General features: G+C 37.5%; 45 protein-coding genes and 6 tRNA genes (2 of these 51 only partly in view). 26 read left to right on the plus strand and 25 right to left on the minus strand.

The window, feature by feature from the left end:
- A protein-coding gene (locus AC52CF_RS14635; RefSeq protein ID WP_336690687.1) for a glutamine--tRNA ligase/YqeY domain fusion protein crosses the window boundary here: on the minus strand, positions 1-1,124 show its 5' portion. Its footprint begins 550 nt before the window's first position; 1,124 of the gene's 1,674 nt are visible here — the first part of the coding sequence; it begins with the start codon at positions 1,122-1,124; its stop codon lies off the left edge, out of view.
- A 664-nt stretch (positions 1,125-1,788) separates the two neighbouring features.
- On the opposite strand from AC52CF_RS14635, the gene AC52CF_RS14640 reads away from it, so the two are divergent.
- Positions 1,789-1,938: a bacteriocin-like protein gene (locus tag AC52CF_RS14640; protein ID WP_214589038.1), complete on the plus strand. Its 150-nt coding sequence runs from the start codon at positions 1,789-1,791 to the stop codon at positions 1,936-1,938.
- On the opposite strand, the gene AC52CF_RS14645 is transcribed toward AC52CF_RS14640, so the two are convergent.
- Positions 1,935-2,939 (minus strand): o-succinylbenzoate synthase, encoded by a 1,005-nt coding sequence (locus tag AC52CF_RS14645; RefSeq protein ID WP_496517315.1) that lies wholly within the window; start codon positions 2,937-2,939, stop codon positions 1,935-1,937. The two genes, AC52CF_RS14640 and AC52CF_RS14645, sit on opposite strands and share 4 nt — an antisense overlap.
- Positions 2,939-3,955 carry a class 1 fructose-bisphosphatase gene (gene fbp, locus AC52CF_RS14650; RefSeq protein WP_076392274.1) on the minus strand — a complete coding sequence of 339 codons (1,017 nt, stop codon included), beginning with the start codon at positions 3,953-3,955 and terminating at the stop codon, positions 2,939-2,941. Before fbp ends, AC52CF_RS14645 begins: the two co-directional genes overlap by 1 nt.
- 313 nt (positions 3,956-4,268) lie before the next feature.
- Here fbp and AC52CF_RS14655 point away from each other — a divergent pair, with 313 nt between their 5' ends.
- The 4 genes from AC52CF_RS14655 (at position 4,269) to AC52CF_RS14670 (ending at position 7,733) form a co-directional block, all read left to right on the plus strand.
- The gene (locus AC52CF_RS14655) at positions 4,269-5,507 is read left to right on the plus strand and encodes an aspartate kinase (protein WP_496517316.1); all 1,239 of its coding nucleotides are present in this window, start codon (positions 4,269-4,271) and stop codon (positions 5,505-5,507) included.
- 24 nt (positions 5,508-5,531) lie between these two features.
- Entirely contained in the window at positions 5,532-7,373 is a 1,842-nt protein-coding gene (locus AC52CF_RS14660; RefSeq protein ID WP_214589035.1) for a bifunctional lysophospholipid acyltransferase family protein/GNAT family N-acetyltransferase, read from the plus strand.
- 98 nt (positions 7,374-7,471) lie between these two features.
- Positions 7,472-7,544, plus strand: a tRNA-Phe gene (locus AC52CF_RS14665).
- 116 nt (positions 7,545-7,660) lie between these two features.
- A tRNA-Phe gene (locus AC52CF_RS14670) sits at positions 7,661-7,733 on the plus strand.
- Between the two features lie 41 nt (positions 7,734-7,774).
- Here AC52CF_RS14670 and AC52CF_RS14675 read toward each other — a convergent pair.
- Positions 7,775-8,581, minus strand: a complete 807-nt coding sequence (locus AC52CF_RS14675) for a GLPGLI family protein (protein WP_214589034.1) — start codon at positions 8,579-8,581, stop codon at positions 7,775-7,777.
- A 362-nt stretch (positions 8,582-8,943) separates the two neighbouring features.
- On the opposite strand from AC52CF_RS14675, the gene AC52CF_RS14680 reads away from it, so the two are divergent.
- The 7 genes from AC52CF_RS14680 to AC52CF_RS14710 all read left to right on the plus strand — a co-directional run bounded on the left by AC52CF_RS14680 (position 8,944) and on the right by AC52CF_RS14710 (position 13,521).
- Positions 8,944-9,987 carry a sensor histidine kinase gene (locus AC52CF_RS14680; RefSeq protein ID WP_214589033.1) on the plus strand — a complete coding sequence of 348 codons (1,044 nt, stop codon included), beginning with the start codon at positions 8,944-8,946 and terminating at the stop codon, positions 9,985-9,987.
- Position 9,988: 1 nt separating this feature from the next.
- Positions 9,989-10,684 (plus strand): LytR/AlgR family response regulator transcription factor, encoded by a 696-nt coding sequence (locus AC52CF_RS14685; protein WP_214589032.1) that lies wholly within the window; start codon positions 9,989-9,991, stop codon positions 10,682-10,684.
- A 173-nt stretch (positions 10,685-10,857) separates the two neighbouring features.
- On the plus strand, positions 10,858-11,016 hold the full coding sequence (locus AC52CF_RS14690; RefSeq protein ID WP_214589031.1) for a hypothetical protein: 159 nt from the start codon (positions 10,858-10,860) through the stop codon (positions 11,014-11,016).
- A 62-nt stretch (positions 11,017-11,078) separates the two neighbouring features.
- Positions 11,079-11,270, plus strand: coding sequence for a hypothetical protein (locus AC52CF_RS14695; protein ID WP_214589030.1), 192 nt, complete (start codon positions 11,079-11,081; stop codon positions 11,268-11,270).
- Between the two features lie 224 nt (positions 11,271-11,494).
- Positions 11,495-12,670, plus strand: a complete 1,176-nt coding sequence (locus AC52CF_RS14700; RefSeq protein WP_214589029.1) for a thioredoxin family protein — start codon at positions 11,495-11,497, stop codon at positions 12,668-12,670.
- 1 nt (position 12,671) lies between these two features.
- Complete coding sequence (locus AC52CF_RS14705) at positions 12,672-13,310, plus strand: DUF3575 domain-containing protein (RefSeq protein WP_214589028.1); 639 nt, start codon at positions 12,672-12,674, stop codon at positions 13,308-13,310.
- 4 nt (positions 13,311-13,314) lie between these two features.
- A complete protein-coding gene (locus tag AC52CF_RS14710; protein WP_214589027.1) occupies positions 13,315-13,521 on the plus strand; it encodes a hypothetical protein in 207 nt (68 codons plus the stop codon).
- Between the two features lie 79 nt (positions 13,522-13,600).
- Here AC52CF_RS14710 and AC52CF_RS14715 read toward each other — a convergent pair whose 3' ends face one another.
- Positions 13,601-14,812 carry an exo-beta-N-acetylmuramidase NamZ family protein gene (locus tag AC52CF_RS14715; RefSeq protein WP_496517317.1) on the minus strand — a complete coding sequence of 404 codons (1,212 nt, stop codon included), beginning with the start codon at positions 14,810-14,812 and terminating at the stop codon, positions 13,601-13,603.
- A gap of 4 nt (positions 14,813-14,816) precedes the next feature.
- On the opposite strand from AC52CF_RS14715, the gene AC52CF_RS14720 reads away from it, so the two are divergent.
- On the plus strand, positions 14,817-16,046 hold the full coding sequence (locus AC52CF_RS14720; protein ID WP_496517318.1) for an ABC transporter permease: 1,230 nt from the start codon (positions 14,817-14,819) through the stop codon (positions 16,044-16,046).
- 556 nt (positions 16,047-16,602) lie between these two features.
- Positions 16,603-17,586 carry a PLP-dependent cysteine synthase family protein gene (locus AC52CF_RS14725; RefSeq protein ID WP_076392256.1) on the plus strand — a complete coding sequence of 328 codons (984 nt, stop codon included), beginning with the start codon at positions 16,603-16,605 and terminating at the stop codon, positions 17,584-17,586.
- A 50-nt stretch (positions 17,587-17,636) separates the two neighbouring features.
- On the opposite strand, the gene AC52CF_RS14730 is transcribed toward AC52CF_RS14725, so the two are convergent.
- The 4 genes from AC52CF_RS14730 to AC52CF_RS14745 all read right to left on the minus strand — a co-directional run bounded on the left by AC52CF_RS14730 (position 17,637) and on the right by AC52CF_RS14745 (position 20,049).
- The gene (locus tag AC52CF_RS14730) at positions 17,637-18,161 is read right to left on the minus strand and encodes a YcxB family protein (protein WP_496517319.1); all 525 of its coding nucleotides are present in this window, start codon (positions 18,159-18,161) and stop codon (positions 17,637-17,639) included.
- An 11-nt stretch (positions 18,162-18,172) separates the two neighbouring features.
- On the minus strand, positions 18,173-18,703 hold the full coding sequence (locus AC52CF_RS14735; RefSeq protein WP_496517320.1) for a hypothetical protein: 531 nt from the start codon (positions 18,701-18,703) through the stop codon (positions 18,173-18,175).
- Positions 18,704-18,822: 119 nt separating this feature from the next.
- Positions 18,823-19,125: a chaperone modulator CbpM gene (locus tag AC52CF_RS14740; RefSeq protein WP_496517321.1), complete on the minus strand. Its 303-nt coding sequence runs from the start codon at positions 19,123-19,125 to the stop codon at positions 18,823-18,825.
- A gap of 3 nt (positions 19,126-19,128) precedes the next feature.
- Complete coding sequence (locus tag AC52CF_RS14745; RefSeq protein WP_496517322.1) at positions 19,129-20,049, minus strand: DnaJ C-terminal domain-containing protein; 921 nt, start codon at positions 20,047-20,049, stop codon at positions 19,129-19,131.
- 94 nt (positions 20,050-20,143) lie between these two features.
- Here AC52CF_RS14745 and AC52CF_RS14750 point away from each other — a divergent pair, with 94 nt between their 5' ends.
- A complete protein-coding gene (locus AC52CF_RS14750) occupies positions 20,144-21,343 on the plus strand; it encodes a dicarboxylate/amino acid:cation symporter (RefSeq protein ID WP_496517323.1) in 1,200 nt (399 codons plus the stop codon).
- Positions 21,344-21,432: 89 nt separating this feature from the next.
- Positions 21,433-21,963 carry a hypothetical protein gene (locus tag AC52CF_RS14755; RefSeq protein ID WP_485396359.1) on the plus strand — a complete coding sequence of 177 codons (531 nt, stop codon included), beginning with the start codon at positions 21,433-21,435 and terminating at the stop codon, positions 21,961-21,963.
- Here AC52CF_RS14755 and AC52CF_RS14760 read toward each other — a convergent pair whose 3' ends face one another.
- The 3 genes from AC52CF_RS14760 to AC52CF_RS14770 form a co-directional block, all read right to left on the minus strand.
- Complete coding sequence (locus AC52CF_RS14760; RefSeq protein ID WP_185206438.1) at positions 21,964-22,347, minus strand: DUF779 domain-containing protein; 384 nt, start codon at positions 22,345-22,347, stop codon at positions 21,964-21,966.
- Positions 22,348-22,602: 255 nt separating this feature from the next.
- Positions 22,603-23,640, minus strand: coding sequence for an alcohol dehydrogenase AdhP (gene adhP, locus AC52CF_RS14765; protein ID WP_214589019.1), 1,038 nt, complete (start codon positions 23,638-23,640; stop codon positions 22,603-22,605).
- A 262-nt stretch (positions 23,641-23,902) separates the two neighbouring features.
- On the minus strand, positions 23,903-25,432 hold the full coding sequence (locus AC52CF_RS14770; protein WP_116097799.1) for an aldehyde dehydrogenase family protein: 1,530 nt from the start codon (positions 25,430-25,432) through the stop codon (positions 23,903-23,905).
- Between the two features lie 181 nt (positions 25,433-25,613).
- On the opposite strand from AC52CF_RS14770, the gene AC52CF_RS14775 reads away from it, so the two are divergent.
- Entirely contained in the window at positions 25,614-26,537 is a 924-nt protein-coding gene (locus AC52CF_RS14775) for an AraC family transcriptional regulator (RefSeq protein WP_496517324.1), read from the plus strand.
- A gap of 47 nt (positions 26,538-26,584) precedes the next feature.
- Here the strand turns inward: AC52CF_RS14775 and AC52CF_RS14780 are convergent, their stop codons facing one another.
- Together AC52CF_RS14780 and AC52CF_RS14785 are read right to left on the minus strand one after the other, a co-directional pair.
- The gene (locus AC52CF_RS14780) at positions 26,585-27,913 is read right to left on the minus strand and encodes a hydroxymethylglutaryl-CoA synthase family protein (protein WP_496517325.1); all 1,329 of its coding nucleotides are present in this window, start codon (positions 27,911-27,913) and stop codon (positions 26,585-26,587) included.
- A 137-nt stretch (positions 27,914-28,050) separates the two neighbouring features.
- Positions 28,051-28,611 (minus strand): RNA polymerase sigma factor, encoded by a 561-nt coding sequence (locus AC52CF_RS14785; RefSeq protein WP_214589015.1) that lies wholly within the window; start codon positions 28,609-28,611, stop codon positions 28,051-28,053.
- A gap of 307 nt (positions 28,612-28,918) precedes the next feature.
- On the opposite strand from AC52CF_RS14785, the gene tyrS reads away from it, so the two are divergent.
- Positions 28,919-30,214, plus strand: coding sequence for a tyrosine--tRNA ligase (gene tyrS, locus AC52CF_RS14790; RefSeq protein WP_214589014.1), 1,296 nt, complete (start codon positions 28,919-28,921; stop codon positions 30,212-30,214).
- A gap of 125 nt (positions 30,215-30,339) precedes the next feature.
- Here the strand turns inward: tyrS and AC52CF_RS14795 are convergent, their stop codons facing one another.
- Positions 30,340-30,792: a hypothetical protein gene (locus tag AC52CF_RS14795; RefSeq protein ID WP_214589013.1), complete on the minus strand. Its 453-nt coding sequence runs from the start codon at positions 30,790-30,792 to the stop codon at positions 30,340-30,342.
- Between the two features lie 245 nt (positions 30,793-31,037).
- Between AC52CF_RS14795 and AC52CF_RS14800 the strand changes: the two genes are divergently transcribed.
- The 3 genes from AC52CF_RS14800 (at position 31,038) to AC52CF_RS14810 (ending at position 33,643) form a co-directional block, all read left to right on the plus strand.
- On the plus strand, positions 31,038-31,676 hold the full coding sequence (locus AC52CF_RS14800; protein WP_214589012.1) for an alpha/beta hydrolase: 639 nt from the start codon (positions 31,038-31,040) through the stop codon (positions 31,674-31,676).
- Positions 31,677-31,785: 109 nt separating this feature from the next.
- The gene (locus tag AC52CF_RS14805) at positions 31,786-33,117 is read left to right on the plus strand and encodes a PDZ domain-containing protein (RefSeq protein WP_214589011.1); all 1,332 of its coding nucleotides are present in this window, start codon (positions 31,786-31,788) and stop codon (positions 33,115-33,117) included.
- A gap of 1 nt (position 33,118) precedes the next feature.
- Positions 33,119-33,643 (plus strand): hypothetical protein, encoded by a 525-nt coding sequence (locus AC52CF_RS14810; RefSeq protein ID WP_214589010.1) that lies wholly within the window; start codon positions 33,119-33,121, stop codon positions 33,641-33,643.
- On the opposite strand, the gene AC52CF_RS14815 is transcribed toward AC52CF_RS14810, so the two are convergent.
- The 6 genes from AC52CF_RS14815 to AC52CF_RS14840 form a co-directional block, all read right to left on the minus strand.
- On the minus strand, positions 33,640-34,662 hold the full coding sequence (locus AC52CF_RS14815) for a L,D-transpeptidase (RefSeq protein WP_235131417.1): 1,023 nt from the start codon (positions 34,660-34,662) through the stop codon (positions 33,640-33,642). The genes AC52CF_RS14810 and AC52CF_RS14815 overlap by 4 nt on opposite strands.
- 260 nt (positions 34,663-34,922) lie before the next feature.
- Positions 34,923-37,109 carry a beta strand repeat-containing protein gene (locus AC52CF_RS14820; RefSeq protein ID WP_375191175.1) on the minus strand — a complete coding sequence of 729 codons (2,187 nt, stop codon included), beginning with the start codon at positions 37,107-37,109 and terminating at the stop codon, positions 34,923-34,925.
- An 83-nt stretch (positions 37,110-37,192) separates the two neighbouring features.
- The gene (locus tag AC52CF_RS14825; RefSeq protein ID WP_214589007.1) at positions 37,193-37,876 is read right to left on the minus strand and encodes a hypothetical protein; all 684 of its coding nucleotides are present in this window, start codon (positions 37,874-37,876) and stop codon (positions 37,193-37,195) included.
- A gap of 19 nt (positions 37,877-37,895) precedes the next feature.
- Positions 37,896-38,510 (minus strand): phage tail-like protein, encoded by a 615-nt coding sequence (locus AC52CF_RS14830; protein WP_290266384.1) that lies wholly within the window; start codon positions 38,508-38,510, stop codon positions 37,896-37,898.
- Positions 38,511-38,911: 401 nt separating this feature from the next.
- On the minus strand, positions 38,912-39,298 hold the full coding sequence (locus AC52CF_RS14835) for a hypothetical protein (RefSeq protein ID WP_214589005.1): 387 nt from the start codon (positions 39,296-39,298) through the stop codon (positions 38,912-38,914).
- Positions 39,299-39,478: 180 nt separating this feature from the next.
- Positions 39,479-39,552 (minus strand) — tRNA-Asp (locus AC52CF_RS14840).
- Positions 39,553-40,189: 637 nt separating this feature from the next.
- Here AC52CF_RS14840 and AC52CF_RS14845 point away from each other — a divergent pair.
- From AC52CF_RS14845 to AC52CF_RS14865, 5 genes are all read left to right on the plus strand, one after another.
- Positions 40,190-40,540, plus strand: coding sequence for a hypothetical protein (locus AC52CF_RS14845; RefSeq protein ID WP_214589004.1), 351 nt, complete (start codon positions 40,190-40,192; stop codon positions 40,538-40,540).
- A gap of 73 nt (positions 40,541-40,613) precedes the next feature.
- A complete protein-coding gene (locus AC52CF_RS14850; protein WP_375181036.1) occupies positions 40,614-40,928 on the plus strand; it encodes a hypothetical protein in 315 nt (104 codons plus the stop codon).
- Between the two features lie 42 nt (positions 40,929-40,970).
- Complete coding sequence (locus AC52CF_RS14855) at positions 40,971-44,624, plus strand: hypothetical protein (RefSeq protein WP_375181037.1); 3,654 nt, start codon at positions 40,971-40,973, stop codon at positions 44,622-44,624.
- 37 nt (positions 44,625-44,661) lie between these two features.
- Entirely contained in the window at positions 44,662-46,020 is a 1,359-nt protein-coding gene (locus AC52CF_RS14860) for a hypothetical protein (protein WP_375181038.1), read from the plus strand.
- A gap of 18 nt (positions 46,021-46,038) precedes the next feature.
- The gene (locus AC52CF_RS14865) at positions 46,039-56,934 is read left to right on the plus strand and encodes a LysM peptidoglycan-binding domain-containing protein (protein WP_496517326.1); all 10,896 of its coding nucleotides are present in this window, start codon (positions 46,039-46,041) and stop codon (positions 56,932-56,934) included.
- A gap of 235 nt (positions 56,935-57,169) precedes the next feature.
- Here AC52CF_RS14865 and AC52CF_RS14870 read toward each other — a convergent pair.
- From AC52CF_RS14870 to trxA, 4 genes are all read right to left on the minus strand, one after another.
- Positions 57,170-57,243, minus strand: a tRNA-Asp gene (locus tag AC52CF_RS14870).
- A 32-nt stretch (positions 57,244-57,275) separates the two neighbouring features.
- Positions 57,276-57,349, minus strand: a tRNA-Asp gene (locus AC52CF_RS14875).
- Positions 57,350-57,384: 35 nt separating this feature from the next.
- A tRNA-Asp gene (locus AC52CF_RS14880) sits at positions 57,385-57,458 on the minus strand.
- A 132-nt stretch (positions 57,459-57,590) separates the two neighbouring features.
- A protein-coding gene (trxA, locus tag AC52CF_RS14885) for a thioredoxin (protein WP_076392215.1) crosses the window boundary here: on the minus strand, positions 57,591-57,671 show its end. Its footprint extends 237 nt past the window's final position; only the last 81 of its 318 coding nucleotides appear in the window; its start codon lies beyond the right edge, outside the window; its stop codon occupies positions 57,591-57,593.

Here is a 57,671-nt window from a genome sequence, read left to right on the forward strand (position 1 = left end):
TCCTGCTCAGGATTGTTTTCTGTTTCCAGCCATTCTTCTTTTCCTTCCGGATAGTTTTCAATGACTAATTTGACAGGATCCACAACCGTCATTACACGTTTTGCGACTTTATTAAGGTCTTCACGAACGCAGAATTCCAGTAACTGAAGCTCAATAAGATTTTCTCTTTTGGCAACTCCTACTTTTTCAATAAAATTTCTGATGGAAGCAGGCGTAAATCCTTTTCTTCTCATTCCTGAAATCGTAGGCATTCTCGGATCATCCCAACCGTTCACTACATTTTCGGCAATCAGCCTCTGTAGTTTTCTTTTGGAAGTAATCATGTAAGAAACGTTCATTCTCGCGAATTCTCTCTGCTTGTTTTTCACTTTTCCTTCTTCGTACACCTGATCTAAGTACCAGTTGTACAAAGGTCTGTGGTTTTCAAACTCTAAAGAACACAGTGAGTGAGAAATTTGCTCAATATAATCGGATTCACCATGCGCCCAGTCGTACATCGGATAAATTTTCCAATCGGTTCCTGTTCTGTGGTGAGGCTTGTTCAGAATTCTGTACATCACAGGATCACGCATATTCATATTCGGTGAAGTCATGTCGATTTTTGCACGAAGAGACATAGAACCACTTTCGAATTCACCGTTTTTCATTCTTTCGAATAAATCTAATGATTCTTCAACAGGACGGTTTCTGAAAGGAGATTCCACACCCGGTTCTGCCGGATTTTTTCTCTGCTCGGTAATCACTTCAGACGGCTGCTCATCTACGTAAGCTTTTCCTTCTTTTATCAACTGAACTGCCCAATCGTAAAGCTGCTGGAAGTAATCGGAGGCGTACAAAACTTTATCCCACTTGAAACCTAACCATTCAACGTCTTTCATAATAGAATCTACGAATTCCTGTTCTTCTTTTTCAGGGTTCGTATCGTCGAAACGAAGGTTCACGGGAGCATTGTATTTTTCACCCAAACCGAAGTTGATGCAGATCGCTTTGGTGTGACCTACATGCAGATAACCGTTTGGTTCAGGCGGAAAACGGAAACGGAGCTGATCTTTTCCCAGACCGTTTGCCAAATCATCTTCGATAATTTGCTCAATAAAATTGAGTGATTTTTTTTCTTCTTCCATTAAAATTCGCTTTTAAATGCCGTAGAATACGACAATTTGCAAATTTATGAAATTTTCAGGGTTTATGGAAATAATAATGTAAAAGTATAATTCTGAACCTGTATTTCCTGAACAGCGTTTTTTGTTAAAAGATTCAAATTTTTAAACAAACATAACGTTAATACTTTCTATGAATTGGGAGATTGAAAGAACTTTATACCTGCGAAATCTAAAATATTGGAAAAAAAATTTACAAACACCTCTTACACAACAGTTTATATATTATTGAAAAAAAATGTTAAAAAAGTAAAAATTATGCATTGAATTCTGGCATAAAGATTGTAAATTTATTACCACAAAAATATTAACATTTTATATTATGAAAAAAGTTAAAAGTAAGTTTTCTTTAATTTTAGAATACATTAAGAAAGCGATTTTTGTAAAAGATGTCATTTAATCGCCAATCACTAAACCATAAACACCAAAACTATACGACTGAAAATTACTACATAAAAACTTCAAAATCATTTTCTTGACAAACAAAGTTCATCTGAACTTTGAAAACTTTTAATATATTTTCCGAGGTATATTAATTCACTTTAATGTGTGTTAATATATGTTAAAGTGTTGCACATCACAAAAAAGAATTTCATATTTACATAACAAACCAAAAAAAAATGTTTCTATGAAAAATCTAAAAAAACTTAAAAAAAGTGAATTAAAAACAATTAAAGGAGGTATAGTTCCTATCGGCTGCCTTAGTTGGAATCCTAAATTAAGATGCTGCAGAACATGGGATGAAGAACATTACAACAATCCTGTTTGTGAAATCTAATTTTTAAACCACAGTAATTCTCCTTTCAGATCCAGATTTGATTCGAAATTATTAACAAATAAAGCTCCGGTTCCCAATCCTTGCGGCATCGGGCTTTTTTTTGTAAAAGTATACTGAGCAATTGCGTTAAGCCCGATATTACTTTCCAGTGCTGATGTAATCCACCATCCTATATTACGCTCTTCAGCCAGAGAAATCCATTCGTCTGATCCGGAAAAACCTCCTACTAAAGCGGGTTTTAAAATGATATACTGAGGTTTTATGGTTTCGAGTAATTTTCTTTTCTCATTAAAATCTGTAATCCCAATCAGTTCTTCATCCAAAGCAATCGGAGTAGGTGTTTCAAGACATAATTCTGCCATATCATTCCGGTTTCCTGCTTTTATCGGCTGTTCGATGGAGTGAATATGCAGATCGGCTAATTGCCGTAAAACAATTTTTGCTTCTTCTTTCTTAAAGCCTCCGTTTGCATCTACTCGAAGTTCAAGCCTGTCCTTTGAGAACTTTTGTCTCAGTTTCTGAAGAATTTCGTGTTCGGATTTCCAGTTGACTCCTATTTTGAGTTTAATGCAGTGAAAACCTTTTTCCAGTTTATCCTGAATCTGTTCTTCCATATAATTGATATCGCCCATCCAGATCAGACCATTGATAACAATCGGAGTTTTTCCTTCTGTAAATTCACTTGGAAAATATAGATTTTTACCATTTTTTAAATTCAGAACAGCCTGTTCATAACCAAACCAAATGGACGGAAATTCTTTTAATTCTTCTTTTAAAAACTCGGAATCCTGTTGAATATTTTCACAAAGCCATTTTAATTTATCTTCATAATCCGGTCTATCGTCAAAGCTAAGACCTCTGAAAATCGCACACTCTCCTGTTCCTTCCTTTCCGTTTTCTGAAATTTTGAGAATAAAGGTCTCTTTTTCAAGCAAAACGCCACGAGATGTTCCACTCGGGCGTTTGAATTCTAATAAATATCTTGAATATTCTGCTTTCATTATTTTACACTGTCAATTCGCATAAATTCTTCCGCTTTCTCCACCATATCGATACTTCCGCAGAAAAACGGGATTCTCTGATGCAGTTCTGTCGGTTCAATTTCAAGGATTCTTCTGAAACCGTCTGTTGCTTTTCCTCCTGCCTGTTCTGCAAGGAAAGCCATAGGATTGCATTCGTACAATAATCTCAGTTTTCCGTTCGGAGCCTGAGAATAAGACGGATAAATATAAATTCCACCTTTTAACATATTTCTGTGGAAATCTGCAACCAACGAACCAATATATCTTGAAGTATACGGTCTGTCTCCTTCTTCCATCTGGCAATATTTAAGGTAATTTTTTACGCCCTGAGGAAATTTGATATAGTTTCCTTCGTTGATGGAGTAAATCTTTCCTGTTTTTGGGAAAGTCATGTTCGGATGAGACAGATAATATGTTCCCAAAGAAGGATCCAGTGTAAATCCGTTCACACCGTTTCCAGTAGTATACACAATCATTGTGGAAGATCCATAGATAACATAACCCGCTGCGATCTGGTTAACTCCTTTCTGTAAAAAGTCTTCCAGCTGAACTGGAGTTCCGGGCTCTGTAACTCTTCTGTAGATTGAGAAAATAGTTCCTACCGAAACATTTACATCAATATTTGAAGAGCCGTCAAGAGGATCAATCAGTACTACATATTTGCTTAAATGTCCGTTTTCGCCACATTTGATATCGATGAAATCGTCGTTTTCTTCGGAAGCAATTCCACAGACAACCTCTCTCTGAGACAAAGCGGTAATAAAAATTTCATTGGCAATTACATCCAGTTTCTGCTGTTCTTCTCCCTGTACATTCTGATTTCCTGCAGCACCGGCGATGTCTACAATTCCTGCTTTATTTACTTCTCTGTTTACTACTTTTGAAGCCAGTCTTATTGCGCTGAGTAGGCGGGAAAACTCTCCCGTGGAGTACTGAAAATCATCCTGTCTATCAATAAGAAACTCTCCTAAAGTCTGTAATGGTTGCTCTGACATATTTTGCTTTTTACGTTTTCTCCAAATTTCGTAAAATTTATTACAATTTAAAAGAATAATTAACAAAAGACCTTATTGTCTGTCTATCAAATAAATACAATCACAAAAATATGACTTGAAAAATATTTGTCTTAAAATACCAATCCCATTTTATTGAAGCAATCGGAATAATTTCTGCGAATTGATAATTTTAATAAAATCTTAAGCCCGCAGCGATATTGTGCTCTTTCATATCTCGTTGTAAATGCATAATTTTGTCACCCGTAAAATATTCCCACAAATTTTATCTAACAATTTTATTATTAACAATTTAATGAAAATTTTCAAGTTTGGTGGAGCATCGGTAAAGGATGCTGAAAGTGTAAAAAATGTAGCCATGGTTTTAAAAAGCCAGGGATTTGCCAAATGTCTGCTGGTAATTTCAGCAATGGGCAAAACGACGAATGAGTTGGAAAAAGTTGTAGAACTTTATTTCAAGAAGGAAAACTATCAAACTGAAATTGAAAAGATAAAACGAAAACACATTGAGATCGCTGAAGGATTATTTCCTGAAAATCATGCAGTGTTTGCGGAAATCAATTTATTTTTTGATGATATTGATTCTTTTTTAAGAAGAAACAAATCTCCGAACTACGATTTTGTTTACGATCAGGTGGTAAGCTGCGGGGAAATGATTTCTACGAAAATTGTGAGCGAATATTTGAACGAAATTCAGTTTACCAATCAGTGGCTGGATGCAAGAGATTATGTAAAAACCGACAATTCTTACAGAGAAGGTGTAGTAGACTGGGCAAAGACGGAAGAATTTATTTCTAACCTGAGTAAAGAAATCTGCTACGTTACGCAGGGGTTCATCGGTTCGGATGGCAATAATTTTACGGTGACTTTGGGAAGAGAAGGATCTGATTATTCTGCTGCAATTTTTGCATATTGTTTAAATGCAGAAGCTATGACGATCTGGAAAGATGTTCCGGGAGTAATGACGGGAGATCCGAGAAAATTCAAAGATGTAACGTTACTTTCTCATATTTCTTACGAAGAGGCAATTGAAATGGCTTATTACGGGGCAAGTGTGATTCACCCGAAAACATTACAGCCGCTACAGCAGAAAAACATTCCTTTTTACGTAAAATCTTTTGTAGATCCTACAAAGGAAGGAACAAAAGTAGGTGCTTCGGAAAAGAACCAAAGCGAAGAATCTTATATTTTAAAGGAAAACCAGACTTTGCTGAAAATTTCCACAAGAGACTTTTCATTTATCGCAGAAGACCATATGAGTCTTATTTTCGGGTATTTATCCAAGTACAAAATTAAAGTTTCCCTGATGCAGAACTCTGCAATTTCATTGGCTTTATGTCTTGAAGATAAATTCAATACCGTGGATGAATTAAATGAAGAACTTCAAAAAGTATTTAAAACAGAAGTTATAAAAAATGTATCTTTATTTACCGTAAGAAATGCGAAAATAGAGAACATAGATAAATTTTACCAGGAAAAAAGTGTATTATTGGAGCAGATTGCGAAAAATACGCTTCAAATGGTAACACAATAAAAACTAATTGCGACTAAACACAATATGAGTTTAATTTCGAAAAACGATCTGATTAAGGCTTCCGGCTTAAGTAAAATAGGATTTCTGAAGAATCCTGTAGCATCTGCTGTGATGAGCATTGCTAAAATCAACGAAGTAAATAAATTATACGACAAACTAAAAGATAAGGAAGGCAAAGACTTTTTCGACTCATTTGTGAGAGAGCGCAACTTAAGCTACATCGCTTTTGAAGAAGATCTGGCAAAAATTCCGAAGACGGGACCGTTCATTCTGGTTTCCAATCATCCGCTTGGTGCGATTGACGGGATTTTAATGTGTAAAGTATTGTCGGAAGTACGTCCGGATTTTAAGGTAATGGGAAATTTCCTTCTGGAAAAAATCAAACCGATGGAACCGTACGTAATTGCCGTAAATCCTTTTGAGGGCAGGAAAGAAGCTTACAGCAGCTCTTCCGGAATGCGGGAGACCTTAAAGCATCTCCAAAACGGAGGTTGTGTAGGAATTTTCCCTGCAGGAGAGGTCTCTAATAAAAATAATCCTTACAGCGAAATTCTGGATAAGGAGTGGGAAAAACCGGCGTTAAAGCTTATAAGAATGGCAAAAGTGCCGGTTGTTCCTATGTATTTTCATGCAAAAAACAGCAGAATATTTTATCAGGTGGCAAAAATACACCCGAATCTGCAGACTTTAATGCTGCCCGCAGAAATGATGAATGACCGGGAAAAACCTATCAGGATAAGGATCGGAAAGCCTATCTCTGTAAAAGCAATGGACGATATGGAAACCATTGAGGAACTGGGAGAATTTCTGAAACGTAAGGTGTATATGATGAAATCTTACTACGAGAAGCGAAAATCTTTGGCGCAGAGCATTAATCTTAAAAATCTTTCGGTAAAATTTCCTTTGTTAAAAGAAGAAAATATTGTTCAGAATATCATCGACGAAACTCCGAAAGAAGATATTTTAAAAGACATCAATAAGCTGAAAGGAACTGATAAAATGTTTTTCAGCAACGGAAATTATGAAGTTTATTTTACCACTTACGAAGAAATTCCTTCAATAATGCGGGAAATCGGAAGACAGAGAGAGCTTACCTTCCGTGCAGTAGGAGAAGGAAGTAATCTTCCGTTCGACCTTGATGAATATGACAAACATTACCATCATCTTTTCCTTTGGGACAGTGCTGCAGAGAAACTTGTGGGAGCTTACAGAATGGCTCTGGGAAAAGAAGTCATGAAAAAATCAGGAATTAAAGGGTTTTATACAAGTTCTTTATTTGAATTTGAACAGGATATCCATCCTTTTTTCAAGAAAGTAATCGAAATGGGACGTGCGTATATCTGTCAGGAATATCAGCAGAAACCACTTCCACTTTTCCTTTTATGGAGAGGAATTGTACATGTCTGCTTACGAAATCCGGATCATAAATTTTTGATGGGAGGCGTAAGTATTTCCAATAAATTTTCAGAATTTTCCAAATCTCTGATGATCGAGTTTATGCGTTCGAATTATTATGATTCCGCAGTTGCACAATATATTACTCCAAGAAACGAATACAAAGTAAAACTTCGCGACAGGGATAAACATCTGTTTTTTGAGGAAATGGAATCTGATCTTAATAAGCTTGATAAGATCATTGATGATCTGGAACCGGAACTTAGATTGCCTGTTTTAATTAAGAAATACATTAAGCAAAATGCTAAAGTTATCGCCTTTAACGTAGATCCCAACTTTAATGATGCGATCGACGGACTGATGTACATACGAATAAGTGATCTTCCGGAAAGCACGATTAAGCCTGTATTAGAGGAAATGAGCGAACAGATAAGACGCGAACAGGAAAATAATTCAGTTGAAAATCAGTAGGTTTTTAAGTTTTGTTAAAAAAAGTCTTGTTAATACTTGCTTCATATACTAAAACTTACTACTTTTGCATCACTTTAAAACAACGAAGTAACAAGAATGGTTTCTTAGCTCAGTTGGTAGAGCAATGGATTGAAAATCCATGTGTCCCTGGTTCGATTCCTGGAGAAACCACTTAAAAAACCACCTGTAAAAAGGTGGTTTTATTTTCAAAGTTTTAAATAAAATTTGCCAAGATTAATAATTATTATTACTTTTGCACCACTTCAAAAAAGAAGCAAAAATTAAATGGTTTCTTAGCTCAGTTGGTAGAGCAATGGATTGAAAATCCATGTGTCCCTGGTTCGATTCCTGGAGAAACCACTTAAAGTCATCTCATTTAGGATGACTTTTTTTGTTTATACTTATTTGTAATCATTTTTATAATCTATCTCAATAGGATTATTTTGCTCACGAATCATTTTTTGTGTTTGTTTTGTCAATTCATTCAAGTCTAATGCCTTTTTTCCACCATGTCCGTCACTGGTATAAACAGGTAACATATTTCTTAATTTAAGATCAGCATAAGGATCATTGTAATATTGCATCATTAATTTTTTGAAATGAGAAAAATCCATATCCAACCCTTTTTTTCGCAGAAATAAATTCCCAGAATTATTTTTGATTGCTATAAGTGTAAAGTCGTAATCCATATCACTATCAGTTGCTCTTACAATAAGTCCCGGAAGTCCGTTAAAAATATATGGACCATCCGTAATCGGAATTTCTGTTGTGAACCATACAATCCATTTTCTTCCACCATAGTCTGTTACAGCTTTCTGAACATCAAATCCTCCTATTTTATCCCTGTCGGATTCTATTTTCCAGATTATTTTATTTTCTATTTTTACATCGTAATAATCATTAAACCGTGTCCGATAATTTCTTTTAATATCTTTATTCTTTAAATCTTTTGTTACGTATATCTGCCTTTCAATATTTTGATCAGCTCCTATTCCGAATCTTGATACGCTTAATAATGAATCAGATCTTTTCTCTTTTTCGGTTCTAAATACGGATATGTTATCATTAAAATCCAAAATCATATTAATATAAGCAAGACTATCATTATGAGGTTCCAAGTGATATTTCAACTCATAAACAAATGATTTTTTTTGTGCGGAACAGAATCCTATAAAGCATATTAGAAAAATAAAATTAACTTTTTTCATAATAAAAAAGAGCTATAACTGAAACAGGTGTCTCATGTCATTTTAGTAAATAATTAAATTGTCACACATCTTAAACATTGACTATCGTTTGATCTTCCACTCACTGTCAGAACGATACATATCTGTGCAGTCTGCACCTCCTCCATTCCCAGAATATCTTTAAGATTTTCATAATAGATTATTTCAACAAAATTATGTCTTTTATCTTTCTCTCCAGCTTTTGTAATTGATCCGTTTTTTGTTTTCAATTAAAAAATTCTTTTCCGTTTGTAGATTTAAATAAGCACTTCGTAGATTTTATTATTATTTTTAAAAGAAAAACTTGAATTTTATCTGTTTTTATTTTAAAATAATTTAGAACCTTGAAACTGACTCAGAAAAACAAATATCACATCTTCTTTTGGCTTGCCTATTATCTCTTTGAGATTAATGCATCATTTGTGTATATACATGAAAGTTTTAAACAATTTTCATGGCAAAAAACACTCTATCTGTCTGTAATCTCAGAATTCACTTTTCTTTTTGCAGAAATTCCGGCAGCATATTTAGTTTTGACAATGATAGACGGTAAAATAAAAATTCTCAGAAATAAAGCATTCCGAATTTTTGCTGTAATTATAATCGTAACATTTTCAGTAGTTGTTTTCAGGATAATATCCCATGATCTCATATTTCCTTACTATTATTATGTTCCGGAAGACACCACAAGATTTTCATTAGGCGGAATTTTTGTTGCAGCCATGAATATCGTTTTTGCCATCGCCATCATGTTGGGCTTTGAAAAATTTATTCAGCAAAATGAAACGCAAAAAAGATTAATCGAAATTTCGAAAGAAAAAACAGATGCAGAACTAAAATTGCTTAAGACCCAATTAAATCCCCATTTTCTTTTCAATACACTTAATAATATTTACGGACTTTCGCTTAAAAAATCAGATGAAGCACCCCAAATTATTTTGAAACTGGCAAAAATAATGCGGTACAATATCTTTGATTCCGCCCAAAGCAAAGTGTATCTCAATCAGGAAATAGAGAATATTCAGGATTTTATTGATATACAGAAAATAAGACACAAACTGATTAAGGTAGAATTCAATGACTCAATCGACGATCAATTGCAGGAAATCTCTCCGTTAATTCTTCTGCAATTTGTTGAAAATGCCTTTAAACATGGTGCTTCGGAAAGCAGATTCAACTCTTTTATCACCATTAATCTTGAACTTAAAAATAAAGTTCTGGTTTATAGTATTGAAAATTCCAAAGAAGAAAATCCGGAAAAAGAAAGCACCAAGATTGGTTTAAAAAATATTAAAAGACAGCTGGATTTGTTATATCCCAAACATAGTCTGGAAATTAATGACAGCAACAACCTGTATTCGGTTACTTTGAAAATATTATTCGATTAAAATGATTCCTGAAATAAAATACAATTGTCTGATTATAGAAGATGAACCTATTGCCATGGAAATCATGGAGCATTTCATTTCTCAAAATAAAGATTTTCACATTGTCGGAAAATGTTCGGATGCAATTTATGCCAACAGTCTTCTTAAAATATATCAGATAGATTTGATATTTCTGGATTTACATCTTCCCGCAATAAAAGGGTTTGAATTTTTAAGAAGACTCAAAAATCGTCCTCACGTTATTGTAACAACCGCCTTTCACCAATATGCACTGGAAGGATATGAGCTGAATATTGTAGATTATCTTTTGAAACCAATCTCTTACAGCAGATTTCAGGATTCAATAGAAAAATTTAAGCATCTGATGAATGCAGAAAAAGCCATCCTCGAAATAGAAGACCGGGATTTTATATTCGTCAATATTGCAAAACGAAAAATAAAAATTGTTCTTCAGGATATTTTTTATATTGAAAGCATCAGAGAATACATTAAAATACACACAAAACAGGAAGTTTACACGGTAAAAATGCCCATCAGTAAATTTGAGAAAGATCTTGAAGGAAATAATTTCATTAGAATTCATAAATCTTATATCGTTTCCAGATCCAAAATTGAAGTAATGTCTGCCAGCGAAATTACAGTCAATGGAAAAAAGCTGCCCATCGGAAGAACTTACAGACCATTCATTAGCAATTAATTTTTCCCTTTTATCACGTGTAGAGATTCATTATTTACTCTTTTATCATGCCAAATAGTAATTGATATACGGTAAGCTGCTTTTTGTAGAAATAAAATACTCAGCAGCCGGAATAACTGTAATATTGATACAGAAAAACAGTTAAATCTCTTAACTAAAATCTTAAAATTACTATGAAAAAGACAATTAAGAATCTGCGGCCTCTGAAGGCGAAAGAACTGAAAAAAATCCATGGCGGAGCTACAAAAGGCTATGACAAATGCTGTTATAAAGGAGAAATTCCACCATATGATCCATTTTCAGGATGTGAAGCCTATTACATCTGTGATTAAAAGTAAAATAGTTTAATTAACCAAAATTTCTAAACAATAACAATCTTAAAAATTAATTTATTATGAAAAATTCAATTCTAAAACTAAAAAACGCAAAAAAATTATCCAGAAATGAGCAAATTTCAATATTAGGAGGAAGTTCTTCCTGTTATATAAGAACCTGTGAAATTACCAAAGAGCAATGTGACGATTTACAAGGATTCTACAATAAAAAAGGTTGCTGCGGCTATGTTCCTTTAAGTCAGAATTGCTAAAAAAGCTGAAAGCAAACATGAGTAAAAGATTTTATCCTATCAACAAAAACTAATATACTGAGTAAACAAGATAAATTTTCATAAGATAAAATTAATCAGCTTTAAATTTAAAACGAGAGATTGTCGAAACATGGCAATCTCTTTTTTTTATAATATAATTAGCATACTATTTTATCGATATACAGCCAAAATATACTATATTCGCCAACAAATTCTAATTGGAAATGAAGAAGATTATCTCCGGTTTATTGTTATTTTCTGCTGTTACGGCATTTGCTCAGGAAGCCATTAAATTTGAAGATCTTCCCTTTAAAGATCTTATTGCAAAGGCAAAAAAAGAGAAAAAGATTGTCTTTCTGGATGCCTATGCTTCATGGTGCGGTCCGTGCAAAATGATGGAAAGAAATGTTTTTACGCAGAAATCGGTGGGAGACTACTTTAATGCAAATTTTGTAAATGCAAGATTTGATATGGAAAAAGGCGAAGGAAGAGATATTGCCGTAAAATACGGAGTACGCTCCTATCCTACTTATCTTTTTCTGAATGGCGACGGAGAGCTTGTTTCCCAGAATTTCGGATATATGGAAGGAAGTATGTTTCTGACGATGGCGCAGGATGTAAATTCTCCCAACAATAAAAAAGGTTCACTGAAGGAACGTTTTGCAAAAGGTGAAAAAGATCCAGAGTTCCTCATCAATATTATGAAACTGAACTCCTCTTCTGACTTTAATTTTGCAAAGCAGGCATCTGAAAGGTATTTTGAAAATAAAAAACTTACTGAAGAGTTTACAAAAGATGACGTTGGACTGCTGCTGTATTTCTTAAAATCTACTGAAGACAAAAATTACAAAGTTTTTACAGACAGAAAAGCGGAAATCATTAAGTTTTTACCGGACGAAACCTACAAAGAATTTGACAATCAGATCAAGCTTGGCAAAATTGTGGAGCAGTCTATCGATCAGCAGAATAAAAAAATCAATGAAGATTACTTCATGAAAAATGCGGAACCTCTTGTAGGAAAGCATGATGCGGAACTGAAGCTCAACCAGACAAAACTCGCATATTACGAGCAAAATGCCAATTTTCCGGAATATGAAAAAGCGGCTTTAGCCTATTATAAAAATTCAGAAGCATTTGAACCCAATGAATTGTTAAAAGCAGCGTGGGTATTTGCTGAACATATAAAAACTCAGTCATCCCTGAAAAAAGCGGCGGAGTGGGCCGAGAAATCCGTAATGAGAGGCGAAAGTTCTGAAAATACTTATATTCTTGCAAAGCTTTATTTTCTAACCGGAAATAAAGAAATGGCAAAAACATACGCAGAAATGTCTAAAAATATGGCTGCTCAGGCTCAGAAAGATTCCACTTTAGCTGATGAGTTATTAAAACAAATAAAATAGAATGCTTAAAATAAGATTGATTGCAGGGATTTTGACCTTGTTTTTTTTAGGAACACTCCATGCACAGGAACAGGAACCACAACAGACTTCTGAAAAAAGTGTATATCTGAAAGGAAATGCTTTACTAATACCCGTAGGAGTTATCAACCTGGGATTAGAACATCAGTTAAATAAAAAATTCACAGTACAGGGCGATGTTTTAATTTCTCCGTGGAAATCTTTTGCCGGACATGAATTGCAGTATTACTCCGTTTCACTGGAAGGAAGATATTACTTTGATGAAGCTTTTAAACACTGGTATATCGGAGGAAATATTGCAGGTTCCCGCTTCATAGCACAAAAATGGAATTACTGGAGTGACAGTACTTTTGTTGATGAAAAAAACGGAAATGTCTATCAATATTCAGATGTTTACCAGAAAGGATATTCAATAATACTGGGAATTACTGGAGGCTATCAGTTTAAACTTGCTGAAAACTGGAACATGGATATTTATGCAGGAATCGGAACTTCTCAAGACTTTTACAAAGGCTATGTCCGTTCAACAGGAGCACGTTACGATGTAGCGGAAGGCTTTAACAAAAGCGGGGAAATTCTTCCTTACAGAGGCGGCATCATGATTTCTTATAAACTAAAATAAAACAATGAAACTATTCGGTAAAAATCATATTATTATCTGTATCATCACTTTCGGGATTCTTTTTCTGATGAACTACCTTGGAAACGATCAGGCAGATAAGCTGGAAAGAGCTTTAATGATCGGTGCAGCAGGCGTTATCGGTCTGTCGATTGGTCTTGTCATCATGAACAAAGGAAAAAACGACAAAACTCCGCCGCAGGATTTTGATTAAAAAATTTCAATTGTCAATTGTCAATAGTGAATTCATTTTATTTGTGAATCTAAATTGACAATTGACGATTCACATTTCATCAGTTTTCGTAAACAACATATTTCTTTCTGATTTTCTCGAATTTTTCCAAATCAGACTTCCAGGATGCTTTGATCTCCGAAGCTGATTTTCCGGCAACAATCTGTTTTCTCAGCTCATCGGTTCCTGCTAAAGTATCAAACCACAAATTACTTCCTGTAGTTGGTTTCAGGAAAAAGTCCAGATCAGGATTTTTATAGTTTTTATACGCTTTTATTACCCAGTCCAGATTCAGTTCCCTTAAATCTTTTCTATAATCTGAAAGGTTTTCGCCGTAGCACAATTTTCCGTTTAAAAAAGGATCTTTTGCTCCTGCACTTGGCTTCGGAGTAAACTGATAAGGAAGATTTTTTGTCCATGGAGATCCGTAAATCTGGAACGGCAAATCTGTTCCTCTTCCCACGGAAACCTGCGTTCCTTCAAAAAAGCATAAACTTGGGTATAAGTTGATGGCTCTATCATTGGGTAAATTCGGGGAAGGTTTATCTGAAATCTGGTAACGCAACCTTTTATGATAGTTTTTCATCGGAATCAAGGTGTATTTTGCCTGAACTCCGTTTTTCAGCCATTTTTCTCCGTTCACCATTTTTCCGTACTCTCCTATTGTTAATCCGTATACAACAGGAACTTCATGCATTCCCACAAAACTTGTCCATTTTTTCTTTAAAACAGGACCATCTGTGTAGCCGTCATGCGGATTGGGTCTGTCCAGAACAATCACTTCAATATTATTTTCCGCGGCTGCTTCCATAAGATAGGTCAGTGTTGAAATATAGGTGTAGAATCTCACTCCAACATCCTGAATATCAAATACCAGAATATCCATTTCTTTCAGTTGTTCCGGAGTCGGTTTTTTATTTTTACCATATAATGATACGATGGGAATTCCGGTTTTTACGTCTACTCCATTTTTTACTTTTTCTCCTGCATCTGCATCTCCTCTGAAACCGTGTTCCGGCGCGAAGATGGATCTTATTCTGATTCCGTTTTTTACCAAAAAATCTACAACGTGCGTTCTATCGCTCATCAGTCCGGTCTGGTTCGTTACCACTCCTACAATTTTTCCTTTCAGCAAAGGCAAATAGAGCTCCGGCTGATCTGCTCCCGTTTTAAAATCTTTTTTATCTTGAGCCTGAGAATAATATTGATTGAATACTCCTAAAAAAATTAGGCAAATAAGAAGTAAATTTTTAATTTTGAAATCTAAATTCATAAGTTTGAAATTTCCTTTATATTTCTCGAAAAAAATAGCGTTTTCCAAAGATAACAAAAATAACCTTTCGAGGGTTATCATCTTCATCGGCAGACTTTCTGTGGCATTGGGAATTATTGTTTCTCTCATTACCGTTTCCACCGGATTCGGCTCGAAGAAAGCGATTAAGGAAAGACTTGCAGATTTCAGCGGACACATTACTGTAAGATCCACGAGATCAAACTCTTCCTACAACACTTCCGTTCTTGATAATCAGGGACTGAATATCCAGAAAATAAAAGAACTTCCGGATGTTGAAAGTGTGCAGAAATATGCTACGGTAACGGGAATTATGCGGAACGAGCACAATTTTGCAGGGATTATTTTCAAAGGAATCGGAAAAGATTTTGACAGTGTAAGGTTCAAAAAATTTCTGGTTGCCGGAACTTCTCCGAAAGTTACGGAAGTTGGCTATTACAACGGAGTCACCATTTCCCAGAAGATTGCCAAAGATCTTCATCTGAAAGTGAAGGACAGCATTGTAACGGTATTTTCAAAGGCAGATCAAAAGCCTATTTACAGAAAATTTGAAGTAGTCGGAATTTATAAAACCGATATTAAGATGATCGACGATCAGTTTGTGTTGGGAGGAATTAATCATGTAAGAAAAATTCAGGATATGAAGCCTGATGAAATGGGCGGACTGGATATTTTCTTTAAAAATGTAAATGATATCGACAGCGATTTTCCTGAAATTGAGAAACTCATCGGCTATAAAAATTATGCTGAAAAAGCCACTGAAAAATATCCTCAGATTACAGACTGGATCAGTATTTTCGATACGAATATCGCTCTGATTATCATCATCATGCTGATTGTTGTAGTCATTAATATCATCATGGTTCTTCTGATCCTGATTATTGAAAGAACAAATTCTATCGGTCTTTTAAAGACTTTGGGAGCAAGCAATTCACAGATCAGAGCCACTTTTATCAATTATACTTTAATTATTATGATTCCGGGATTGCTGTACGGAAATGCGATTGGTCTCGGACTGCTTTTGATTCAGAAAGTTTTTGGAGTGATTACCTTAAATCCGGAAAATTATTACGTTAGTACGGTTCCGGTAGATCTTAATCCGATTGCCATTATTTCAATTTCCGCCGGAATTCTGATTATTTCAGGGTTAGCTCTAATAATTCCGAGTTATCTGATCAGTAAGATTTCTCCGGTGAAGGCGATTAAGTATAATTGATATTAATTATTCGACGGAATTTGTCATTGCGAGCGAAGCGAAGCAATCTCAGATTTGTAAAATTATATTCACTTTTCTACAATTTGAACATTAAGTTTTATTAAGGGTTTAAGAATATTAAGTATAACTTCGTTTTGAGTTGAGATTGCTTCGTCACTACGTTCCTCGCAATGACAAATGTTCTGATAACGGCAAAATCCTAGCCCCGATAGGAACGACATCCTTTTTTGTTGCGGCTGGAGCATAAACTGAAGGTTTACGGACGTAGTTCAGGAAGCCGTAACAAAAAAGATACAGTGGATAGCGGGAATAAGCTTCTTATTGAGTTGGAGAGTATGAGAGTTGGAGAGTATGAGAGTTGGAGAGAGTGAGAGTTGGAGAGGGTGAGCGTAAGAAGGTAAATAGAGTGAGAGGGTTTTGAGGGATTTTTAGAGTTTGGGTTTGGATTGGAAAGGTTGGTTTTGAGGGGTTGAAATTGAGAAAACAGTATTAATTATTCATTTTTAATTATTAATTATCTGAAAGCCGTATCTTTGCAACGCTTTAAAAGACATTTATGAAATACGCAAACAACATCCTCGAAACCATCGGAAATACGCCTCTTGTAAAACTTAATAAAGTTTTGGGTGAAGATTTTCCCGCACTGGTTTTGGCAAAGGTGGAAACTTTCAATCCGGGGAACTCTGTGAAGGACAGAATGGCTCTGAAAATGATTGAAGATGCTGAAAAAGATGGAAGATTAAAACCCGGAGGAACGATTATCGAAGGAACGTCCGGAAATACAGGGATGGGACTGGCTCTAGCCGCGATCATCAAAGGGTACAAATGTATTTTTGTAACCAACTCTAAACAGTCTAAAGAAAAATGTGATATTCTTCGTGCTGTAGGAGCAGAAGTTATCGTCTGTCCGACGGATGTAAAACCTACCGATCCGCGTTCTTACTATTCTGTTTCCAAAAGACTGGCTAAAGAAACGGAAAACGGATGGTATGTAAACCAATACGACAATTTATCCAACAGAGCCGCTCATTACGAATCTACGGCACCTGAAATCTGGGAGCAGACGGAAGGAAAACTAACGCATTTTGTTGTCGGAGCAGGAACAGGAGGTACGATTACAGGTTGCGGAACATTTTTTAAGGAGAAAAATTCTGACATAAAAGTAATCGGAGTAGATACCTACGGATCGATCTTAAAAGAGATCCACGAAACGGGGGAAATTAACCTAGGAAATGCTTACACCTACATTACAGAGGGAATTGGCGAAGATATTCTTCCTGAAAACTATGATATGTCTGTAATCGATCATTTTGAAAAAGTAACGGATAAGGACGGAGCGGTGTATGCAAGAAAACTGGCTAAAGAAGAGGGGATTTTCTGCGGATATTCTGCGGGAAGTGCAATTTCTGCTTTGGTACAGATGAAAGATCAGTTTACGAAAGATGATGTGATTGTGGTTCTTCTTCACGATCATGGTTCAAGATACGTCGGAAAAATTTACAACGACGACTGGATGAAGGAAATGGGCTGGCTGGATTAATCAGCTTTTTTATGATAAAATAAAACTCAGAGTGTTTGGCTCTGAGTTTTTTATTTAGATAAAATCTTTTTTAATGATTCCTTAAAAAAGATATAATCTTCTTCACTCATTGCTTTTTTAGGAAACAAATAATTTTGAATGCCTGATTGTAAAAAAATATAATCATTTTTAGATTCTACTTTGGTAAACTCTTTCCATTGAATATAATCTTCCTGATGATCTATATTTATAATTAAAAACATTTCTGTTAATTCTAACTGAAAAAAGGAGCTATTGTCTAGCGATTTTAAATATTTTGTAATCACTTTTTTCCATCTCACTACTGTAATAAAAGCAGCTAAAAGATAAAGAATACTTCCAAAAAAGACAAAATTTAGAAAATAATACACTCCAATATTGTCCAAGCTCACTAAATTACCTAAATGTAAAACAGTTAAAATTACTCCAATAACAAGGGTGAAGATTGTTTTGTTTTTTGTTGTGGGCGAAAAAAACAGGCTGCCCTGATTATCTTTGAAATATATTTCCTCAAAATCTGTCCTATTATATCTTAGTGGAATGATTCTCTCATTCATAGAATATTATTTTAATCAGTCTTAATATTTTTCTTTAAAACCTGCTTCAGAAAGCTGTACTCCTTTTCACTCATTGATTTTCTGGGAAACATATAGCTGTATTTTCCTTCAACGGTAATAAATTCATTATTGCTGTCAAAATAAGTGAAATCTTTCCATTCGCTGGTTTCTTTTTCGCCATCGATATTTACGGTAAAGAAATTTTCATCAAACCGGATTTCGTAGATTTTACAGTTTTCAAGCTTATTTAAGTAATTATTCACCTGCTTTTTCCATCTCGAAACTTTGTTGATGCTTACAGAAAGAAAAACCGCACACAGCAAAAACAAAAAACTTACAAAATATAAAATTCCCGCTTTTTCTTTGGTAAAATCATTTCTGAAAACAAAAACAATCAGTAAAATTATGGCAACTACAATCGTTGTAATCGTTTTTCCTCTGGTTGTTGCTGAAAAAAACAAACTTCCCTGATTTCCGCTGAAATATATTTCTTCGAAGTCTTTCCTTTTAGGATTTAAAACAATAACTTTTTCTTCAGTCATAAACAGTAATTTCTGATGCAAAGCTAAATGAAAAATTTAATTAAATGATGATCTCTTTATTGATCTATTATTTTTTACAACTCCAATCATCAATCATGACGCCTCAGCTATCAACTAAATTACCCATCCTCATATTTATCTGCAACCGCCGAAAGTTTATTCATCAGTTCACGGTTCCTCTGTCTGAGATCTTCCATTTTTTTCAGCATTTCATGGATTACTTCCAAACCCGGAAGATTGATTTCCAGATCATAATGCCAGTTTGTAAATCTTTCAAACATAGGTAAATCTTCATACATCAGATAACGGATTTCATTTTCTGTGTGAATAGTAAGCAATCCCGAGTTTACCAATTCATCAAAAAAAGTAATTTCTACGTTATATATTTTTACGAGTTCTTCCCGCGATATTCTTTCACTCATGGCTTAGGAATTTTTAAGTTGTTCAAAAAGTTCTTTCTGCTTTTCAGTCAGGTTGGTCGGTAATTTCACTTCATACGTCACAAAAAGATCACCAAATTCGCCCTCTTTCTTGTACACCGGAAAACCTTTTCCTTTTAGTCTCACCGTTGTTCCGTTCTGTGTTTCAGGTTTTACTTTCAGATTTACGCTTCCGTTCAGCGTGTTTACTTTTACGTCGCCTCCTAAAACTGCGGTGTACAGATCAATCGAAACTTTAGATTTCAGATCATTGCCGATTCTTTCAAAATTCGGATCAGGAGTAATATTAAAAGTAATGTATAAATCTCCGTTCGGACCGCCATTGAAACCGGGATTTCCGTGACCTTTTAATTTAATCTGCTGACCGTCATAAATTCCCGCCGGAATGGTAATCCTTACTTTTTTGCCATTGATATCAAAAGTCTGAGGATGTGTTGTTGCGGCATCTTTCAAGGTTAAAGTTAATTCTGCCTGAATATCCTGTCCTTTGAATTTTCCCGATGCACTTCCCCTTGAATTCCTTCCGAAACCTCCTCCTGCTCCGCCAAACATACTCTGGAAAAAATCTGAAAAATCTTCCCCGTCGCCGAAATCCGCTTCCGAAAATCCTCCTCCGAAGTTTCCTCCCTGATTTTGATATTGCCTTTGCTGCTGTTGCCGGGCTTTTTCATATTCTTCGCCATGCTTCCAGTGTTCTCCGTATTTATCGTACTTTGCACGGTTTTCGGGATTGCTCAGAACTTCATTGGCTTCATTCAGCTCTTTGAATTGTCTTTCGGCTTCCTTATCATCAGGATTAAGATCGGGATGTAATTTTCTTGCGAGTTTCCGATATGCCTTTTTGATATCTTCCTGCGTTGCGTTCTTGTCTACGCCTAAAATTTTATAGTAATCTATATAAGCCATAGAAACGATGTTTACTCAAATTTAAGGATTTTATGACTGAATTTTATATAACGGAATGTTAAAAATTAAGCTATCTTTGGTTAAAAAGCAACGCATGAAAGAAGTGTTGAAAAACTATTCAGGAATTTTACTTTTACTTTTGGGAATCATTGTCGGAAGCATCATCGGAATTGTTGCTCCCGATATTGTGGATTATATAAAACCTTTGGGAGATATCTTCCTGAACCTGCTGTTTGTAAGTGTTGTTCCGCTGGTTTTCTTTGCCGTTTCCAATTCTATTGCTTCGTTAGAGCAGCAGTCTAAGTTTGGAAAGATAATGGTTACCATGGCTTTTACCTTTCTGTTTTTTATTTTAACTGCGGCAATTTTTACGATTTGTGCCGTTTATCTTTTTCCGGTTTCCGGAGTTTCGGGAAGTTCTGAAATTGTGGAGGAAGCGACGAGTAATGACAGTTGGGGAAACAGAATCGTAGGCTTTTTTACGGTGGGAGAATTTACACAGCTTTTTTCAAGACAAAATATGCTGGCTCTTTTAATTTTTGCTTTCATGACGGGATTTTCAGCCAGAAAAGCGGGAGAAAAAGGACAGGCTTTCCGCTCATTTATCGCTTCGGGCTATGAAGTGATGAAGGAACTGCTTCTGTTGATTATGAAAGTTGCCCCGATTGGTTTGGGCGCTTATTTTGCGTATCAGGTGGCGACTTTGGGACCTCAGCTTTTCGGATTTTATGCGAAACCTTTAGGGTTGTATTATATTGCAGGAGTAGTCTATTTTCTGGTCTTCTTTTCACTCTATGCTTTTATGGCAAAAGGACAGAACGGGGTTAAAAGTTTCTGGACGAATGCTATTTTCCCTACTTTAACCGCTTTGAGTACCTGCAGCAGCTTCGCCACAATGCCCGCCAATTTACAGGCAGCTTCAAAAATCGGAATTCCGAGCCAGATTTCAAATATTGTAATCCCGATTGGAACAACTTTGCATAAAAACGGTTCTTCCATGTCGTCAATCATTAAGATTTATGTGGCATTCTTAATCATCGGAAGGGATTTTTTTGATCCTATGAATCTTCTTCTAGCTTTAGGAATTACCGTGTTTGTAAGCATTGTTGCAGGAGGAATTCCGAACGGAGGATATATCGGAGAAATGCTGATGATTTCGGTATACAAATTACCACAGGAAGCAATTCCGGCAGTGATGATTATCGGAACGCTGGTTGATCCTTTGGCAACAGTTTTAAATGCGGTCGGACAATTGGTAGCTTCTATGTTTGTGAGTAGGTTTGTGAAGGTTTAGTTTTTTTGTAACTAAACACAAATTGCACGAATATTTTTTCACGAATTGCACAAATATTTTCTAAATAATTTTATTGTATTGATTCCTGTATGAATTCTTTTTACAAGAGTATCGGACTTTACGAAAGTCTGAATTTTGACATTGAGATAAAGCAATCTGAGCTGATAGAAAGCCTGAGAAAGATTACTTATAAAACAAATCCCTCTTTTATTTCTTTAATTCCGGATTATGGAATTCCTACAAGATTTGAATACCGCGGAATGGTGAATCAGAAAAATTTTACCATTAAAAGAAGACGGCATTTTTTCGACTTTAATATTATGCATTGTATCATAAAAGGAAGTATTTCGGAAGAAAACAACAAAACATTGCTTACGATAGAATTTATACCCTTTCTTTATCATTTTATAATCATGGTTGTCTCAATTGTTTTTGCGCTATACATTGCTTTTCTAGCCAGTAAAGACGAAAAGAATTATTTCATTCTTGCTGTGCCATTTCTTATAATGATTGTACAGTATTTCGTCCTGAAAGGAAGCATTCAAAGAGACAAATATGACTTTTTAAGAGAACTGAATTTTATCACACAGAAAAATAATATGTTAAAAAATACACGATAATTATTCACTGCGTTTCACCGGTTCTAAATTCTCCAGTTCTTCCGGTGTGAAAAGTCTGTAAATGACTTTGAATGTTTTTCCCAGAGGTGTTTCTAAAGAGAATCCGCCCGGTCCGAAACCATCGACAACATCGAGTGTAAAATGTGAATATTTCCAGTATTCGAAGAGATCACGGTCGATCCAGAATTCATGATTGTTAATCGTACCGATCATCGCATCGTTCATTCTCGGGTAAAATCCTCCTTTTTCAAAACACTGCGGCTGCGTTCCTTCACAGCATCCTCCTGCCTGATAAAACATCAGATCACCGTATTTTTTTTCCAGTTCCCAAATGACTTCCAAAGCTTTTTCGGTTGCTGAGAGTCTTGCTATTCTTGTTTGCATTTTTCTTTATTTTTAGTGAATTAAAGGTCTACGAACGCAGTTCAGAAGTGAAGTAAAAAATCTTTATAAATAAGGTTTAGATTCTTCCTTCGTCAGAATGACAACATTTTCGGTATTTCAGAATGTCATTATCTCTTCTTTGATCCATTCGCAAAAATCATGTTCTTAACGCCTCCGTTTCCCTCGTCATTATTTTTCTTACATAAAGTTAAAAAGTTTCGGCGAAATTTCATTTCGCCGAAACTCTAAATTTATTTAATTCGAACTTCCTGCAATATCAAGAACAATTCTGCCATCGATCTGCCCTTTCTTCATTTTATCGAAAACATCGTTAATATCTTCTAATTTTGCCGGGGTTACCGTTGCTTTCACCAGTCCTTCATTTGCAAAATCCAGTGCTTCCTGAAGATCTTTTCGAGTTCCTACGATGGAGCCTCGCACCGTGATTCTTTTTAATACGGTTTCAAAAATCGGAAGTTCAAATGATCCCGGTGGAAGGCCATTTAACGCGATTGTTCCTTTTCTTCGGAGGACATCAATTCCCTGTTTAAAGGCAATCGGAGATACTGCTGTAATTAATGCTCCATGCATTCCGCCAACTTCTTTATGAAGGTATTCTCCGGGATCTGTTGTTTTGGCATTCACGACTAAATCTGCGCCTAGTTTTTTAGCCAGATCCAGTTTATCATCTGCAACATCAATGGCAGCAACATGCATTCCCATGGCTTTTGCATACTGAACTGCAACGTGTCCCAATCCACCGATTCCGGAAATGGCAACCCATTCTCCCGGTTTTGTTTCCGTTTCCTTTAAGCCTTTGTATACGGTAACTCCTGCACAAAGGATCGGTGCAATTTCTAAAAAGTTAACATCCGGTTTCAGGTGTCCTACATATCGTGAATCTGCAATGACATATTCGGCAAAACCTCCATCAACGCTGTATCCTCCGTTTTTCTGGGCTTCGCAAAGTGTTTCCCAGCCTGTGATACAGTAATCGCAGCATCCGCAAGCGGAATAGAGCCACGGAACGCCCACTGCATCTCCTTCTTTTACAAAAGCTTCAGGACCACATGCAACAACAATCCCCACTCCTTCATGTCCCGGAATTAAAGGCATTTTCGGTTTTGCAGGCCAGTCGCCGTCCACCGCGTGTAAATCTGTATGACAAACGCCACAGGCGATTACTTTTACGAGTACTTCATATCTTCCGGGTTCTCTTACGGGAACTTCTTCTATTTTCAGGGGTTGTCCATAACCTTGAACAACTGCTGCTTTCATTGTTTTTGGAATCATTATTTATTTTTTTGAGTTGGTTTTTAAGTTTAGTCTTTTTCTTTAAAGTTTTGATACGGCTCTAAATGACACAAAAGTTCCTGCTCACCCGAAAATTTCAGATCAGGACGAATGGTTGTTCGCGTGAGGGATAGGAAGGGCGGCGAGGAACGAGCCGGTGCGGAGTGAAACGGAGCACCGAAACGAAGTGGAGCCCTGAATAGCCCGACCGTTTTTCCCCGTTGCCGAGACGGGGAAAACGGGCACGCCCTAATATTTAAGATTAAAAGAAACCTAGTTTGTTTTTGTTGTAAGAAATCAGCATATTTTTGGTCTGACGGTAATGATCCAGCATCATTTTGTGGTTTTCGCGACCGATTCCCGACTGCTTGTATCCTCCGAAAGGAGCTCCTGCAGGATATGCATGATACTGGTTTACCCAAACTCTTCCTGCTTCAATATGACGCGGAATGTTATAAAGCTGATGGGCATCTCTTGTCCATACTCCTGCTCCAAGACCGTAAATGGTATCGTTTGCAATTTTTAATGCTTCTTCTTCGTCTTTGAAGGTGGTGAACGCCAGAACAGGTCCGAAAATTTCTTCCTGGAAGATTCTCATTCTGTTGTTTCCTTTGAAGATGGTCGGCTGAATATAATATCCGTCTTCCAGACCTTCGCCAACATGATTTACATCTCCACCGACAAGCACTTCTGCGCCTTCTTCTTTTCCTAATTTGATGTAGGAAAGGATTTTGTCTTTCTGGATCTGTGAAGCCTGCGCTCCCATCATTACGGTTTTATCTAAAGGATTTCCGACTTTGATGGCTTTTACTCTTTCTATCACTTTGGCAATGAAGGCATCTGCAATGTCTTCCTGAACCAGTAATCTTGACGGACATGTACAGATTTCACCCTGATTCAAAGCAAAAAGAACTGCGCCTTCGATGGCTTTATCTAAAAACTCGTCGTCTGCATCCATTACCGAATTGAAGAAAACGTTTGGAGACTTTCCTCCTAATTCTAACGTTACCGGGATGATATTTTCTGTTGCGTACTGCATAACAAGTCTACCCGTTGCTGTAGAACCTGTAAATGCTGCTTTTGCTACTTTCGGATTGGTTACCAAAGCTCTTCCCAGTTCTGCTCCGAAACCGTTCACAATGTTCACCACTCCTGCCGGAAGCAGATCGCCGATGAGTTCCATAAGAACCATGATGGAAATCGGAGTACTTTCTGCGGGTTTTAAAACGACACAGTTTCCTGCTGCCAAAGCCGGAGCTAATTTCCAGACTGCCATTAAGATCGGGAAATTCCATGGAATGATCTGTGCGATCACTCCAAGCGGTTCGTGAACGATTAATGAAACGGTATCTTTATCCAGTTCGTTGTGAGAACCTTCTTCCGCTCTGATAACGGACGCAAAATATCTGAAATGATCAATTGCCAAAGGAATATCTGCGGCTAAAGTTTCTCTTACCGCTTTCCCGTTATCAATGGTTTCAACGGTTGCGATGTATTCTAAATTCTGCTCGATCCTGTCGGCAATTTTGTTTAAGATAATACTTCTTTCTGTGGAAGAAGTATTTTTCCATGTCTGGAATGCTTTTTCGGCCGCATTTACCGCCAATTCAAGGTCTTCTTTGGATGAATGTGCTGCCTGTGTGAAATTTTTACCGTCAATGGGAGAAACTACATCGAAGTACTGTCCGTTGACCGGAGCTGTAAATTGTCCGTTGATGTAGTTGTCATATCTTTTTTTGAATTCAGGCCATTGGAGTAATGTTTCTGATTGTTGTTGTGTTGTAGTGCTCATATTCGTACAATTTTAATTTTTATCTATTGCCAAATTACATTTCCTTCAATGATTCTGATAGCACAATCGTACAAAAAAACTTCAAAATCGTGCAGACGTAGAATTTTATTATTTCATTAACAGTATTGTAAGCTGATTATTTTCTATATTTGAGTAAACAGGCTATTAAAAATGTTTAGAAATGAACAATAACAAGATTTTATTAGAAACTCCTGAATTGAAAAGGGAAAACCAGCTTATGCACTTGGTTGAAAATCAGACAAAATTCAATCTAAACAATTGTGAATTCAGTATCTACGAAACGCATAAGGCTGCTTTCGATGTAAAACTGCATTTTGAAACGATTGCATTCACGGCAATGCTTCGCGGGAAAAAGCACATGAAAATAGATCATAAAACGGGCTATTTCGATTATTTTCCGGGAGAAAGTGTTCTGGTTTCGCCGGGAGAAACAATGGTGATCGATTTTCCTGAAGCGGATGAAACGCCTTCCCAATGTATTTCTCTTAGCCTGAATCCTGAATTTATAGAGAATTCTCTCAATCACCTCAACTATCATCTTCCGAAAGTAGACGAAACTTCGCAATGGAATATTGAACTGGATGAGTATTTTCTGTTTAATAATCAGTCTCTGGCTTCGGCAACGAATAATATTATGAGAATTGCGATGGACGATAATTCACAAAAGGATATTATGGCAGATTTTGCTTTGAAGGAACTTCTGATCCGCCTGATGCAGACGCAGGCAAGAAGCATGGTGGAGAAAAATATTGTTAAAAACAAATCCAGAATTGGTTTTGTGGTAGATTATATTAAGAAAAATCTTCATCAGAAATTATCAATAGACAGCATTGCAAAAATGGCATATGTGAGTAAATCCAATTTCTTTAAAATGTTTAAAGACGAACTGGGAACTTCTCCGAATGAGTTTATTTTGCAGGAAAGAATCAATCGGGCAAAAGAACTTTTGGCGAACCAGAACAGCATTAAAGAAACGGCTTATCAGACAGGGTTTTCGGATGCGAATTATTTTACGAGAGTATTTAAGCAATTAGTGGGAGTAACGCCGAAAAGTTATCAGGATACAGTGTTGTTTCTGGAATAAAAAAACACCTCAGATTGAGATGTTTTAATATTATTATTGATTTTTAATTATCCCTGATAATCATAATATCTTGCGCCTTTTAAAACAGGATTTTCTAATTCTACTGATTTTAAACCGAAGCCTTTATAGTTTTCGTTAACTGAATTTTGCAGTTGTTTTCTGTGAAGTTTTTCATAAGTCTCAAAATCAATTGCTGTTCTGTTTTTTAAACTTTCAAATAAATTCCATTTTTTGACCACCTTTTTCCAGTTTTCTGAAACTTTTCCGGCAAAAACTTTGGATTTTGATCCGCTTCCGTATCCTAAAAATCCGATTTCCTGTCCTGCCAATTCTTCATTCTCGTTAAAAGATGTCTGTAAAGCAGAAAGTAGAGCCATAAAAATAGAAGCGGTATACATATTTCCGATTTCCGAAGAGGCTCTTTGCGATTTTTCAATTTTATCATTAATAAACTGAAGGTATTCTTCTGATTTTGCCACTGCTTTTTGTTCTTCAGGCGTTTCGTAAGACAAACCGTTTTCTAAGCTGTAAATTTCTGTAAAAACTCTCTTTCCGTGGAAGGCATAAGGAAGATGGAAGATCAGATATTTCCAGTTTTCGTAAGGCTTATTAAGTCCTGTAATGTCTTTATAATGATCGTAGGCTTCTCTAATTCTGTCCTGATAACACTGGTTAGAATATTGTCCATCAAAGACAGGTTCATCCGTAAAAACTTCTATTTTTTCCGGAAAATTTTCGGGAGCATTCGTTAAATCTTCTTTTTTGAAATGACGACGCGGCTTGAAAAAGTCAAAGACCGATTCTGTGGCAACTCCCCAATTGTTCTCAATTTCAATGAGATCAGGTTTTGAAGAAATTAGAACCGCAACTGCTCCTCCACCCTGTGTATATTCTCCGGAAGAAGCCAGTTCGTATTTTGCGTAATCACTTGCAATGACTACTGCTTTTTTATCAGGGTTTGCTATTACAAAATCTAAAGAATTATGGAGCGCATCTACTGCTCCGATGCACGCAAAAGTCATGTCTACCACATCACAATTTCTGAAAACCCGTTCTCCAAATTCTTTTTCGAGAACTTTTTCTACCATCTGCATAGCGTAAGAAGCGGTTGGTTTAGCGGCATCTAAAGCGCTTTCTGTTCCTAAGTAAATTCTTGATATTTCTTTCGGATTGATATTATAATCCTTTATGAGTTTAAGTAATGCTTCTGCTGCGAAAGTTGCGGCATCTTCATGAACATCGGGAAAGCCCATTTTATGCAATCCCAATCCTTTTTCGAGTTTTGCAGGTTCGATTCCTCTTTTTTCTGCTAAATCTTTAATTTCCAAATATAATGAAGGCACATAATAGCTTGCTGCCTCAATTCCAAAAGTCATATTTCTTAATTTTCATACGAATTTAGAAAATGTAAACGTTTAATCATATATGATTTTTAGCAATTATTAAAAATTTATTCAGAATATGATAAACCTCAGTGCATTATGTTTTATGCCTGAAGATGGAGATTTTGTGATTACTGATCCTCAAACTCATTATTTTTCAGTAATTCTGCCAGAACTTTTTTTGCACGCATCACCCTAACTTTTGTATTGGCGACAGAAATGCCCAGTTCTTCGGCAATTTCTTTGATGCTTTTTTCTTCAAAAAATCTTAAACGAATGATTTCCTGATAATTGACATCTAAAGATTCTATTGTTTTAATGATTTTCTTTTGTTCTTCTTCGGAAATCATTAATTCTTCAGGAGATTTGGCATATTGGTTTTTTACTTCATCCAAATTTTCTGTAGGATCCTGATTTTCTCTAGATTTTTTCCGCCAAAAATCGATGATGGTATTCTGCGCGATCGTGAGAACCCATGTTTTAAACTGAAAATGAGGATCGTACATTTCCAGCTTTGAAAGGACTTTTGAAAAAACATTTACGGTGATTTCATCGGCATCATTTTCGTCGTGAACTTTTTTCATTACAAAAGAAAAAACATCAACCCAAAAAATGTTGATGAGCTTTGTCTGCGCTTTCTGGTCTTTTTCCTTCGCTTTCTGAATGAGAGGAAATAATTGTTCGTCGTTCATTAGTAACAAATATAACTGATTTTCGCTGAAAATACAATGCAGGAAATCAAATGATTTTTTGGTAAAAATGGTATTACCGACCGAAGTTTAGCCCTGATCGCAGCATTTGTCTGAGCTCATTTTGTTTGATATAGGTTTCGGCGGCTTTGCCGCCGAAACCTATATCAAACAAAATAGCGAGTGCGGAGAGCAGGAAACAGCTCCTAAAAAAACAGCTTCTTTTTCATCCTGAATTGAAAGTTTCTGTCTTCGCCTTATTGCTCTGAAATGATTATCTTTGCACATTAAAATTTTAAATCAGAAAATAATGAACTCTTTTATTGAAGAACTGAAATGGCGCGGGCTTTTTGCCGACATGATGCCCGGAACGGACGAACAACTGGATAAGGAAATGACAACAGCTTACATCGGTTTTGATCCTACCGCAGATTCTTTGCATATCGGAAGTCTTATTCAGATCAAAATTTTAGCTCATTTTCAGCAGCACGGTCATAAACCGATTGCTTTGGTGGGTGGCGCAACAGGAATGATTGGTGATCCTTCGGGAAAGTCTGCGGAAAGAAATCTTCTGGATGAAGATACTTTGCTTCATTATGTAGACTGTCTTAAAAATCAGCTTTCCAGATTTTTGGATTTTTCGGGGAGCGAGCCGAATAAAGCGGAACTGGTAAACAATTACGACTGGATGAAAAATATATCTTTCCTTGATTTTGCCAAAAATGTAGGAAAAAATATTACCGTAAACTATATGATGGCGAAAGATTCTGTGAAGAAAAGATTTTCGGGAGAATCGGGTGCAGAAGGAATGAGTTTTACGGAGTTTACGTATCAGTTGATTCAGGGGTATGATTTTTTACATCTGTATCAAAATAACAGCGTTAAACTTCAGATGGGAGGTTCTGACCAGTGGGGAAATATCACGACCGGAACTGAACTGATCCGCAGAAAAGCGCAGGGTGAAGCTTTTGCATTAACAGTTCCTCTGATTACAAAAGCCGACGGTTCTAAATTCGGGAAGTCTGAAAGCGGAGAAAATTACTGGCTGGATAAAAAGAAGACTTCTCCTTACAAATTCTATCAGTTCTGGCTGAATGCAACGGATGAAGACGCAGAAAGATTCATTAAATTCTATACATTTTTAGGGAAGGAAGAAATTGAAGCTTTAATTAAAGATCATAAAACGGCTCCTCACGAAAGAAAACTTCAGAAAAAATTAGCTGAGGAAGTTACGGTATGGGTTCACGGAAAAGATGAATACGAAAAGGCATTGAAAGCATCTGAGATTCTTTTCGGACGTTCAACCGCTGAAGATCTGGTAAGTCTTGATGAAGAAACTTTTCTGGAAGTATTTGACGGAGTTCCTCAAAAAGAAGTATTGAAGAATGATGTTTTAGGTGTAAATATTGTAGATCTTTTATCTGAAAAATCAGGATTTTTAAAATCGAAAAGCGAAGCGACAAGAGAGCTGAAAGGAAATTCTATTTCCGTAAACAAACAGAAAATTAATGATGTTTACACTGCCAATGAAAGTGATCTGATTGACGGAAAGTTTTTACTTCTTCAAAAAGGAAAGAAGAGCTATTTTATTATGAAAGTAATTTAAAAGTTAATAATATAGTGTAAATCGGGGGCGTAAAATTTTCAATTTTGCGCCCCCGATTTTTTAGGTAATATCAATAAAAAAAGACCACCTTTTCAGATGGTCTTTATATTTTGAATAATTTTTTCTTATAATTCTAAGAAGCTGTAAGAAAGTGATGCACTCTGCGTACCCGATCCTACTACTTTTTTAGTTTTAGCAACTTCACCGTCTACATAAATATTGATGATTAGCTCAGAATCTGAATAAGGAAGAACTGCATTTGCTGCTAAATTTAGCTGAGCCTGGCTTGAGCTTACAAACTGCTCTCCGCTGGACCATGTAGTTCCTGTAGGATTGAAAGTAGTACTCTGCCCTGTTCCGATTTGTGTAACTACTGTTTTGAAAGTTCCTGTAACTGGTGGATTTGCAGGTGGATTTGGACCTTTTGTATTTATTTTAGCTTCAAATTGAATAATATGATCTGTAAATCCGTCCTCGTCATCTTTCTTACAAGAATTAACAACTAAAATTGCCGAAAATAATACAGCGAATAAAAAAGAAAGTCTAAGTAAACTTTTTGATTTGTAAAATTGCTTCATTTCTCCAAATAGATTTTTAATGTTCCAAATATAGGTTTTTTATCAATATAAAAATAACTTTTATGAAAAATTTCCAACAATGATTTGCAAATAATATCAATTCAATAAATATTTACACCGTTGTTTTTGCCTGAATATTGAATGACTGGACAATAGTTTTTAAGACAGTTTGTCCGTGTCTCTGAAATGGTCTTATTTTGATGCTGTTGAAGGATAAATACATCATTAATAATTATCTTTGCCTTATGAATTTAGATTATATTGTAAGAGAACCCGAAAATATTAGTTCCGACACCACGATTCTTTTCATGCTTCATGGCTATGGAAGCAACGAGCAGGATCTTTTCAGCTTCAGGGAAACACTTCCTAAAGACTGGATTATCGTAAGCTTCAGAGCTCCAAGAAACACCCAGTTTGAAGGCTTTTCATGGTATGATATCGATTTTAATAATCCTGAAAATTTTATTGATGTTCCGCAGGCTACAGAATCTTTAAACAGCGTTACGGAAAGTATTCTTAAAATTATAAACAGCTACGGAATTACCGAAGGAAAGACTCACCTTTGCGGTTTCAGTCAGGGGGGAATTTTATGTTATGCTCTGGCTTTAAAATACCCTGAAATGTTCAATCTTGTGGCTTGTTTAAGCAGCTATCCGGAAGAAAAATTACTCACCGACATTGTAAGGGATAAGAAAAAACTGGAAAGACTTCGCTTCTTTATTTCTCATGGAACAGACGATGCCGTAATTCCTTTGGAATGGGGAAGAAAAGCGGCAGATCTTTTATATGATTTAAGCTGTTATTTTACATTCAGGGAATACATGAGCGGTCATGGAGTGAATCAGAAAAATTATATGGATCTGATGGATTTTTTCTCCAAATAGATTATCGAAATGTAAACATTCGTTTTAAATTATTAAACAAAATACAAACATTCTCATTTTGGGAATGTTTTTTTATTGATGATAAGGATAAATTCAGTAAATTCAGTAAATGAAACTGAGGTATCTTTTTGTGTTGTTGCTGTTCAGCATTTTAATGAATGCTCAGAACTCTTTTGAAATAAAGGATGCCAAAAAAACAGTTATTCCCTTTAAGCTTATTGCCAATTTAATCTTTATTCCCGTCAACATTAACGGGGTTAATCTCACTTTTTTACTGGATACGGGAGTGGCAGAAACTTCAATTTTCAGTCTGGAAAATAAAGAAATCAGTCTTCAGAATGTCGAAAAGATAAAGTTTGCCGGTTTAGGAGGCAGTGCAAGCATCGACGGATTACGTTCCGACAATAATATTGCGAAAATCGGAAAAAATTTCGTGAATTATTCAATGACGGTTTATATCATTACCGATCAGGATTTTAATATTTCATCGCACGTAGGAATTCCTGTGAATGGAATTATCGGCTATCATTTTTTTAAAGACCATCCTGTCCTGATTGATTATGCATCTAAAAAGATTACCATTTACAACGATAAAAATCTATTTCAGAAAAAGATAAAAAATTTCAGAGAGATGGATATCAGCATCGAAAAAAACAAGCCTTATATTGTGGCTGATGTTGAAATGACCAGAGAAAGAAAACCTTCAAAATTGCTGATTGATCTGGGAAACAGTGATCCGATGTGGTTATTTCCTGCCCTTATCAAAGATTTTGTATACAACCGGCCGAATATCGATGATTATCTGGGAAGAGGTTTCAATGGCGATGTGTATGGCAAACGGAGCAGAATTCACAATCTGTATCTCGGAGATTTTAAATTTGAAAAGCCATTAACGGCAATGCCTGATGAATATTCTATTCAGCATGTAAATATGGTGGAAAACAGAAAAGGCTCAATTGGCGGAGATATTATGAGACGTTTTACTGTTGCATTCGATTATTCTGATCAGAAAATGTATTTAAAAAAGAACGGCAATTACGATGATCCTTTTCATTTCAATATGAGCGGTCTGGATTTTAAACAGGACGGAATGGAATGGACAAAAGATGTGGTGAATCTTCCCGCTAAAAGCAAAGAAAGTCCTTCCAACGGAATCGAAATCATTAATAACAACCTGCAGTATAATTTTGTTTTAAAGCCCATTTTTTCCATTGCCGGAGTCCGTAAAGATTCTCCCGGAGCTAAAGCCGGACTTCAGAAAGATGACCGCCTGATTAGTATTAACGGCAAGAAAACAGAAGATATGACGCTCAATAAAATTATGGAACTGATGAAATCCGATGAAGGAAAAACCATCGATATGCTGATTGAAAGAAAAAATAAACAAATGACTTTAAGCTTTACTCTCGAAGATCCGATACCTTACCAAGAACAAGAATGATATGAAAACCGAAGAAACTACGCTGGACAAAATAAGAACCAGACCGCGATTTAAGATGTTCACTCATTTAACCAAAGAAGAATATGCAGAAAATCTGAAAAAATATCTTAAAGAACATAAAGATGAATTTTCCGGCAACATTAATAAAGAGGTTGCAACCATCTGTGTGGAAACAGATTATGAAACCTACTGGAAACCAAGATTGTCTTTAAGGATTGAAATTGAAGACGAAAAAACTGCGATACGGGGCGTTTTCGGACCCAGTTCCGCAGTTTGGACGTTTTTTATGTTTTTATACTTTGTTTTTTCGATCCTCTGGATGGTTTTTATTTCCATGTATTATGTTGAAAAACAAATCAACAGTCAGGAATTTCCATGGGCGCTTACCGCATCCTTTATTATGTTATTCTGCATTGCACTCACATATGCAGCAGCACGTTTCGGCCAACATAAAGGGAAAGATGAAATGCAGAAGCTCAGAAGATTCGCCGAAGAATCTACGCTGCAATTCGAAAAGATCGATTAAGGAGCAACTGTTTTGGTGGTTTGCGGCATTTGTTCCACAACAGCTTTTGCCGCTTTTATAGAATCCACCACTTTTTCTCTGTTGTCCTGCTCTTTGAGTATTTTTTCGATGTTTGGCTCTATCATCTTAGTCATTTCTTCCACAGAAACGCTGTTTGCATTCGGATCGTTTAGAAGTTTTCTCCAGGGTTTTCTTTTGCCCCAGCCATAATCTCCATACACCATTACCGGAGTTCCTTTTGCTTTTGTAGTTGCACCACCCGGATTTAATACCCACGTATCTGCATAACCGTAAAGCCATTTTGCATCTTTCATTAATAATCTTAAACAGGAGTGCGATGCAGGGTAACCCGGAAGATCGTACTGATGCCATCCAATTCCGTCAAGATTAAAAATATTAAAATTGTAAGGCAATTTCCACTCGCTGCTTACAGTTGAAATTGCCAGCTGCTTTTTCCAGTTGGCAAAAGTAAGACCTGTCTTTGTTTTGGCGGTTTTCTTCCCCATACTTGTAGGACCCCATTTTACCAATGTTCCGTTTGAATATACTCCGTAAGCCTGAATAGGATATGAAAAGATAACAAATTTCTTCACCGGACTCAACACATCAAGCTGCATCGGGAAAGGAGAATACTCCATTAATGTAGTATCAATTTTTGCAGGAACCACCAAAGTATCGGCATTCCATTTATTTTTAGAATCCAGCCTGTTTAAAGCTAAAATAGCATAACGCTCCTTTTCAGTATACTTTTCATTGAAGATTCCGAAGAGAGAATCTTTCATTTTTTTGTCTTTTGGGAAAATAAAAGCATTGTAAAAACCATCTTCCTGCATTGCGGGTGGTAAAGATTCTTTTTCTATTACAGAATCTTTTTTTACAATTATAGAATCTTTTTCAGAATCGGGTTCACTTATTGATGATGTTGTATCACTGATTTTATCGCTGATTTTTTCAATTTCCTTTTTGCAGGAAACCATCATTAAAGTAATAAAGAATGCGTAAAGAAATGATTTTTTCACAAGTCTGTTTTTCATAAATAAAAATGGCAGATAATTTTTTCTACTCAGTACAAATATCAGACCTAAAATCGGATAAAAAAAATACAGCGTTCATTTACCGTAAAAATACGGTGAGCAGATAATCCTATTCTGAAAGTTCATTATTTTCAAGCTTATCTGATAATTGACTGATAGTTAACTAAAAAGCTATTATAAAGAAAATAAACTGAGAATTCACTCCATAAAATATAGACAGCCAATGCAAAGACTAATTCATAAAATTAATTTAATCTGATGATTTTCAATCTGTGCTGTCCGGTACCTGTTAAAGCCGTAACAGTACCCACTTCCCCACCGATTTGTATATTAACCGTTTGTCCGGCTGTTAGGTTCACCACTGATGATGGAGAACTTGTAATATTAACTCCGCTTCCCGCGTATGGAGATGCCGAACAGGATGATTCTGTGTCTGTTGTACCATTTACAACAATTCTGGTTGTAATTGCATGGTTGGCAGCTGTATTTGCATTAAAACTGTTATTTACGATAATCTGATACGTTCCTGTCGCCGGAGCCGTAAAATTTCCTGAGGTTGTATTATAGGAAGTTCCTACATTTACCGCTGTTGTATTGTAGGGGATAACAACATAGGCAACAGCAGGAGTATATGTTGTGGTTCTCGAAGCATCTACCAGCAACTGAGGAAAGGTATAATTGCTGGGTTCCCATTGGCTGGTAGTGGTGTTGTAAATCAATGTCTGTCCGTTTACAGGAGCTGTATTGGCAACATTTCGTCCCTGAATTTTTGTAACTGTGGAAGCTGCTAAGGTTCCGGTAACGTCACCTGCTATAGAAATTCCTGATGTTGGATAAGTTCCTGCTGCAGTTAATTGTCCCTGTGCATTTACCGTGAATGTAGGAACAGCAGTAGAAGCGGTTCCGTAAGCCCCTGCAGTCACCGCAGTATTACTCAAAGATATGGTTCCTGTAGTGTTTATGGGTCCTCCCGTAAGTCCTGTTCCTGTGGCAATATTGATTACAGTTCCTGTATTTGAGGCTGAAATCGTTCCGTCCGGAGCAACATTTATTCCTGAGCCAATTTTTACCCCTCCAAGAATTGTGGAACTTGCAACAGGCAGAGAATATGCCGAAGGTAGCAAGTGTTTCTGCCCATCTGCACCAATATAGGTATTTGTATTTCCTGTCCCTCCCAAGACTCCCTGAGTTCCTGAAACAAGGTTACCGATGCCAGTAACTAAATCGTAGTCTAAAGTTACTCCGCTCCCCAATACAGCATTGGTACCGCCTGTTAGAGTTAATCCCGCTGTTGATGTCGTTATATTACCTCTTGTAAGCGCTGCATTTGGTGATGTATTGATCCAGCCAGATCCGTTATATTGTAAAATCTGCCCTGCTGCAATAGCGGAAAGAGATACATCACTTAAACCTGACAATGCGAAATTTCCTAAAGTTCCGTTTCCTCTAATGTATTGAGCAGCTGTTCCCGAACCGGAAACAGTAATCGTTCCCGAATTGGTAACCGGAGAGCCGGAAACACTAAATGCAGAAGGCATACTAAGTCCTACACTTGTAACTGTTCCCGTATTTGCCGCCGATATTGTACCGTCTGCCGCAATATTAATTCCTGAACCAATTTTTACTCCTCCAAGGGTCGTGGAACTTGCAACTAGCAAAGAGTATGCTGAAGGCAGCAAATGTTTCTGTCCGTCCGCACCAATATAAGTATTTGCAATTCCCGTTCCTCCTGAAACTCCCTGAGCTCCTGCGGAAAGCCCTCCGATACCAGTCACTAAATTGTAATCGACCGCTGCTCCGCTTCCTAAAACAGCATTAGTACCTCCGCTTACGGACAATCCAATAGTGGTTGTCGTTAAATTTCCTTTGGTAAGAGCAGAATTTGGAGATATATTAGCCCAGACTGAACCATTATACTGCAAAATCTGTCCTGCTGTAAGACCGGACAAAGTAACATCATTTAAACCTGATAATAAAAAGTTTCCTAACGTTGCGTCTCCTCTGATGTATTGTGCTGCTGTACCAGAACCCGAAACAGTAATGGTTCCCGATCCGGTAACGGGAGAATTTGAGACACTGAAAGCAGCGGGCATACTGAGCCCTACACTTGTTACAGTTCCGTTATTGACGGTATTAAGAATACTGCCGGAGAATGTAAGTCCTGAGCCTAAAGAAAGCGGACTTACATTACCAGAAGCATTTGCATATAAAATTTTATTAATAAGACCTGCACTGGTATAGGCAGCTCCGACAGATTTTACGATTCCATTAACGTCAAGCTTTTCAGTAGGATTGGTTACCCCAATACCCACATTCCCGGAGTTTTTATTGTAAATATTACTGCCGGATAAAGTCCATTTTGACTCATCAATCTGTTTAAGGGTACCTTTGTTATCAACTACCCTCACTTGTGCATAGAGTGAAAAAGACAAAAACGAACAAAATAAAATTGAAAAATTTGCCAGTCTCATGTTATCAATAAAATTTTGATCAATTATTATTCTAAAGAAATCTCTTATTTCAGATACTGAACCTCGATAATGTCTCCCGCCAGTACAGACCAGTTGTTAGGAGCAGTACTGTTCGGAACGAGAGTTACCACAGATCCTGATACTGTATAATCTTCATTGGCAATTAATTTTGCTCCGTTTCTGTATACCCATACCTGCGAATAAGCAGGCAATGCAGGAGATCCCGTTAAATTGTAAGAAGTCTGGCCAGCCGCAGAGGTAAATTTTTCCTGTCCGCTTTGTACAAGATCTGTTGCAAGCATTTTTAAAACATTTCCTGTAGCTTCATCTCTTACCAGAATTGTGTACCCTGAAGTTCCTAATGTTGCAGAAGTTGAAGGAACATTAGATCCTGCCTGATTTGCATTGGTGTTCTGAAGGACTTTCGCTAATCCGAACTTTTTGCCGTTAAGATCAATAGTTGTGTCATCTGTAAGCGTACCTCCCAGTTGCCAGGTTGTAGTTGTTACATTATTCGTTGTATTAGTAAGCGTTGTAATCCCGTTTTTAGCCTGCAGGTATTTAATTGTCCCCTTGTTGTCTATTACTCTTATTGTTCCGTTAAGAGCCTGTGTTGCTCCATTAGCAGAATTTTGGGTTACATCGCCTGTCGTTTGCTGCGCATTTACCATTCCGAAAGATGAAAGAATGAATACCAGGATTGCTGAAGTTTGTAGATACCTTTTCATGATAAGTAATTTTAAAGTTTTATAAGAATTTGTAAATTTTTATTTCATCGTTAGCGTAGCAGGATACTCCGGGTTCCAGTTTTATATTAAATGAAGAAAGAACCTGAAAATCTATGTTTACGCCATTTCTGTAGACTTTTGTATTAGAAGAACTTACATTCCAGGGAGTCGGGAATTCCGTCTGACCATCTGTTGCAATAATTTTTACAGAAAGAATCTCCGTTCCGGACATTTGTGAAATCCAATTGCTGCCATTATACACAAAGAGAGTTCCCGTAGAATTATTAACAAATATATCTCCCGTAGAGTTGGTGGTAGGAATAGCAGGATCTGAGTTTCCGTAGAAAATTTTTGAACTGTCATTAAATCTGAGCCATTTGCTGCCATCCCAATAATAGTAGCCTTTGGTAATTACGCTGTTTGTCGTTGTATTATAAACAAGCAGGCTGACTGCAGGATTAGGAACGGTAGAAACGTCCGTAACGCTCTGAAGAGGAACTCGCGGTATGAGAACCCCTTTGTCTGATGCTTTTGCCACAATGTCGAGTGCCGCTGAAGGATCAGGATTAGGAGTATTCACCCCTACCTGAGATAAAAGCAGTGGTGAAATCAGGACTGAACATACAATAAACATTAACCTCATAGCTTTAAGGCTTATTACTTATTATTATACTCTAATAAGTTAAATGTTCATTAAAATGTATTTGGAATAGATTGCAGAACAGCAACTACTTACAGGTTTCTCGAAATAATTTTAATGGCATTATTCAACTTTGTGTGATTAATTGAATAATTCTCATCTAACTTTGTGATTATTTAACGAATATACATATTTATTTAAAATAAAAGAAAAATAATTTTAAAATTTTACTAATTTTTAATAAATAATTTAATTAGTTAAATTCTATCGAAAAAATATAAATATAAAAAGTGGTAAAATATTAAACAAGCTTTAAATACCTTGTAACGTTTTGTTTATAAATGATTGGCGGAAAGTTTAATTTTGAAAAACGGGTAAAACAGAAATTCAGAATATTATTTTGTGTGTTGATGACCTTTTTCTAATTTGCTTTTACAAACCATAAAGTACTCTACACAATCCTGAATGAGAAAATCTTTTTTTACTGAACAATAAGTCTGCATTTCGCTAACAAACAATTTCTGAATAGTTTCTAATTCCGATAATGATCTTCTCCGTAAAAAACAATCTCTGATATAGTTTTTAAGAATAAGAATTATAAAGCCTCTTTTTGCACATTTTTCATCAAATATAAACGGAAAAATGATTCCCATCCATTCATTATCAAAAAAAAGAACATCTTCATCATCTTCCAACAGTATTAAACTTTCATCATAAGCCCATTTCAGAAGATTTTCTTTCAGTTCTTCCTTATTGTTCCAATCAAAGTTTAATGTAATCATCCGTTTATTTTCTCTTTAATCTTGATATTTCTGCTAATGGAAATTTAAAAAATTAGGGTTTATTCTGTATAAATGTTGGGAATTATTTTCAGAAAATTATACAAAAACTCTTCATGAATTAATCTGAAAATATAAAATGATATAAATAAAAAAAGTCTTCTACAATTAGAAGACTCTCTGCGATCCGGACGGGACTCGAACCCGCGACCTCCGCCGTGACAGGGCGGCATTCTAACCAGCTGAACTACCGGATCAATTTTTAAAAGTAAACTGATAAAACTTTTGCTATGCGGATGTAATTCATACTTTTCAGAAAAATACCTATCCATAAGCTTTTGCTGTTGTTCTATTCAAAATATTACCAAATGAGTAACTTTTGAAGTAAGATAAAGAGCGCTTGTTTTAACTGGTGCAAATATATAGATTTTTTTATTGCTGTAAAAAGAATTTGCTTTTTTTTCTTCTTAAACAACTGTAAAGAACAGATTTTCAAATATAAAATTTGTCAGTTATCTGAAAATATTTACCCGAATAAAATCATTAATTACATAAAAAAGATATGCTGAATCTCCTGCCAGACCGCTATGATTATTAAGTTTATTTGCTTTTAATATTTATTTTACAGGAAGCTCAGTTCCTTAAATACACGTGTTTTTATACGCTTACATAACACTGATAATCAGTTAAGTATAAATACGCAGTTTATAAATTAAGTATTTTCACCTAACAGTGTATTATTTTATTTTCTTTACTTTGAGTTGTTCTTTAATGAATCTTCTATTACATCAACAAGGCAAATTTTAAAAAGCCAGACTGTGATATTTTTTTAATAATTGACTTCTTTGACATAAATAATTTTAAAATATTTTTTAAATCTTAAAACTAATAATTATGGCATCACAAAATCCAGTAATCAACCAAAGTGGAAGTGCAAGTATTAAATCAGGTCAATTCTGTACCTGGAATACGGCAAACGGTACAAACTCTACCATCACCATTGCTAACGCCAGCAGAAGTAATGTATTAAAATTTGCTATTTCGGGAGCTCCGGCAAGTGGTATTATTGTAGACAATGCAGGTCAGTCGACAACACCTTTCGACGGGGTGTATTCTTTGAAGCCCAATTCTCCAAACATTGTAGTTACAGCTTTTGGTGATTTTGGCGGTTCAACAGTTACCATCACCAACATTACCAATGCTCAAAATGATGCTGAGGCAAGTATTCAGTGTCAAACAAGCTAATTGTAGCGGTAAACTCCGCTTTCAGATTCTCTTATTATTTATTCTTGGTCATACTCTGGCAACGGCTCAGGGTATGGTCAAGTCTAAAGCAGACACTGTATGGCTTTCCCGATATGAATTTGCACAAAAGCAAACCAACAATGGAAGCGATTGTATCTGTTCTATTACCAATAACAGTCAGGCTAATATAGCCACAGTTGTATTAACCGGCGCACCAGATACGAGTACTATTCAACTGGACAGTACGGCAACGTTCAATGGTACACACTATTTAAAGCCCGGTCAGCAGGCAATTGCTGTAGGCAATTTTGCCGGAAAAACAATTACAGTATTAAATCTGTCCCTTTTAAATGTCGTGATTGTTGTTATGCTATTCTGCCCCGGTTAAGAATTTACCTGTATCCTATTTTGATAAAAAACAATTATTCTTATGGCACAATCCGAAACAGAAATCATATTCAGCAATGAAAACTCCGGAAACCCTGCGCTGTATATATACAATCAAATAGGGCAACACTGGACTGCTTTATTGCTACCGGAAGGATCTGCTTATACTGATCCTGCTATTACCCTTCAGACTGCAGTACAGCAACAGGTCTATTTTCTTTTTGCCAAAACAGCTCCCGCCGATCCAAAGACCTTTATAGAGAACTATCGTTCTTATCTGCTTACGTTTCGTCAAAACGTAACAGCCAACCTTACAGTTGCATGGCTGAGTAACATTAATGAAAAACCTTCTGATAAAAATACAACCGTTATTAATTTTGCTCAATATGGAGCCAATAAACCTTTTGTAGTAGGGCAGACATTTAACACTACCATCGGAAATGGTTTTGCTACGCTTACCATACTGAACAATACCACTATGACATTACAGCCGGAAACAACTCCGGATGCTTTACGGCTTATCTGGACTCCTGGCAATCCTAACATGAACTTTGCGAATAAAGTACTTGGAACCAGTTCGCTCTTCAACAGCGACATTACGATTCCTTTCAGCGGTCCTGGTACAGGATCTTTTCGTTTTTCATTGGGGCTTAATATGAATTTGGACTTTACAGCATATGGCTTACAAAATAAATATTATTACGGCAACAGCAAACCACGTTCCTGCTTCTCTTATCCTATGCTGAAAACCGGCAATGGCAATGATTATTTAATTACCCAGACCGAAATCGATCTGCTCGATATAGCTAATGATAACGGACTGAATACCTATTTTGCCATCACTGGTCAGATCTACAATACACTTAGCGGTCAGAAAAGATCTGCTTCCCTGCCCAGTAATTACGCTATCAATACCGGCTACCCTCTTACTTTATGGCCTTTGGTAAACATGGTAGATTCAGGTGCACCTGTCAATAATTTATTTCCTACAGACTACAGCGCACGTTTTGTAATATCACCACAGGATGCAGCAGGCTTCGAGCCATACTACCTTTCACCGGAAGGCGATTTTTATCTTGATCCAGAAGCATCACAAGCTGCCTTTGCCGATGAAAACGGGCAATACAGTTTGCTTCCCGGACTTTCAGGTACTGAGATCATTACCTTTACTCCTTATAAAAATAATAACGGTGCTGTTACCGGCGATACTATACGCTTTATTTCAAAGCAGGCCGCCTTTGCCGCTAATTTTCCGGGACAGGAAGTTTCACTTGCCAATCCGGGGACAGATGCTCCCACTCTCGACAGTACCTATTTTACAGCATGGGCTAATATTGTTACCCAAATTTCCGGCAATGTGCAATATGCTTCACAACCTCAGGGAGCTTCTTTATTTGCCAAAGATCATGGTATAGCGTCATCTGCGAATAACATCACAGGATTTCTAGGGTTTTATGAGCCTTCGGTAGATATGCCGCAAGACAACAATTTTGCAGTGCCATTGGTGCCTTATCTTGGCATAAGTACTGTATCTTCTTCAAGCTCACAAGATATAAATACATTTGAATCCAAGGTGCTCAGTGCAGAAAGAAAAGCATTGATATCAGCCGCCTTCACCGTACCTCGTTCCAGCAAGAGTCTGGCAAAAAGAAGCATGGCAGAAGCGGAAGCAATGTCTTACACTGCCTCTTCTACACCGCAGGGAATGGTTGCCAATGTAAATAATGACGGCAGCTGGGGATTACTAAATCTGGCGCAGAATACCGTAAATAATGGTTCCCCTGAATATCTAAATCCCGAAGGGCAAATACCAGCAACACCTCCGCAATATCAGCTCAGTTTTATTAATCTGATGCCTCAAATGCAGAGCGCATTTCTTACCAATCAGCAGTTTCTGGTAATGACCAATAATCAATATTTAGGCAATTTATTCTCAACGATGAATACATCAGGCGGTGGCTCAAGCAATCAACCGGTGTTCAACAATAAAATGTCTATTGAAGACTGGCCTTTTGATCTGAATGTGGGAACAAGTAATACTTACGCCGACTATAATAATGTTTTAATTTTTAAATTCTGTCAGGGCAGCATTATTGATCGGGTAAAAAATCCTAAAGAATGGTCTCAGGCTAATGCATTTAATATTGATAAAGACAATACTGATCCCAATGCTGCTTATAACCAGCTGGTTGCCGTATCATCGTGGCTTCAGGATTATTTACAGGCAGCTGAAGATGCATATAACGCTGCTCTCTTAAATCCTGCCTCCGGACAGCTTGAATATTATCAGAAGTTTCATTCCATTATCAATGATCCTAATTGGAATGGCATTCTGGCTCTTAAAGCAACAATCGATCTAAAAGAATTCCCTCAACAATTAAAAGGACTAATCAGTGGAATTAACCTTAAAAACTTCTATGCACATCACTTTGGAATAGAAGTAAACCGTGTAGATGCAAGCGGTGTGATAACTATGGATCCAGTAAGCTCTTTGTTCGGGTTGATAAATTATGTTGATCCTGCATATGCCCAGCAAATCTCACAGGGATTAGATCCTAATAAGCCGATACAGCCTGCAGCAGGCGCTACTTATGATTTTAAAGTATTGTTTCTACAGGTACTCTTTGAAAATACAGCCATCAAAGATTTTGCCAGTAAGATACAGCTTACCATGAATAATCTCTTCTCTGATAAAGTGACTCATACAAACAATCCTTACGGTTCAGGCAGTCTGAATACCGTGGTACTCAATGGCACTTATCAGGATCATAATGGCACTCCTGTATATGTTTTTGATAATAAAGACGATAATCTTTTCTTCTTTGACAGTAATCTGCTTACGAATGTAGAAATTACCAAAATACAGTTCAACACACTCACAACCGATCCTGCAGCACTCGATATACAATCGAGGTTTACCATGTGGGGTTATCTTAACTTCGATACAATGATAGCTCCGGCTTCCGGCGAAGGGGAAACAGATTATCCGCTTGATACTTTTTCTTTTGGGATCACAATAAACAATGATACTTTACAACAAGGGCTTAATTACAGCAACCTGTATGTAAATATGTCATTTAATCTAAATACGCCTTCAGTTACAACTTTTGCTTTCGATGCCTCTCAGATTGCTTTCAATTCATCACAAAGCAATGCCAGACCGAATAGCCTTTATCCTAATTTTGCTTTACAGATCAATAAGCTCTTGAGTGGCAATGAAGAATCGGCTCCATCAGGACAAGGGTATTTAAAGCTTGCATTGCCCGGCATCAATGCCACGGGACTTGCTGGTAACTGGTACGGATTACAGATGACACTTAATATGGGCTCACCCGGAGAGCTTGCCAGCAGCGCAGGTTTTAATGCCAGTCTTCTGATTGCGTGGAGCCCCGGATCTAAAAGTGCGGCTCCCGGCTACAATGCATTTGTAGGTATTAAGCTGCCCGGTACTTCCAGTAATGCTAAACTTATGAGCATACAGGGTGTATTAAAATTATCTATTGATAAACTGAGTTTACAATACGTAAAAGACCAGAACTCATACCTTTTGACCTTATCCAACATTGCTTTGAAATTACTGGGCATTTTGAAATTACCTCCCGGAGGAAATACGGATTTCCTATTGTTCGGTAATCCCAATCCGGGTGCTACCGCTAAAAGTCTGGGTTGGTACGCTGCTTATAATAAATCAGAATAAATTGCCTTAAATCATATGTACATAAAAAATAACAACCATGGCAAGAATACTCTACTGGAACATACGGCAATTCGCAATTAACAAGATCGACGCACCCCGGGCTAAAAGGAGATGGGATGGATCTTTTATCATTCCTCCGCAACCGAGCTACAGAAAACGAGTGATAAGAACGACAATCACTCAGAACAAACCCGATATTTTTGTCGTAGTAGAAACATCTACCGGAGCCGGAGCTGCAGGTACTTTAATTTCTGCAGGCGGCGCTGATGGAAGCATATTTCTGCTACAACAAATGAGAACCTGGTTTCCGGGTGACGACTGGCGGCTTATTCCCCCGCTAAGACTGGGACAAGGAAATGTTCAGGAGGGTATCTCTGTATTTTATAACCATGCCAGAGTACAATTTACAGGTCCATGGGGATGGCAGGGCGATGGCAACCCATCTGATTCGGTTGCTAACATCGGACTGGGAAACCTCGTTAACTATGGTCCTCCTTGGGTAAACCTTCTGCCTGCTGGCAATGCACCTGCCGGACTTAACACAATTAACCCTGGTGTACCATATAGGAAACTTGCGGGACAATGGCTTTTTCACGGACCTTTGGCTGGCGGTGTTGCTCCGGTGTTAGGCTTTCCTAATGCATTTAACAGAACTCCTTTCTTAACTACTTTCTGGGAACCGGGAGCAGGAGGCGCAGCAGGCAAAATGATTAAATTGTTAGCTTTCCATGCTTCACCAAAAAAACAGCAGGCTGCCGATGGAACCAACCAATTATCCAATATTCTTGAAATGACTACAGATCTTGCTGCCAATCAGGTAGGAGTTATTGTAGGAGATTTTAATGTAGATTTATTTAATACTCACTTTGAGCCCATTGCTTACGACCGTTTACTTGGTGCTTTTCCAGCAGGTGTTGGCTATACCCGTCAGATTAATCCTACCGCTAACATATGGCCAGACAAAGGATATGTTTGTACCATGCTGAGGTCTCATAACAGTGCCAGACCCTGGGCAACGAACGGCTATCCGGGGTATGAATATGTAATACAAGATACATTCTCAAGTGTAGACAATATTTTAACACGTTATGGCGGAGGTTCGGCTGTTGGTCCTGCAACCAACATTACCATAGCCAACAGAGTTACAGGAACACCATACAACAGAGATGTGCCGGCTATAGCGGGAGCTCCACAAGGGAGTTTGATTTATAATTCTGCCATGGCATTAGATGGAGGAGGATTACCTTCTGCACTCCCTCTTCCTATAGCCGGACCCACAGGACATGGCGGTGTTGTTCCCGGAAATATAGGAGCGCTGACTTCTTTTGTTGGCTGGAATAACTACCGCAGAATCATCAGTACCAGTGACCACATGGGATTAATTGTGGACGTTTAACAGAATCATTTTATTATTATGAGCTTATCCAATTTAGTTACTACATTTAAAAGCCAGGCTGCTGCCAATAGCGGTAATATTACTATTAATGCAGCATCTTTTACCGATTCAGGCTTAATTCCGCCAGTTGGGCTGGATGAATTGCTGTCTCAAAGTTATCAACTTCCGGATGGCTCATTTTTGTTGATTGATACTTCCGGTACTTCTATTCCTGAGCCTGTAGGAAATACATTAACAATCTCCGATGCTACGGCAGCAATACTTAATGTAGAAAAAGTAAATACTTCAGTTACGCTGATTATTACAGCAAACGAAGCGGATGAAGTTCAGTTTACCATACAAATTAACCTGTCCGACTGGAAGTTTGCCACCAGCTGGCAATACATGACGGGCGGCGTATTCGATAATCTTCCATACACCTCCCCTTCCTTCATTTTCAGTACTCAGAACACAGCCATTTTCAGCTGGAAGCAAAAAAATATATCTTTAACGAAGGGGCAAAACTTTGCATCGCTTATTACCCTTACCCAATGGCTTAAGCCTGTCGTAAACTTTTTTACTTCATGGTCGCCTTCTACCAATCTGGCTTTGGCAGGAAGTATAGATCCCTCTCAGGTTAATAACGAAGACATTATTTATCCCGAGATGAATTTATTTGTGCCTATTGATGCAACTTTAATATCATTAGGTTTTCTCAATGTCAGTAACCCCGGAGTTGGATTTCAGATTAAAACAGAAGAAGAAACGATTACAGCCGATCCGGAAGATGAAGGAGAAGCATTACGTCTGGAATATGAACCTACAGACAGCTTAACACCAGCAGAAGGAGAAACACAAAAAGTACAAACTCCTATCCTCTATTTTAGTTTGCTGTTGGCAGCCGGAAATTCTATTGTACTGAATTTTAGTGCTGCTGTAGAATATGAATCTTCTTCTTTTACCCTGAATGTAGACTCTGAGCCAGACAAACCACTCACACCTCTCATCCTGTTCGGTCTTATGGCTGGACAAAATTGGTTTCAGAATATTCCTCCTACTTTACAACAGTACCTCAACAGCATTGCATTCAAAGGATTTAACACGGGGCTGGATTTTAACAACGGGCTTACTATTACCAGCGTTTCCTCTTTTATCGGCTCCAATGGAGCCTGGACGCTTTTTGATAATTTTATTATTCAGCAGTTTGATGTTAATTGGGTTATTATTAATCCTGGAACTACCAATTCACAAAGTTTATATTTCAGTGCTCACGTAGACTTTTTTCCAACCATATTTGTTGGCGGTTTCGATGTGGAAATTACCTCAGACCTAACCCTTTCTGCTGCCTTTGCAGGATCTGTTACCTTCAACAATTTACTGTCTGCCATTACAGCAGGAGCCATTACTATTCCAGATAATCTTTTACTGGTTGAGTTTACTGCTTTCGGGATTAATATGGATATTAACAGTAAATATTACGAGTTTTACGCGAATGCTAATATTGATCTGAATTTCATTACAAACGTTTCGGTAACGGATGGTACGTTACTGCTAACTTCTTCTTCGCCCGCGAGCGGTACCGGTCCAAGTATATTTACGGCAAAGGTATCCGGATTGTTTGCCATTGGTAAATTACAACTTAATACCGATGTAAATTATAATTCATCGGACGGATGGAACTTAAGCCTTGCAATGCCGGAAAGCAGTAACTTAAATCTGGGAGAGCTCATTAAGCAATTATTCCAGTCTATCAGTCTGCCTACAAGCTTTTTACCAGATAGTCTTAATATTACTCAATTCTCACTGGATGCCACAATTCCCAGCGGAACGGGAAAAAGCAGCTACGAGGTAAAAGGAGGATTGCAGTGGATCTTTACCTTTCCTATTATTGATCAGCAGATCAATATCATTGCCAATCTTTGGCTGAAATATGAAGCCGCGAGCAATGATTCTACATCCGGTAAATATTCCGGTGGTGTTTTAGGAAGTGTAACATTAGAATACTTCAATGCTACTGTCGGTATAAGCTATAATTTCGCCGAAAACAATCAGCAGCTTGCTATTACCTGGGAAGGCTTTACCGCTATGTATGATGTAACCGGAGAAAGCCGTACAATTGTTTTCTCTATTAAAAACTGGACATTGGGCGGGTTAATTACCTCTTTTATGAAGATGTTGTTTAACCCTACATTTGAGCTCGATGCACCATGGGATATACTCAACAAAATAAGTCTGGATGGATTCTCGGTTACATACAACCTCGACACGAAAGATATTAAGGTTAATTACAAATTACCTAAAACATTAGACCTTATATTCATCAATATCAATGGAATTAATCTTACCAAAAATCAGAAAGGGGTATTTATCACTTTCGATGGGAATTCTGTTGTTCCTTCTATTAACGAAAGTAATTTATTTAAACCAGAGACAGGCGGACAGGACATTCAGAAAATGCCTGATGTTCCGGGACAAGGCACACAGTATTTCGATTTGCGTCTGCTGGCAATGGGTCAGCATGTAGAATTGGTAAATCCTGCCCAGTACAACTCTATCAAGGATGTAACAAAAGCTATGCAGGAAGCTTTTACCGAACCAAAACCGGGTACCATTCCTATAGGATCGGGCTCCGGCAACACACTGCTTAGATTCAATGAAGACAGCAACTGGCTCATCGCCACCAATTTCGGGATATTGAATGCAGGAACAAAAGAGAAGCCTGTTTGGACTCTCGATATGCAGGTGGTATTTAATGATCCCAATCTCTATGGTCTGCGCATTGCTATGGCAGGTGGAAAAGCCAAAGTATTTGAAGGGCTGGATTTTGAGATCATGTATAAAAAGATCTCTGAATCCATTGGCGTATATCAAATGGATCTTACCCTTCCTAATGCTTTACGTTATCTGCAGTTTGGTGCGGTCAATATCACTCTTCCTTCCATTGGTATAGAAATTTACACCAATGGTGATTTTACGGTAGACATCGGCTTTCCTTACAATATGGATTTCTCCCGATCATTTACAGTACAGGCAATTGTCCCTCCGGGTATACCGGCTATGGGTTCAGGGGGAATCTATTTCGGAAAGCTCAGCAGTGCTACAACCAATAAAGTCCCTAAGACCAACTATGGAAACTTTAATCCGGTAATTGTATTTGGTATCGGCTTGCAGGTAGGTGTAGGATATAGCGTAAACTATGGCTTACTCAGCGCCGGCTTCAGCGTTACCATGTTTGGTGTTATTGAAGGAGTAATAGCAGCTTATTATCCTTACAGCGGCACTTTACAGGAAAGCAATAAAGAACAGGTAGAAACTTCATATTATTATTATCTTCAGGGTACTATAGGGATTATCGGTAAATTATACGGTTCTATAGACTTTGGTATTATATCGGCAAGTGTAAACATTACCGTAATGGTATATGCACAGGCAACCTTTGAAGCTTATAATAAAATACCATTGGCTATTGTAGCTTCTGTAGATGTAAGGGTTTCTGCTAAATTAAATCTAGGAATCTTCTCCATTACCATTCATTTTACTTTTACAGCAAAAATTAGATTTGATCTTACCATCGGCACGGATCAGACAGCCAAAGCTCCCTGGAATAATAATCTTTCGGCACCAAACGCTGCATCCCGTATATCTTCACCTGCAGCCGAATTTCGTATTGCTCCTGCCCGACAGGCAACACCACTTGATGGCGCCAGACCTGTTTCTTTTGCAGTAATGGATTCATTCGATATAACGGAGCTGACAGGCTCTGATATAATGGTGATGCGCCGTTCGCCCAATATGCCCATCAGTTATCATTCCGTTTTGGTAGAAGATGACTCTGAACTCCCTGTGCTTAATTTATATTTTGTACCCCATTTAACAGTAGCAGGACCTGAAAACGGAAATCTGCAGAACCAGACAGCACAATATGTAGCTACTTTATTCATCGATGCTCCCGATCCTTCGGGTGACGGTAGCGGAACTACAACTTCCTTTGAATATCTATGCTCTGATTTTTTCCGTTGGCTGATACTGAACTACATTGATCATACCCCTTCGAAGTCTTCCCGTGGAGAAGTAGAAACTGAAGGTATTTCAAAAGCTGATCTTGATGCATTAATCACATTCCTTTCAAGCGAAGAATATCCGTTTCCTATTCCTACCAATGACCTGCTAAGCTTTCTTCAAAATAGTTTTCAGGCATTAAATGTACAATTATTACAAGAAGATCTTGCCGCCGCAGCAATTTTCCCAATGTTTTTTGATCTTGAACTGAAAGTACCAGATATTGCATTGGACATCCAGTTCAATAACTATAATATGGCTACACAGGAATACCTGTCTGAAGTAAAAAAATGGTTTAATGAACTTGCCGTAAAGGTACAGGAAGAAACATCTTCTGCCGCCAGATTTATGACTTTGGAAGATCCTCAGCAATGGAGTATGTCTACTTTTGTATTTGAAGACTACTTTGTACTTATAGGGAAACAACTGGCAGGTTACGCATCTGATGCTATGGATAATTTTACTTACCGCATCAGCAATGGTAATAGCTTGTCGGCCATGGTAACCTGGGCAAACAGCATTACTGTAGATGGAACAGGCAATAAAGTAAATGTTCAGGATATTGCGACAGCTAACCAGACACATCCGCTTAATGGAAAAAATCCTATAGCCATTACCGGCATAATGTACAATATTTTGGAAGGTGATACTTTTACTTCGCTAGCTGCCATATATGCCATTACACCTTCAATGTTAATCACAGAAAATGCAGCCGTTCCGGGATTACTGGCTCCGCAAACGATTACTTATCATGGAAATGCATATAATGTACAATCTACAGATACCATTAACACAGTTGCTGCAGGTTTAAATACCACACTAAATGATCTTGCTTCGGATAAAGATTTCCAGAGTACAGCAGTGCTCACAACAGGTAACTGGCTGATTATTGGCGCGGCACTTTACACCGCAAAAAGCGAAGATACCTTTAGCAGTATCGCTACTGTTATCTATAATCATCTTGATACAGCGGCTTTACTGATGCAGAACCAGATCACTTCAGGCCTTTTCATTGCAGGCAACAGCTTTGAATACGACGGTATAAAATATGTAATCGTACCGGGTGATACCCTTACCAGTATGGCAGCAGCTATTTCTGTATTAAAAGGAACTACGATTACACCACAGGATCTTGCAGGTAATATCCAAGTACAGGCACAACAAGTGCAGCCTCTCGGTCAGGTATTAATTCAGCCTTTTACCCACACTACTGCTGAATTCACCGATGCAGTAAACGCCGACACGCTTGATGCATTGGCACAGAAATACAATACCACAGCAGCCTTATTGGCTACCAACTATGCCAATCAGCAGCAAAATAACTTTTTCTACAACGGAGAAGGATTTACCAATGCCAATATTCCGGGTCTGCAGTATTTAACTGTAGGCAGTATTCTGGAATACTTTGCCGATAATAACTCCTATGGACAGTTATCCGGTATGGCATCTCGTTATCAGTTACATGGTATGCGTCTGCCTACGAATCTTCCGGGGCTTACCCTTGCACAAGGTTCTCCCTGTACAGGAAATAATTGTGCCCTATATTCCCTTACCGGTCAGGAGTTTGCCCTTCCGGCTACAATACCTGCCGATTTCTCTATCCAGCTCATCAACAATTCATTAAGCTGGCTTAAGTTTAACGGAAAATCAATGGATGAGGAAGGCGGAAATATATTAAATGTAAAGCTGACACCTGAAGATATTAATCAAATTGGCACCTTGCTTAATTATGCACAGACAAAAGGGATAAAGCCAGACGTTCTGGAGCTCGCACCTATGAAGCCTTTCAACCTTCAGCCTGTACAATATACTTTCCAGACAACTACAAAGTGGCAAACTTCCGGAGCATTAAACCTGCCTTATGGGTCACCAGACGGTCAGAGCAGCGTATCACCACTTATCTGGCAATTTCCTTCAGGTCTGCTCAATCAGCTGGCACTGCCTAAACAAGCAGGTTCTGAATTCAGTATACAGATCGGTCAGTACGATGCAGCTAAAGGAGTAATGGACTACTGGCCATCCTCCTATTACGGATGGAGTACGATGATAGATATAGAACTTAAACTTCTTGATACTGATTCCACCGCTCCTGTAAATGCTTACAGTTATGAATTATTAGGTGCAAGCGAAGCCGGTGCTAATATCCTGCAAAGACTGTTGTTAGCATTAAATCCAAAATCTTCCAATAACAATCTGGATAAAATAGTCGATATACAGTGGTTGTATGAAGGCTCAGATGGATTATTGTCAGTAGGTATGGAACACATGAAGACCTTCATCGTACAGGCTAATCTTTCCACAGAAACAAATCCTGACACTGCTGCCATGAAAATGATGGCTTTGGAAGTAACAGAAAAAAAGTCAGATACAGGAATACTGAACAGTATTTATGATTTCATACGCATGTTATGGGAATGCAGCATTACCCGTTCCGGAGGATATTATCTTATGTATAATGAGACTGAAGGTAATATAGGATTTCCTTCCAGTATTTTTGGAAAAGGAGATAATGCGAATGTACGCCTGCTTGTTACCTATAGCAGCCAGTACAATAATAAGCCTACAGATTACATGAACTGTGCAGTAACCGGTGATAAAATTGATGCTAATTCTTGTGTGGTATATGCGCAAAGCGAAATGCAGGAAGGACTATCCTATTATGTAAATAAGCCAGAAGATACTATTGATGCAATAACTGCACGCTTCAATATATTACCTGCAGAACTGGTAGATCTTAATAAAAAAGTGACACTTAACACGAAGGCTACTGTAAATGATTCTTTAAAATATGATATTCCGACTATTATATTTGATGGATTGGTATGTGAAATAGGTGCCAGCGGACCGGGAAATACGCTGACTTCAATTGCAGCTTATTATAATGTGGAAGCAAGTACCATACAACAACTCAACCCAGATATTACTGACTGGAATAATCTTCCGCTCTGGCAGCTGATACTGTTGCCTCAGGTGCAATACACCATCAGTGCGGAGGGTAAAGCGGGTCTTACATTTGAAACCATAGCTGCCTATTATTTTATCGATATGGCTTCCATGGCTTGGGCTGCAAAAGATGTAGTCAATATTTTTATGACCTCAACCATGCTTACTATCAATGATCAGATCATGCATAAAGTAACAGCCGTTCAGCAAGGTACTGCAGGTTTTGACCTGAACAGAACCAACCCGAACCCGGATCCTGAAAATCAGCCGAAGATCACTGATCCTGATTATGCAGAGGTATATCTCAACAATATGTACAATCTTTTAAGCTATCAGATCGTAGAAAACAGCTGGTTCGGTGAAAGTGTTGTGGGCTTACCTGCTGGTCCTGCCAAACCACAAACACAAGACGACGTACTGGGTAAAACAGACGATAATGACACTGAAGATGATCTGATCTGGTATTACAATCAGATTGTGCCTATTGCCAAATTTGCTAAAACGAACCCATTTATGACTTATCCTGCCGGCTATCCGCAGGAAGAAGACAATCCGTATCGTGGTATCGGTCATCAGGTACAGGTACATTTTGACTGGGTAGATTATTATGGTAATGTAACAGTAACTCCATTTAGTGATCCGGAAATGGATCCCTCTACTCCGGTAAACAACCCACCTATTCAAACCGGCTACGTGGATGAGCTGAAAGGATTGGGTAAATGGCCAAGTGTGGAGTTAAGTTATTTGTTTGATCTTGACCTCAATCATAACCCTGAACTTAAACTAGAATTTAACTTTAATATCCAGCGTTATAATGATTTGCCTGATGTACCGGCAGATCAGCAGCAAGACTGGAAACAGAATGCCGCTAATGATCTTGTAACCTATACCAATATATATTATCAGTTAACACAATTAAATCCGGCAGACGGTAAGAATACTTTAACGATTACACTAAGCACTTCCCTTACACCAGGCAAGACTGTTGATCTGTCTGATGAACAGTTTAACCAGGTGCTGCAGTTTGTAAAAGATATTTATACTTATCTATCCGCACGCAGTCAGGGTAATGAAGCAACAGCACCTGTAATTAGTCCCATCACAAGTTCTGTGAATATAGAGGATATAGATACACACTCTATCCTTCAGCTCACTGTGAATCTCGACTTTTACCGTGACCTTAAATACGTTAACACAGATTTTAAAGATAGTGATCTGGTTACCCGCGCTCTTACTCAGGTAAAGCCGAAAACCATGTCTAAAACAGTGAAGGACGGGACAGATCCTCAATACAGCCTCAACGAATTTGCTGCTTTATTCGAAGCTGCTTTCTTAAATGCCGGTAATTATGAACTGAAAATTGCCATTGGTACCAATGCTGCAACAGCAGGCGGTGTGAATAATCAGGCAGTATTCGTAGTACGCATGGGGCTAAAATCCGGGCAGGGTATTTACTGGAAAGTTAATCAGGCAGGTACTTATAAGCTGACTACAGAATCCATTACACAGCTTACAGCTGAAGGCGTTCCTGCAGAAGTTACCACGGCTATCAGCTCTTTGGTAGACACTTTTTATGAAAACAGGGATCAGTTCGATATTGCGTTACAACAAAAACTGACTGAAAAACAGTTTTCCCAGTATCGCATCAACATCTATACCTATAGCTTGCTGAATGCTGTATTCTATGCTCCTAAACCATTAGCAACGAGCCTTGTTTCTAAAAGCGGAGTGCCTATATGCAAATATATCACGGGTCAGGGTCTGGATTGCAGCAAAGGGGAAATACAGACGTTTACCGGCATAGATATGGATACATGGGGTGCACAGTCTCTTAATGCTATTGATGTATTCCTGAGTGCAGACTATGCAATACCTGCTTTCCTTGTAGATCAATTAAAAGCAGATGAAGAAGAGACATGGCTGGCTACACAGGGGATTGAAGCGACCACTTATTTACAGGCTATTACCAATGCTAAAACCACACTTGCTGGTGCCATAGCTTCAGAAGTAGAATCTGTACTGAAGGCACCGTATGTTTCGTTGGAAACAGGTGACAACACAAGTCTCGGCAATGCAAGGGAAAAATTTGAGCAACAATTGCTTAACCAATTAGGCAATGCCTATACCGTAAATGCTCTGGTTCAATTTGAAGTAACTGCTGAATCAGACTTCAGAGCAGACAGCAACTACAAAACACCACCACGACTGTATGGCACACCTGTAATCAATAATAAAGCAGACGGTGATGCAAAAGAATATAGTATTTCTACATCCAAGATACAGCTAAACGAAAAAGACGCAACGGACACAGATTCCTTCCTTACGTTCAGTTTTACCACTAAAAATGCAAAAGAATTTACCAGTGTAGATCTGGATATGACTTATGTAGTAACCCACGTAGAATGTGATATCAGTGATGTAGCCGGTATCAATGGATATCAGGGTTCCAACTGGCTCACCTTCATTATACCTGCTGATGTAAACAGCCTTGGTGGCGATAATCTTGTTTCAGCATCTTTACAGCAAAGTTTAGGTATCGTGGATATTCCGGTAGTATTGCGTAATTATCCTACACCGCCTACTCTCACTACACAGACCGGTAAAAGTGTTCCCGTATCAGGAGATAATACAGAAACACGCCTTGCCAAAGCATCCGAATGGAATTTTATGTATTCCTATACTGAAGATCAGGCAGCACAGGACAAAATATTCTCCGATATTGAATTCAATACCTTGCCTGCTCTTTCTGCAAAAATGTATGGAAGTCCTGCACGTGATCTTTTCAGTGATCTGGCTCAGTTTGTGACTGTATGGCCACAGGTATTAGATGATTTCAACAGCTACCTGAAGATGATTACCGCACAATCAGACAGCACTGATCCTAATCTTACCAATGCCTATTATGCTCTGCAGACAATGGTGAGTTTAACAAATAACCTTGCTATTGCATGGAGCGAGTACAATGGTTTACAAATCGATAATTCTGATGATAATTCTACGGCACGGGCTTACGACTTTATTATCCGACAGACAGATGATACTGATTTTGACAACCGTCTGCTCGTAACCATTGTTCCTGCTGCGGATATGTCTTCTGATGATCTGTCGCTCTACAGGGGTAATAAAGATGTATTTGAGGCTGAATTACCCCAAACGCCTTATGTAACTATTGACAACTATACAAAAGTGAATGCTACTGATAAAAACGGAACTCCTATTCCTAATGCATATTGGTATCAGGCGGCAGATAAAACCTATCTGTCATGGGAAAAATCTTTCAATATTCCGTCCCGCAACGTTAATGTAGATGCGCTGAATGTCTTACAATTCCAGTATGCTTGGGCGGGTATTTCCATTATTCGTAATGAAGACCTTGTTCCGTACAACCCTACCGTTAATAACTTTATTTACCGTACGCCATTGGTAAGATTCTCTAATAAACTGATTCCTTTGCTTAACAGTAATGATATTTTTGATATTGCTAAAATTAATAATGAAGCAGGAGTCAATCTGTCGTTGGCACAGCAGTTGGCCAATTTCCTCAGCACTTTCTTTACCTACGATGAACTGGCAGAACAATTGCTAAAACTAAGTGTATCGTGGAATTATCCATTATTAGGTACATCCGGAAATATTCTTCCTCCTATAGAATTACCCGTTTTGCTTGCCGCTCCATTCATTTTTGAAATACCAAAAGATTATGAGATACCTGTCGGAGGATGCCAGCCTTCGTTTAGTGAAGCAGATCCGTTTGTTTGTCGTCTTTCTAATGCACTAAAAACCTGGTATAACCAGCACAAACCTGTAAACAATGGTGCATGGTTTCAGATTGATCTGGCGGTATTCTCATCTCTCAGCGAGAGTAAGCTTCCACTGATAGAGCTTAAAAATATAGTATTGTATTATAAAAATATTACGGATATGAATGCATGATCCTCAATAATAGTTTTCATTAAATAATAAAATTCATTTAAGAAAGTTGAAATCTAAACAAATCAGGAAAAAAGTTCATTTTCTTACTATTCAGAGATCTGTTTCTCCTTTTAAACAATTCACTGAATAGGTAACTTTCATACCATGATTTTGGGTTTCATCTGGAAATAGACAAAAACAAAAGTGCTGTAAAAATATCTTTTTACAGCACTTTATTTTATTTGATAAATCATTGCGATCCGGACGGGACTCGAACCCGCGACCTCCGCCGTGACAGGGCGGCATTCTAACCAGCTGAACTACCGGATCAATTTTTTTAAAAGAAATTGAGAAAACTTCTGCGATCCGGACGGGACTCGAACCCGCGACCTCCGCCGTGACAGGGCGGCATTCTAACCAGCTGAACTACCGGATCAAATTTTGTTTTAAAAGTAAATTGAAAAACTTTTGCGATCCGGACGGGACTCGAACCCGCGACCTCCGCCGTGACAGGGCGGCATTCTAACCAGCTGAACTACCGGATCATGTTTTTGTTTCTAAAGAACTTCGTTTCTTTTTTGTGATGGCAAAAGTACAACTTTTTTCGTTACCTGCAAATTTATTTCAAAAAAAATGCCTTCCAAAAACGGAAGGCGTTCATTATCAAATTTATTTTTTTACAAGTGAGCGCTTAATTTCTCTGCGATCACTTCTTTTGGAGCTACTCCTACTAATTTGTCAACCACTTCTCCATTCTT

It is taken from the genome of Chryseobacterium sp. 2P (assembly GCF_059579425.1).

Bases quoted from the DNA above. Each gene is read 5' to 3' on its own strand.
- adhP (WP_214589019.1), bottom strand. From the start codon at position 23,640: ATGATTCCAAAAACAATGAAAGCAGCAGTTGTTCAAGGTTATGGACAA.
- AC52CF_RS14640 (WP_214589038.1), top strand. From the start codon at position 1,789: ATGAAAAATCTAAAAAAACTTAAAAAAAGTGAATTAAAAACAATTAAA.
- AC52CF_RS14735 (WP_496517320.1), bottom strand. From the start codon at position 18,703: ATGACTGAAGAAAAAGTTATTGTTTTAAATCCTAAAAGGAAAGACTTC.
- AC52CF_RS14855 (WP_375181037.1), top strand. From the start codon at position 40,971: ATGGCACAATCCGAAACAGAAATCATATTCAGCAATGAAAACTCCGGA.
- AC52CF_RS14660 (WP_214589035.1), top strand. From the start codon at position 5,532: ATGAGTTTAATTTCGAAAAACGATCTGATTAAGGCTTCCGGCTTAAGT.
- AC52CF_RS14830 (WP_290266384.1), bottom strand. From the start codon at position 38,510: ATGTTTATTGTATGTTCAGTCCTGATTTCACCACTGCTTTTATCTCAG.
- AC52CF_RS14685 (WP_214589032.1), top strand. From the start codon at position 9,989: ATGATTCCTGAAATAAAATACAATTGTCTGATTATAGAAGATGAACCT.
- AC52CF_RS14705 (WP_214589028.1), top strand. From the start codon at position 12,672: ATGCTTAAAATAAGATTGATTGCAGGGATTTTGACCTTGTTTTTTTTA.
- AC52CF_RS14850 (WP_375181036.1), top strand. From the start codon at position 40,614: ATGGTCAAGTCTAAAGCAGACACTGTATGGCTTTCCCGATATGAATTT.
- tyrS (WP_214589014.1), top strand. From the start codon at position 28,919: ATGAACTCTTTTATTGAAGAACTGAAATGGCGCGGGCTTTTTGCCGAC.
- AC52CF_RS14645 (WP_496517315.1), bottom strand. From the start codon at position 2,939: ATGAAAGCAGAATATTCAAGATATTTATTAGAATTCAAACGCCCGAGT.
- AC52CF_RS14715 (WP_496517317.1), bottom strand. From the start codon at position 14,812: ATGAATTTAGATTTCAAAATTAAAAATTTACTTCTTATTTGCCTAATT.
- AC52CF_RS14795 (WP_214589013.1), bottom strand. From the start codon at position 30,792: ATGAAGCAATTTTACAAATCAAAAAGTTTACTTAGACTTTCTTTTTTA.
- AC52CF_RS14740 (WP_496517321.1), bottom strand. From the start codon at position 19,125: ATGAGTGAAAGAATATCGCGGGAAGAACTCGTAAAAATATATAACGTA.
- AC52CF_RS14690 (WP_214589031.1), top strand. From the start codon at position 10,858: ATGAAAAAGACAATTAAGAATCTGCGGCCTCTGAAGGCGAAAGAACTG.
- AC52CF_RS14785 (WP_214589015.1), bottom strand. From the start codon at position 28,611: ATGAACGACGAACAATTATTTCCTCTCATTCAGAAAGCGAAGGAAAAA.
- AC52CF_RS14800 (WP_214589012.1), top strand. From the start codon at position 31,038: ATGAATTTAGATTATATTGTAAGAGAACCCGAAAATATTAGTTCCGAC.
- AC52CF_RS14780 (WP_496517325.1), bottom strand. From the start codon at position 27,913: ATGACTTTTGGAATTGAGGCAGCAAGCTATTATGTGCCTTCATTATAT.
- AC52CF_RS14745 (WP_496517322.1), bottom strand. From the start codon at position 20,049: ATGGCTTATATAGATTACTATAAAATTTTAGGCGTAGACAAGAACGCA.
- AC52CF_RS14655 (WP_496517316.1), top strand. From the start codon at position 4,269: ATGAAAATTTTCAAGTTTGGTGGAGCATCGGTAAAGGATGCTGAAAGT.
- AC52CF_RS14810 (WP_214589010.1), top strand. From the start codon at position 33,119: ATGAAAACCGAAGAAACTACGCTGGACAAAATAAGAACCAGACCGCGA.
- AC52CF_RS14845 (WP_214589004.1), top strand. From the start codon at position 40,190: ATGGCATCACAAAATCCAGTAATCAACCAAAGTGGAAGTGCAAGTATT.
- AC52CF_RS14700 (WP_214589029.1), top strand. From the start codon at position 11,495: ATGAAGAAGATTATCTCCGGTTTATTGTTATTTTCTGCTGTTACGGCA.
- fbp (WP_076392274.1), bottom strand. From the start codon at position 3,955: ATGTCAGAGCAACCATTACAGACTTTAGGAGAGTTTCTTATTGATAGA.
- AC52CF_RS14775 (WP_496517324.1), top strand. From the start codon at position 25,614: ATGAACAATAACAAGATTTTATTAGAAACTCCTGAATTGAAAAGGGAA.
- AC52CF_RS14675 (WP_214589034.1), bottom strand. From the start codon at position 8,581: ATGAAAAAAGTTAATTTTATTTTTCTAATATGCTTTATAGGATTCTGT.
- AC52CF_RS14760 (WP_185206438.1), bottom strand. From the start codon at position 22,347: ATGCAAACAAGAATAGCAAGACTCTCAGCAACCGAAAAAGCTTTGGAA.
- AC52CF_RS14835 (WP_214589005.1), bottom strand. From the start codon at position 39,298: ATGATTACATTAAACTTTGATTGGAACAATAAGGAAGAACTGAAAGAA.
- AC52CF_RS14710 (WP_214589027.1), top strand. From the start codon at position 13,315: ATGAAACTATTCGGTAAAAATCATATTATTATCTGTATCATCACTTTC.
- AC52CF_RS14725 (WP_076392256.1), top strand. From the start codon at position 16,603: ATGAAATACGCAAACAACATCCTCGAAACCATCGGAAATACGCCTCTT.
- AC52CF_RS14825 (WP_214589007.1), bottom strand. From the start codon at position 37,876: ATGAAAAGGTATCTACAAACTTCAGCAATCCTGGTATTCATTCTTTCA.
- AC52CF_RS14750 (WP_496517323.1), top strand. From the start codon at position 20,144: ATGAAAGAAGTGTTGAAAAACTATTCAGGAATTTTACTTTTACTTTTG.
- AC52CF_RS14860 (WP_375181038.1), top strand. From the start codon at position 44,662: ATGGCAAGAATACTCTACTGGAACATACGGCAATTCGCAATTAACAAG.
- AC52CF_RS14695 (WP_214589030.1), top strand. From the start codon at position 11,079: ATGAAAAATTCAATTCTAAAACTAAAAAACGCAAAAAAATTATCCAGA.
- AC52CF_RS14805 (WP_214589011.1), top strand. From the start codon at position 31,786: ATGAAACTGAGGTATCTTTTTGTGTTGTTGCTGTTCAGCATTTTAATG.
- AC52CF_RS14730 (WP_496517319.1), bottom strand. From the start codon at position 18,161: ATGAATGAGAGAATCATTCCACTAAGATATAATAGGACAGATTTTGAG.
- AC52CF_RS14755 (WP_485396359.1), top strand. From the start codon at position 21,433: ATGAATTCTTTTTACAAGAGTATCGGACTTTACGAAAGTCTGAATTTT.
- AC52CF_RS14865 (WP_496517326.1), top strand. From the start codon at position 46,039: ATGAGCTTATCCAATTTAGTTACTACATTTAAAAGCCAGGCTGCTGCC.
- AC52CF_RS14770 (WP_116097799.1), bottom strand. From the start codon at position 25,432: ATGAGCACTACAACACAACAACAATCAGAAACATTACTCCAATGGCCT.